Consider the following 55323-nt stretch of genomic DNA (forward strand, 5'->3'; position numbering starts at 1 on the left):
ATCTCCCCCACAAGGGGGTAGATCGGCTATCACCGCCGCCTCATGAGCCTTCAGCTCGGAGCATTTGCCACTCCCGACGGCGTCCGCTTTTCCGTCTGGTCCGGCGCTGCCGAGCGCATCTGGGTCTCGAGTTTCGATAAACTTGACCGCGAGACGGACCGCGTCGAGCTGGCGCGCGGGGCTGAAGGCATATTCTCGGCGGAGATCGCCGACCTCGGAGAAGGCGTCCGCTACGGCCTGCGCGCCGACGGGCCTTACAACCCCCAGCACGGCCTGTGGTTCGATCCCGACAAGCTGCTGGTCGATCCATACGCTTTGGAGATCGACCGGCCATTTGCCTACGATGCCAGGCTTGCAGCGCGGCGCGGGGAGGACGGCGATACCGCGCCGCTGATGCCCAAGGCACTGGTTCGCAAGCTGCCGCGGGTGGATGTCGCGCCGCCGCGTTTCAGGCCTGGCGGGTTGATCTACGAACTCAACGTACGTGGTTTCACAATGCGGCATCCGGCTGTGCCCGAGCATGTGCGGGGCACGATCGGTGCGCTCGCGCATCCTGGGGTCATCGAGCATCTCGTCGGGCTGGGCGTCGATGCCGTGGAGCTGATGCCGATCACCGCCTGGATGGACGAGCGCCATCTGCCGCCGCTCGGCCTGCGCAACGCATGGGGCTACAATCCCGTCAGCTTCATGGCGCTCGACCCCCGGCTTGCGCCCGGCGGCTGGGCGGAATTGCGGAAGACGGTGGCGGCGTTGCACGAGGCTGGCATAGGCGTGATCCTCGACCTCGTCTTCAACCACACGGCGGAGAGCGATGCGCTCGGCCCGACGCTCTCGCTGCGCGGCCTCGACGCGCGAGCCTATTACCGCCACGACGCTGACGGCCGGCTGGTCAACGACACCGGTACCGGCCATACGGTGGCATGCGACCATCCGGCGATGCAGCGCCTCGTGCTGGATTCGCTGCGCGCATTCGTGCGCCATGCCGGCGTCGACGGGTTTCGCTTCGACCTGGCGCCCATTCTCGGCCGCGATGCGAACGGTTTTCGGGCCGACGCACCGCTGCTGCGCGCGATGATCGAAGACGAAATCCTCGGCGATCGTGTCCTGTTAGCCGAGCCGTGGGACATCGGACCGGGCGGTTATCAGCTCGGCAATTTTCAGCCGCCGTTTCTTGAATGGAACGACCGTTTCCGCGACGATGTGCGCCGCTTCTGGCGCGGCGATGCCGGCATGGTCGGCTCGCTGGCGACGCGGCTTGCGGGGTCGTTCGACGTGTTTTCGGGCAATGCAACGCGCAGCGTCAATTTCCTCGCCGCACATGACGGGATGACGCTGCGCGATCTCGTCTCCTACGAGTGCAAGCACAACCTTGCCAATGGCGAGGACAATCGCGACGGGCACGACGACAATCTGTCGTGGAATCACGGTGTTGAAGGCGAGACCGCCGACGAGACGGTCGTGGCCGCGCGCCGGCAGGACATCAAAGCGCTGCTTGCAACCTTGTTCGTTTCGCGCGGAACGATCATGCTGTCGGCAGGCGACGAGTTCGGGCGCACCCAGAGCGGCAACAACAATGCCTATGCGCAGGACAACGCCATCACCTGGCTCGACTGGGAGGGGCGCGATGAGGAGCTGGAGGCCTTCGTGCGCGCGTTATCCGGCATTCGCCGCCGGATCGCGGCCTTGCGCGAGACGACGCGGCTAGACGAAAGCGAGGTCCGCTGGCTGCGTGAAGACGGTGCGCCGATGACCGTCACGGACTGGGAAGATCCGGCGCGGCAGCACCTGACGATGGTGGTCGGCGGTCTGCGGGTCGAGATCGGCCCCGACGAGGTGAAATGGCATGAGATGGAGAGCGACGATGGCCGAGACTGACCGGGACTGGTGGCGCGGATGCTCGATCTACCAGATCTATCCGCGCTCGTTTCAGGATACGACGGGCGATGGTGTGGGCGACCTGAAAGGCGTTGTCCGGCGATTGCATCATGCGGCCTCGCTCGGCGTCGACGCTGTCTGGCTGTCGCCGTTCTTCAAGTCGCCGATGGCCGACATGGGCTACGACGTTTCAGATTATTGCGACGTCGATCCACTGTTCGGCACGCTTGCCGACTTCGACGCGGTGGTCGAGGAGGCGCACCGGCTGGGGCTGAAGGTCATCATCGACCAGGTGCTGTCGCATTCGTCCGACCAGCACACATGGTTTGTCGAGAGCCGGGCGAGCCGTACGAACCCGAAATCCGACTGGTATGTCTGGGCGGACGCCAAGCCTGACGGCACGGCGCCGAACAACTGGCTTTCGGTGTTCGGCGGGCCGGCCTGGGAATGGGATGCGGTGCGGCGGCAATATTACATGCACAATTTTCTCGCCTCACAGCCGGACCTGAACTTCCACAATCCCGACGTCCAGGACGCGTTGCTGGATTCCGTGCGTTTCTGGCTGGACCGCGGCGTTGACGGTTTCCGCCTCGATACCGTCAATCATTATGTGCACGATGCGCTGCTGCGGGATAATCCGCCGCTTCCAAAGGGCAGGGGCAGCGACGTGCCGGAAGCCAACCCATACGGCTTTCAGGATCACGTCTACGACAAAACGCAGCCTGAAAACCTAGTGTTTCTGACGCGGCTGCGGGCGCTCCTGGAAACCTACGACGCGCGCGCGTCAGTGGGCGAAGTCGGCGATGGACACAGATCGCTGCAGACGGTTGCCAGCTACACAAGCGGCCCCGAGCGGCTGCATATGTGCTATACGTTCGACCTGCTCAGCCCGGAATTCTCTGCCGCCTATGTCCGCGGCCATATCGAGGCGTTCGAGGAGGCGGCACCCGAGGGCTGGGTCTGCTGGGCCTTTTCCAACCACGACGTGCCACGCCATGTCTCGCGCTGGCTGCGGCCCGACGAAGATGTCGATGCGATGGCGCGTTTCTCGATCGCGCTTCTTTGCTGCCTGCGCGGTTCGATCTGCATCTATCAGGGGGAGGAGTTGGGGCTGACGGAAGCCGACCTGGCTTTCGAGGATTTACGCGATCCCTACGGCATCCGCTTCTGGCCGGGTTACAAGGGGCGCGATGGATGCCGCACGCCGATGGTGTGGGATGAAGGGGAAGCCAATGGCGGCTTCTCCACCGCCAAGCCGTGGCTTCCGGTGCCGGCTGAGCATATCGCGCGCGCTGTCGACGTTCAGGACAAGACCGCCGGCTCAGTACTCAACCACTATCGCGCTATGCTGAAGATGCGGCGGGAAAGGCCGGCATTGATGCGCGGCACCATCAGGCTGGTCGACGGCCACGACAAGGACGTGCTTGCCTTCGAGCGCGAGGCGGAAGGCGAGCGGCTGCTCTGCGCCTTCAATTTCGGCACGGAGACGGTGCGGCTTGCCGGCCCGGAGGGGACCGAACTGCCGCCGCTTGGCTGGCAGGTGAAGCCTTCCTGACTACTGCACCAGAACGGCCCTGCCGCAATTCGCCCCGTGGACGCGCACGTCCGCCTGGCCAAGCGCCAGGCCGAGCGTCGACAGGAGGTTGGCCAGCACCGTGTCGAGAGCGGGGGCGGCAGCGCCGATAGTCTGCCCGAGAAGGCCGGTCAGATTCGACGGTAGGCCGATGCCGAGCCCGATGACATTGACGTCGAGATGCAGGCTCGAGAACAGCGACTTCGTCAGCGAACCGACGATCGCGTGCGTCGAAACCTGTTTGATCTTGCCGGACGCGATGTCTGACGCGGAGAATGCGAGCGTCTTGTAGTCCATCTCGGCGATCTCTGCGTGAGCCTGTGCGGTGACATTCACCAGTGGCATCTGAACGAGACGCGCCGGGGAACGCGGGGCCGGATTGGCGAAGTTCACGATCTTCGCCGGGTCCACTTCCGCCAGATAGAGATTGGCGATCCCTGGGCGCGCTTCCACGGAGACCTTGACGCCAGCGGGTGAGCCGGACGGGCAGGTGACGCCTTTCAGCCGTGCCTCCGCAAACGCCAGTTCGAGATAGAGGGGGATGCGGATTTTTGTACCTAGCAAGCCGCCGAGTCCGCCGATCTCGGCCACCAGCGATAGCCTTGTCTGGACTGTGCGTACAATGTCCCCATTGCTGCCGATCCGTAGCCAGGGAGACTGCTGGGGCGGTTCACCGATCGCAAGATCGACGGTGACGGCCAGCAGGCCCGGTACGTTCGCGCCGAGGTCGAGTGCGACCTGCTTGCCCTTGCCGGCAACGACGGTGCTGAGTGCCAGAAGCTCAAGTACCCCGACATCGGCGGCGATCTGCTCGATATTGGAGGCGAGGAGGTTGCCGTGGGACTGCCCGAGGTCGATAAGCCGCGAAAGCTGCAAGGTCGGTGCGCGGCCGCCCGATGCCTGGAACGCCAGCTTGCCGGCTGCCGATTTCGCACTGCCGCCCAGACCGGGTGTTTTTGAGAGGGACTTTGCAATCTGGCCAACTGTGACGGCCGCCTCAAGGGCTTGTTTGTAGCTGCCCGCACCAAGGTCGAGCTCTATCGCGAGCTGGTCGAGAAAGGATAGCAGGCTGACATCCGCATCCAGCAGCGCATTATAGTCCATCACCGATAGCGAGATGCTGGAGCCGGTAAGGCCACTCAGTAGCGTATTGACGATGCCGCCGTCGAGCGCGGCCAGGCGCGACCCGACGGAGAACGCGGCTTCTGCCTCAGTGCCTGCGGTGGCGGCGACCACGATCTCCGGCGGCGGAATGATCGCGCCGGCGAAATATCGCGAACCCGTCGTCCGATAGACGACCCTTGCTGCGTTGACCGGGCCGGCACCGGCTGTGAAACGCTCCTGGGGTATGGGGCCGGTAGCGTTGTAATGGCCCGTTACCACCGAGACGTTTACACCGGACGCTGCGTCCGTTGCGCCATTGTCTGCGAAGGTGACCATCGCGGCCTGCTCGGCCTTGCCCAGATTGGCCGCCGCGGTGATCGCGGCCAGGTCTACGAGTGCCTGAGCCTGACGCTTTTCGACATAAAGCGAGCCAGCGTCGACGGCAAATGCCGCAAGGGTGATCGCGACGGGCGCAAGGATGGCGGTCATCAACGCGAACTGGCCCGACGTGTCGCGCAGGACCCTCATTCCGCGGCGCAACCCGGATGACAACGAGCCCATCATATGCCTCCGATGCGAATGGTGGATCGACGCAGGATCGTGCGATGCGGCATTGCGAGGCGGTCGAACAGGCCCCAGATCGGCAGATTGCTGGCGTCGTAGCTTATGGTGACATTGAACTGGCCGGGCACTGCGGGATTGTCGCCGACGGAGACCGACAGCTTGTCACCATCGATAAAGAGATAGCCGCTGGCGTTGCGCCCAATGAAGTTGGAAGCCAGCGTCTGGCGCTCCGTGGCATCGATGCCGGCGATGGCCGCTCGCGCTGCGTCGGCAGACAGTTGCTGGACGGAATGGCTGGCACCGAAATAGATGCCGTAAGCCGTCATGCCCATGATGAGAAAAATGTAGAGCGGGCTGAGGATCGCAAACTCGACCGCCGCCGTGGCCGACCGGTCGGTGCCGAACATGCGAAGTCGAGATGTGCGATATTGCCTGCTCATATCCGAAGAAGAGCACGCACGGGGTAGGGAAGTGGTACAACGCAGATGCAACCACTGGTAGATTTGAATTGCGTTACGCTTCCATAGAGCACCTGCCTCGCGCTGTTGATCCACTATATGGATCGCTGTCTCTGCGCACTATGCTTGCCGTAAAAGGCGTTCTGTGCAAATAAGCAGGATGTAGGGAATCTGTGGTCCATAATGTGGATCATAGATGGGATTTCGCCAGGATCGGTCGGGAGGAGCGATTACCGCGCAGAGGTAGTTGCCGGCTTTAGATCCAGGGTGTGTTTCGCGACCTGTGTTCGCGGATTCGACGGGGAGGAGGAGCCTGCATGGCGTCTGCCAATGAGGAAGCGCTGACGATAGAGACGCAGGCCGAGGTTGTGGGGGCGAGGCCCGGCTCGGCACTGATGCGCCCGGTCGAAGCCGTGGCTGCGGTGCTTCTCGTCGTTATTGTCGGGCTGCTTCTGACGGGCGTCGTCGCGCGCTACGTGCTGCATACCCCGATCATCTGGGTCGACGAGGCCGCCTCGATCTCCTTCCTGTGGCTCGCGATGATGGGCGCGGCGATCGCGATCGACCGCAACGAGCATCTGCGGCTTACCGTGTTCATCGGCATGTTTCCTGACCGGCTACGCGGCTTTGTCGATGCGCTGGCGCTGTTGATCGTGGTGGTGGTGCTGGGCGCGCTGATCCTGCCGGCGATCGAATATGTGCGCGAGGAATCGTTCATCACGTCTGCCGCGCTCAACATATCGGTCAGCTACCGCGTGTCGGCCATCGTGCTTGGCATCGTGCTCATGCTGATTGTGGCGATCGGCCATCTGCTGCGCGAATCGAGGCCAGTCGACATCGCGATGGCTGTCGTGACGCTTGCGGTGATCGGCGGGCTTTTCTGGTTGGCGAAACCGGTCTTCCTGGGGCTCGGCCACGGCAACATCCTGATCTTCCTTGTCGGCGTGGCCGCGCTGTGCCTGGTTATGGGCGTGCCGATTGCCTTCTGCTTCGGCCTCGGCACCATCGCCTTCCTGACATTTTCCACGCATGTGCCGATGATCGTGATGATCGGCCGCATGGACGAGGGCATGTCGAGCCTGATCCTGCTGTCGGTGCCGATCTTCGTGCTGCTCGGCTGCATTCTCGACGCCACCGGCATGGGCAAGGCGATCGTGGAATTCATGGGCTCGCTGCTCGGCCACGTGAAAGCCGGCATGTCTTATGTGCTGCTGGGCTCGTTGTTCCTCGTCTCGGGCATCTCCGGCTCCAAGGTCTCCGACATGGCGACCGTGGCGCCGGCGCTGTTTCCCGAGATGAAGCGGCGTGGCCACAAGCCGAAGGAGATGATCGCGCTGCTGGCAACGGGTGCTGCCATGGCAGACACCGTACCGCCGTCCATCGTGCTGATCGTGCTCGGTTCGGTTGCGGGTGTCTCCATCGCAGCGCTGTTCACCTCCGGCTTCATTATTGCGCTGGTGCTGCTTCTGGCACTTGCGGTGCTGGCCCGATGGAAGGCGCGCCACGAGAACATGGATGGCGTACAGCGTGCGTCCTTCAAGGTGATACGCACCACCCTGTTGATCGCAGCGCCCGCACTGCTTCTGCCCTTCATCATCCGTGGCGCGGTCGGCGGCGGTATCGCCACCGCGACGGAAGTCTCGACCATCGCGGTGCTCTATGCCTTCGTCATCGGCATCGTGCTCTATGGCGGCATCAAGCCTGCCAAGATCTATGCGATGCTGGTCGAAACTGCCGCAATGTCGGGGGCGATCCTGCTGATCCTCGGCACTGCCTCGGCGATGGCCTGGGCGCTGACGCAGACCGGCTTCGCGTTCCAGCTCGCAACCGCGATGAAGGAACTGCCCGGCGGTTGGTTCTCGTTCATGCTGGTCACGATCGCAGTCTTCATGGTGCTTGGCTGCGTGCTGGAAGGGCTGCCGGCGATCGTGCTGATGGCGCCGCTGATGTTCCCCATCGCCAAGCAGCTCGGCATTCACGATGTGCACTACGCCATGGTCGTGGTCACGGCGATGAACATCGGCCTTATGGCGCCCCCCATCGGCATCGGTTTCTACATCGCCTGCAAGATCGGCGACGTCTCGCCGGACGAGGCTATGGGCGCGATATGGCCTTATCTGGGCGCGCTACTCATCGGCCTGCTTCTCATCGCAGCCGTTCCGGCGCTGTCGATTTCGTATCTGTGACGCCCATCAAACATGCAACCAAGGAGGAAACCCGCATGAACGTCACCCGCAGAACACTGGTGCTGGGGGCGGCCGCGCTGCCGCTGGTCAGCACGATCCGCTACGCCGGCGCCCAGTCGGCCGAGTTCAACTACAAATACGCCAACAACCTGCCGCTCTCGCACCCGATGAACGTGCGCGCGCAGGAGGCCATGGACAAGATCCGTGAGGAGACCAGCGGCCGCGTTGCGATCCAGATATTCCCGAACAACCAGCTCGGCGCCGACACCGACATGCTGAGCCAGGTACGTTCGGGCGGCGTCGAGTTCTTCACGCTGTCGCCGCTTATCCTGTCGACACTCGTTGCCAATGCCTCGATCAGCGGCATCGGATTTGCCTTCCCGAGCTACGATGAGGTGTGGCCGGCGATGGACGGCGAGCTCGGCGCCTATGTACGCGGCGAGATCGAGAAGTCCAACCTCGTCGTTATGGACAAGATCTGGGACAACGGCTTCCGCCAGATCACCTCGTCGGTGGGGCCGGTTGCCACGGCCGAAGACCTCAAGGGCTTCAAGATCCGCGTGCCGGTGAGCCCGCTGTGGACCTCGATGTTCACCGCCTTCGAATCCGCACCCGCCAGCATCAACTTCGCCGAGGTCTATTCGGCACTGCAGACCGGCATCGTCGACGGGCAGGAGAACCCGCTGGCCATCATCTCCACGGCCAAGCTCTACGAAGTGCAGAAGTATCTGTCCGTCACCAACCACATGTGGGACGGCTTCTGGTTCCTGGCCAACAAGCGCGCCTGGGAAGCGATGCCCGAGGATGTGCGCGAGATCGTGGCCCGCAACATCAACGAGGCAGCCGTCAAGGAGCGCGAGGACGTGGCTGCGCTCAATGCGACGCTGCGCGGCGAGCTGGAATCGAACGGCATGGCCATCAACGACGCCGAAGCTGCCTCCTTCCGCGAGAAGCTGAAGGAAGCCGGCTTCTACGCCGAGTGGAAGGGCAAATACGGCGACGATGCCTGGGCGATCCTCGAGAAGGCTGTGGGCGCCGATCTCGGCTAACGGCCTGAAACACAAATCTGCGGGCGGCCTCCGGGCCGCTCGCTACTGAAACTCCTATGCCTGCGGGGAAAGATCGGCGTGAGCCAGCGTCTCAAGGAAAAATGCGCAATCGTCTTCGGTGCCGGCTCGTCGGGCCCCGGCTGGGGCAACGGCAAAGCTGCGGCCGTCGCCTATGCGCGCGCTGGCGCTCGCGTCGCCTGTATCGACCTGAACGCGGGCGCTGCTGAGGAGACGGCTGCAATCATCCGCGAAGAGGGCAACGAGGCGATCGCGATTGCGGCGGACGTGACGCAACTTGCCTCGGTCGAGGCCGCAGCCTCAGCGACCGCCGATGCGTTCGGCGGCATAGACATCCTGCACAACAATGTCGGCGTCACGCACATGGGCGGACCCGTCGAACTGGATGAAGCGGCGTTCCAGGCCGCGCTCGACCTCAATATCGGCCCGGTCTACCGCACCGCCAAGGCGGTGCTGCCGCACATGCTCGAACGCGGCAGCGGGGCGATAGTCAACATCTCTTCGCTCGCGGCGATCCGCTATGTCGGCTACCCTTATTTCGCCTATTACGCCACCAAGGCGGCGGTGAACCAGGCGACCGTGGCGCTTGCGATGCAATATGCGCGGCAAGGCATTCGCGCCAACTGCATCATGCCCGGCCTGATCGACACGCCGCTGATCTACAAACAGATCTCCAGCCAATACGAAACCACCGACGATATGGTGGCGGCGCGCAACGCGATGGTGCCGCTAGGCCATATGGGCACGGCCTGGGACGTTGCGGCGGCCGCGGTCTTTCTGGCGTCGGACGAGGCACGCTTCATCACCGGCGTCTGCCTGCCGGTGGATGGCGGGCAGAGCTGCGCGGCCGGCGGGGCGGTGTGACATGACGGTGGTGGTTTCGCCGATGGATCGCGACGCGACCGGTTCGCAAAGCGTCGATCGCGCGCTCGGCCTTCTGTCGACCGTCGGCAGGCACGCCGATCGTGGTGTTACGCTCACGGACCTCGTCGCAGAAACCGGTCTCAACAAGCCGACCTGCCGCCGGCTGCTGCTGGCGCTGATGCGCGCAGGGTTCGTGGATCAGGATGCCGAGAGCCGCCGCTATTTTCCGGGCGAAGAGTCCTATGTGCTCGGTAGCCTCGCGTCGCGTCGCTTCGGCCTTTTGCAGCTCTCCATGGAGAGCCTGCTGCGGCTTTCCCGGAAGACCGAGGATTCGTCCTTCCTCTCGGTGCGGCGCGATACCTATTCGGTCTGCCTTTACCGGGAGGAGGGGACCTATCCGGTCCGCACGCATGCGCTGCAGGCGGGTTTCGAACATCCGCTCGGCGTAGGTGCCGGTTCCCTGGCGATGCTTTCGGCGCTTCCCGACGACGAGGTCGAGGCGATGCTTGCAGCCAATTCCGACGTGCTCGCGCAGAAATATCCCATGCTGTCACAGGACCGCATCCGCGAGGACGTGGCCGAAACGCGCCGCAAGGGCTACGCGCTCAATCCTGGGCTGATCTTCGCAAACTCCTGGGGCATCGGCGTCGTGCTGCGAACGCCAGAAGGGCGGATTGCCGGCGCGCTGAGCGTGGCGGCGATCGACAGCCGCATGCAGGAGGCGCGCCAGGCGGAACTGGCCGGCTATCTGCTGCAGGAGGCGCGGCTGGTCGAAGGCAAATTGGCGCAGATGTTCGCAGCCAGACACGCTAGCCGCGAAAACGGCAACGTGAAGGCCCCTGACAGAAGACTTTCCAGATGAATACGGTTGTGACAGCGGAGCGAAAGAGTTGACGGTGGACACAGGTGCACGGATGACGTCGAGCTCAACGCGGGTGATGAACCTGTCGCACTTCCTGACGCAGGCGGCGCGGCGGGACCCCGAGGGTATCGGCTTTGTCTGGGGAGAGCGGAGCTGGAGCTGGACCCAGATGGAGGCGCGGGTCGATGCCATGGCCGCAGCGCTCGTCTCCGAATTCGGTGTAACCAAGGGCGACCGCATTCTGGTTCAATCCTCCAACTGCAACCAGATGTTCGAATCCATGTTCGCCTGCTTCCGCGTTGGTGCGGTTTGGGTGCCGACCAACTACCGCCAGACGCCGGAGGATGTCGCCTATCTGGCGCAGGCGAGCGGCGCGCGCGGCATGATCTGCGGCGCGGCTTTTGCGGATCATGCGGCGGCCTGTCGACAGGCTTCGCCGCATATCGGCTTCGTCATCTCGATCGGCGGCTCCTCGTTCGGCGAAGACTACGACGCGATCGTCGCCCGGCATGAGGGCGCCAAGGTGCGTGGTGCTGCGGTCGACCGCGACGATCCATGCTGGTTCTTCTTCACGTCCGGCACGACCGGCCGGCCCAAGGCGGCAGTGCTGACGCATGGCCAGATGGCGTTCGTCATCACCAACCACCTGTGCGACCTGATGCCGGGCACCGGGCCTCACGACGCCTCCATCGTGGTTGCGCCGCTGTCGCATGGCGCGGGAGTGCACCAGCTCGTTCAGGTCGCGCATGGCGTCAAGACGATCCTGCCTGCTTCCGAGAAGCTGGAAGTGGGCGCCGTCTGGTCTCTGATCGAGAAGTGGCGCGTGACCAATCTCTTCACTGTGCCGACGATCCTCAAGATGCTGATCGAGGACCCGGCCGTCGAAAAGATCGACCGTTCCTCGCTGCGCTACGTGATCTATGCCGGCGCGCCGATGTATCGCGAGGACCAGAAGCGGGCACTCGCCACGCTCGGGCCGGTGCTCGTGCAGTATTTCGGGCTGGGCGAAGTGACGGGCAATATCACCGTGCTGCCCCCGGCGTTCCACACGCCGGATGATGGTCCGCATGCGCGCATCGGCACTTGCGGCTTCGAGCGCACTGGCATGCAGGTCGAAATCCAGAACGACGACGGAGACGAGGTCGCGCCCGGCGAGACCGGCGAGATCTGCGTCGTCGGTCCGGCCGTCTTTGCCGGCTATTACGACAACCCCGAAGCCAACGCGAAGTCGTTCCGCAACGGATGGTTCCGCACCGGCGATCTCGGTCACATGGACCAGAACGGCTTCGTCTATATAACCGGCCGGGCGTCCGACATGTACATTTCCGGCGGCTCGAACATCTATCCGCGCGAGATCGAGGAAAAGATCCTGCAGCACCCCGCCATCAGCGAGGTGGCGGTGCTTGGCGTGCCGGACCCCGTCTGGGGCGAGGTCGGCGTTGCGGTCTGCGTGGCGCGGGAGGGGTTGGCCGCGGCCGACATCGACGTCAGGTCCTGGTTGGAAGCGAAGATCGCGCGCTACAAGATGCCGAAGCGCTTCGTGTTCTGGCCGGAGATGCCGAAATCTGCCTACGGCAAGATCGCCAAGAAACTGATCCGCGAGGAGCTGGAACGGCGCGGCGAGCTCGGCGAGCGCACGCAGGAGCCGGCGGCGTGAGCGGGGCCGTCGTCGTCACCGGCGGGGCGTCCGGCATCGGATTCGCGACTGCCCGCCTGTTGAACGAGCGTGGCTGGAATCCATGGCTCTTCGACCTGAACCGAGAGGCGCTGGATGCGGCCTGTGACGCACTCGCCCTGCCACGCGAGCACGGTGTGGCGCTGAGCGTGACCGACGAGGACGCCGTCGAGGCAGCCATGGCCAGCATCGCCGCCGATTGGCCGCTGGCCGGCGTCGTGAACTGCGCGGGCATCGGCATGGACAAGCCGGCCGTCGAGACCAGCGTCGAGGACTTCCGGCACATCGTCGACGTCAACTTGACCGGCACCTTCATCGTCTCGCGGGCGGCTGCCCGTATCTGGCTGGCCGGCGGGCAGGGCGGCTCGATCGTCAACATCACCTCGATCTCCGGCCTGATGGGCAACAAGGGGCGCAGCGCCTACGGCTCGTCCAAGGGCGGGCAGAACCTTCTGACGCTGGTGATGGCGAACGAACTCGGGCCGAGCGGCATCCGGGTCAACGCTGTCGCGCCTGGGCCAATCGATACGCCGCTGGCGCGTGCCGTCCACACCGAAGATGTCCGCCGCCAGTGGCACGAGCGGGTGCCGCTGCGCCGCTACGGTCAACCCGACGAGATCGCAACGGCGGTGGCGTTCCTGATTTCCGACGATGCGGCCTACGTCAACGGCCAGGTGCTGGCTGTCGACGGCGGCTTCGTCACCGCGGGGCTGGCCGGCTGATGGCCATGCGTTCGATCCGCCATCCCGGCCCGGTTGCGCCAGTACGGGAAAGGGTCGCTGCCGGCCGCGCCGTGCCGCTGGTCCTGCGCCTGCGGGCCGGGCAAAGCGTCAACGCGGCGGTCACTGGAGCGCTGGCGCAGGCCGGGTACGCATCCGGCTATGCCGATCTCGACAGACTCGCGATCGAGCCGATGCACTACGTCATCCCGGCTGCTGCACCTGATACGTCGCATGCCGCCTGGTACAGCGACACACGTTCGCCGGCCGGCGTCGTCACCGTGGAGCGGGCGGGCGTCATCGCCGGCATCCGCGATGGCGAGCCGTTCATCCATTGCCATGGCATCTGGCTGCATAACGACGGTGAACGGCGTGCCGGCCACCTGCTGCCGCATGAGGCGATCGTGGCAAGGGACACCGATGTGCGGGCCTGGGGCCTCGACGGCGCCATGTTCGTGGCGAAAGACGACGCCGAAACCAACTTCAAGCTTTTCTCCGCCGGGGCGGCAGCCGACGATGGAGATTTATCTTCCAGGCAGCGAGCGCTGGCATGCACCATGCGCCCCAATGGCGATATTTCGGCGGCGATCGAACGCGTCTGCCAAAGCCACGGCTTCATGAATGCGTCGGTTGTCGGTGTTGGCAGTCTCGTAGGCGTCGATTTTGCCGACGGTTCCCATGTCGCGTCCTACGCGACCGAAGTGATGGTGCGGCGCGGGACGGTTGTCGAGGGGCGCTGCGAACTGGACGTCGCGCTGGTCGACATGAACGGCGACATCCACGAGGGATTGCTCGCGCACGGCAGCAATCCGGTCTGCGTCACGTTCGAGCTGGTCATCGTCGAAGAATAGCATCGTGACCGGCACGCGGCCGGCCACGAGCAAATGCGACGCCTACATCTCCGGCGTGTGCTTGGTGATGAGTTCCTGGGCTTCCGTCACCATTGCTTCAGCGTCCAGCCCCTTGGCGCTCATCTCTGCGATCCAGGCATCGATCAGCGGCGCGGCGGCATCCTTCCAGCGCTGGGTCTCGGCTTCATCGAGCGTGATGATGTTGTTGCCGAGGTCCTGGGCGATCTTGAGACCGCCGGCATCGCCCTCGTCCATCACGCGGCCGAACATCGCGGCCGTCTCGATGCCGGAGTTGGCGTCGATCACCGCCTTCAGGTCGTCGGGCAGCTTGTCGTAGGAAGCCTGGCTCATGGCGAAGACGAAGGTCTGCGTGTAGAGGCCATGCGAGCCGGAGAAGCCGGTGTGGTTCTTGACCAGTTCCGAGACGCGCAGCGACGGCGTCACCTCCCAGGGGATGGTCGTCGCGTCGATCACGCCTTTCGACAATGCTTCGGACACCGCCGGAACTGGCATGCCCACCGGAGTGGCGCCCAACGCCTCGAGCATCTGGTTGATGACGCGCGAGCCGCCGCGAATCTTCAAGCCCTTCATGTCCTCGAGCTTGTTGACCGGGTTCTTGGAGTGAATGAGGCCGGGCCCGTGCGCGTGCCACGCAATCACCTTCATGCCGGCAAACTCGTCGACACAGCGTTTTTCGCAATATTCATGAAACGCCTTGGACGTCGCCTCGCCGGTGGTCATGAAAAACGGCAGTTCGAACGTTTCCGTTGATGGGAAACGGCCAGGCGTATAGCCGATGACGGTCCAGATCAGATCGACGACATTGTCGTTTACCTGGTCGACGAGCTGAGGCGGCGTGCCGCCGAGCGCCATCGCGTCGAACTGGTCGATCTGGATGCGACCGCCGGAATCGGCCACCACTTTCTCGCGCCAGGGCGTGAGCGCCTTGGCGGGAATCGTCGCCTGTGGCGGCAACATCTGGTGGAGGCGCAGCGTCACCTCCTGCGTATAGGATGCCGCAGTCATCGCCCCAAGGGCGGCTGCGGCTAGAAGCAGCGATTTCAGCTTACGCATGTCAGGTATCCTCCCAAAAGAACCGCTGATTGTTATATAATAGAACTTTTCGCGGGGAAAGCCCGCACCTGTTTCAATGCCTGAGTCAGCCCGCAACGAGAACGAGGCCCGGCACGCGCTCGATCAGGTCCTTGTCCTTCATCACGAAGTCGAGGTTGATCCGCGCCAGCCGCGCATGTTCGCGGGTCACCGCTTCAGCGCGCGAGCCCTCGCGCATCTCGATTGCCAGTGTGATCGCGCGGTGCTGCGCCTGGCCGACGCCGAGCGAGGCGCGGAAGGCTGGCACGCTGGTCTGGGCGTTGAGAAACGCGCTTGGGCCAGCAAAAGGCAGGTGCATGACCCGCTCGATCTCGCGCTGGACGATCCGGCTGCCCGACAGCGTGCCCAGCATCTCGTGAAACTCGGCGTTGAGGGCAATATAGGCGTCGAGGTCCATCGTTTCGGGCGGCACGGCGACGACATCGTCAAGTTGACGAACGAGGGCCTTGAAAATGGCGAGCTTTGCCGGCGATACGCCGCGCTCGGCGGCAAGGCGGGCGGCGGTCCCTTCCAGCACGCCCCGCAGTTCGATCGCGTCTATCACGTCGGCTTCGGTAAAGAGCCGCACGGAGTAGCCCCCCGATGGAATCGCATCGAGGATGCCTTCCTGCTCGAGGCGGGCGAGCGCGGCGCGCACGGGTGTCCGCGACAGGCCAAGCCGCTCGCTGACGCTGACTTCGGACATACGTTCGCCCGGCGGTATTGCCCCGGAGAAGACCAGATCGCGTACACCCAGAACCGCCTTGAGCGTCTGGGAAGAACCCTTTTCCTGGCGCGCTTCGCGGGCCATGGCATCATCCTTTCGTGTCGTATCGGCGTGTCCTTAGCACATCGCCGTGGGCTCCGTCGCGCCAGTACGTTCTGTATACAACAAGCTGTCAAGTGGATGGTGCTTGCGCCTGCTCCATGCTAGCGAGCCTGCGTCCGAGTCATATCTGCAGCATTTCGGAGGAGACGCCATGAGCACTGTATCCAACGCCCCGTCGACCAAGCTGAGGCCACCTTTCCGCGCCGACCATGTCGGAAGCCTGCTCCGGCCACAATCCGTGAAGGATGCGCGCCGGCGCCACTATGAGGAAAAGGCGATCGACGCCGAAGAGCTCAAGGCGGTTGAAGACGAGGCGATCCGCTCCGTCGTGCGCATGCAAGAGAACGCTGGGCTGCCGGTCGTGACCGACGGCGAGATCAGGCGCTCCTTCTGGCATTACGATTTCATGGGCGAATTGCAGGGGCTCGACCTCGAGGAGCGCGACGAGGGCGTGCAGTTCCACGGCGTAAAGCTGCGTCCGATCTTCCCGACCATCACGGGAAAGCTCGACTTCCCCGACGATCACCCGATGCTGGAGCATTACCGCTTTCTGGCTGGCGCCACTGACGTGATGCCGAAGATCTCGATACCCGGTCCAAGCTGCTGCCATTTCCGGGTTGCGAAGTCCGACATCCATCCCAAGGAATATCAGGACGCCGAAGCGCTGTTCGCCGATCTTGCCGCCACCTATGCCAAGGCCGTGCGCGCCTTCTACGACGCCGGTTGCCGATACCTGCAGATGGACGATATTTTCTTTGCCTACCTCTGCGATCCCAAGCACCGCGCGGCGAAGGCGGAAGAAGGACAGGACCCGGACTGGCTGATCGACCGCTATGCGTGGATGATGCACGAGGCGATCAAGGACCGGCCGGACGACATGGTGATCGGCATGCATATGTGCCGCGGCAACTTCGTGTCGACCTATGCGGCGGAGGGCGCCTACGACCCGGCCGCCGACGCGATCTTCAACAAGACGGGCGTCGACATCTACTTCATGGAGTATGACAGCGAGAGGGCCGGTGGGCTGGAGCCGCTGCGCCTGTTGCCCAAGGGCAAGAAGCGTGTGCTGCCGGGCTTCATAACCACCAAGGTGGGCGATCTCGAAGACCTCGAGGACCTGAAGCGCAAGTTCGACGCGGCTTCGCAGTTCGCCGACATCGACCAGCTCGGCATCGCGCCGCAATGCGGTTTCGCTTCCACCGAGGAAGGCAACAAGATCACCGAGGACGACCAGAAGCGGAAGCTCGACCTGGTGGTGAAAACAGCCGAGACGATCTGGGGTGGCGTCGACAAGTAGAAATGATCGCCGCGGGGTGATGCGCCGCGGCGGCCAGCCTACCAGCGCAGCGCGTAGCGACCGGCAAGTGCGCCCACACCTGCAAGGATGCCGATCGCGACGCTGTACCAGGCGGCCACGAACAGGGGTGAATCGTCCGTGCAGTGGGCGGCGTAGAACATCGCCGCCACGCCGCCCGCCACCACGCCCGCCATGGCGCCGGTGAGAATAGGACGCGTCGGTGCGCCCTTGCGCAGGGCCACGATCATGATCGCCAAGGGCCCCAGCCCGATCAGCGGGATGTAGGTGAGGCAAACCCAGAGATTGGTGCCGATCCAGGACGAAACCCACGCCTCTCTCGGCAGCACCGACAGCTCGACCAGAACCGCGATCACCACGGCGGTTGGGGCGGCCAGTGCTGCCCACATCGGCGGCCGCGCGCCGGGGCGTGCCAGCGCCTGGACGAGCGGGATCGTGCTGGCGAGCAGGATCGCAACCAGCAGGAACTTGAGCGGGAAGCGGATCGTGGACAGCACCGCCTGAAAATCCGGCCGGGGGCCCAGCAGGACGCTGAAGACCAGCGCGGCGAGCATGAAGCCCGCCGTCACGCAAAGCAGCCACGTCCTGCCGATCGGCGCTTCCTTGCGTCCGGTGTCGGCGGCAATCGCCTTTATCAGATCGTCGGTGCGCATCAGCCGCCACCTCCAAATCTTTGAGCGATTGCGGCAAGGCCGCGGTGAAGCGCGACGCGCACGGCGGTTTCCTTCATGCCCAGGCGCGTAGCCGTCTCGGTAATCGACTTGCCTTCGAGGCTTATCGCGGAAACCACATCCCGCTGCCCGGAGGTCAGGCACTCCAGAGCGCGTTCAAGTTCGCGTTCGCTGACCGTCCGTTGCTCCTCGCTGGCGAGCTGGTCGGAAAAGTCATCGATGTCGACGGAAACAGCGCGGCCGTGCCGGCGGAAGGCGTCCACTATCTTGTAGCGCGCAATTGCGTGCACCCACGGCCCCAGCGGGCTGTCGGCGCGCCATGTGTGGCGCTTGAGATGAATGGCCAGCAATGTTTCCTGCACGATATCCTCCGGGTCCAATCCCGACGATGATCCGACTCTTCTGCCGACAGTCGCTCTGACCAATCCCGCGATCTCGCGCAGGAAGTTGGCGTAGGCCGCTTCGTCGCCATCCAGCGCGGCCCGCAACAATTCGGAAAGCCGTGCATCCATTTGAGGCGTCAATACGTGTCTCCAATTCGTGCGACGATGCCAACTTGTTACAGAGTACCGGGTCGAATTGTCGAATCCACTCTCTCGGTGCCGAACACAAGCGTGTGTAGCGCACGCGAATTCACGAAGCCATCACGAAGCCGTGTCCCGAACAGTCGGCTGTAACATGCTCGCTTCTCCATCGAATTGGTCTGCATGAAGCCACTCCCGGCTTCTGTCACGAAGCCGATCAGGCTTCAGCCAACATGGAGGTATCCAGGACATGAACCGTCAGATTCTCTCGCTCGCACTTGCCAGCTCGCTTGCAACCGCTATGGGCGCCGCCGCCGTCTCGTCCGCTTCGGCCCAGGATAAGGAAAACATGGAGAAGTGCTACGGCGTCGCCATGGCCGGCCAGAACGACTGCGCCGCCGGTCCGGGCACGACGTGCGCCGGCACGTCCAAGGTCGACTACCAGGGTAATTCCTGGAAGCTGGTTCCGGCTGGCACGTGCGAAACGATGGAACTGCCTGACAACCGCATGGGCAGTCTCGAAGCGCTTACCCGCGACATTCCCTCCTGAGACTGACAGCCGCCGGGGCGCCGATTTAGGCGCCCCGGCAATCTCCCGAAATGCATGACGAAGGAAGCCAGGATGACGCGCTTCAACACCTTGCCCCAACGTGCCGGTCTCGGGCTCAAACCCGAACACTATGGAGACATACTTTCCGGCAATCCGAACATCGGCTTCTTCGAAGTGCATGCGGAAAACTACATGGGCGAGGGCGGTCCGCCGCATCGCTACCTTTCGGCCATTGCGGAGCGCTATCCGCTGTCCCTGCATGGCGTTGGACTGTCGATCGGCGGTAGCCGCGAACTCGACAAGACGCATCTTGGTCGCCTGAAAAAATTGATCGAGCGCTATCGCCCGGCATCCTTCTCCGAACATCTTGCGTGGTCGACGCACGAAAGCGGTTATTTCAACGACCTACTGCCCTTGCCTTATACAGACGAAACGCGGGATCGCATCTGCGCGCACATCGACCAGGTACAGGAAGCGCTCGGCACGCGCATGCTGCTTGAGAACCCGTCGACCTATCTGCTTTTCGAGGAAAGCACGATCGATGAGATCGACTTTCTGCGAACGATTTCAGAGCGCACCGGTTGTGGGCTGCTGCTCGACGTCAACAATGTGATGGTCTCTGCGATCAACCACCGGCTGGATCCGTACGACTACATCCGCCGTTTCCCCGTCGAGCGTGTCGGCGAGATCCATCTTGCCGGCTACGATGAGACCGCTGACGAAGCGGGCGAGCGACTGGCAATCGACGCGCACGCTTCGACCGTGCATGACGACGTGTTCGCGCTCTATGAATTCGCGCTCGGCCGCACGGGACCAATCCCGACGCTGGTGGAGTGGGACAATGACGTTCCTGACTTTCCGACACTGAGCGCGGAAGCCGAACGGGTCGACGATGCACTTGCGCGTCTGCCGGACATCGGCCGTCGGGTGGCATGATGCAACACGCCACTCTCGAGGCCCGCTTTGCAGCTGCACTGACGGACCCGGAACTTCCGCTGCCGGAAGGCCTGACGAGTGCACGCGGGCAGCCGGACAAACTCCGCTTCGCAGTCTATCGCAACAATGTGCATGTCAGCCTGGTCGAGGCGTTGGTGCGGGCCTTTCCCGTTGTTTACCGGATTGTCGGGGACACGTTCTTCCGTGCCATGGCGCGTGCTTATGTGGCGGTCCACAAGCCGGAAGACGCAGTCCTGATCCGCTACGGCGCCAGCTTCTCAGACTTCATAGCCAGCTTCACCCCGGCAGGTTCGCTTGCCTATCTAGCCGATGTTGCGCGCCTCGAATATGCGTGGAGCGAAGCCTACCATGCCGCTGACGTGGACCCGATCGGGTTGCAGAGCCTTGCGGCCGTTGCTTCCGAGATGCTTCCCGACACGCGGTTGATCGCGCACCCGGCGACGCGTCTGCTTGCGTCCAGCCATGCCATCGGTTCGATCTGGGCTGCGCACCAGCAAGAGCGTGTCGCGCCGGTGCAAACGGCGATGGCCCAAACCGTTCTTGTCACGCGCCCCGAAGCGGAGGTTAAGGCATCGATCCTGCCCGCGGTCGACGCGCCCTTCATTACCGCGCTGCTTGCCGGCGATACGATCGGCGATGCCGCCGAAGAGGCAGGTAGGCACAGCAGCGATTTCAATCCTGGAGCGGCGTTGGCGGGTCTGATCTCGCTGGGTGCTATTTCGGGACTGCAAGTCAACAGCCAGGAGACGTTCTAATGAATACCGTGGTGGAACGCGGCACCGGTCTGCTGCACCGTTTTGATGCGTTGCTCGCGTCGATACCGCCGTCGCTGGCGTTGCTGGTCCTGCGTATAGCGCTGGCGGTTCCCTTCTTCCGGTCGGGCCTTACCAAATGGGACGGCTTTCTGAGCCTGTCACCGTCGGTGAACTACCTTTTCGCGAACGAATTCAAGCTGCATCTGTTCGGGCAGGCTTTGGATTTTCCGTTTCCGACGCTTGCGGCATGGGGCTCGTCTCTTGGCGAGATCGTCTTTCCTGTGTTGCTCGTGGCCGGCCTGTTCACACGCTTTGCCGCGTTCGGGGTGTTGCTGATGACCGCCGTCATACAACTCACGATTCCCGATGGCTGGGCCAACTTCCATCTGCCATGGGCGGCCATGGCGCTGGCGCTTGTCGTTTACGGCGGCGGACGTATTTCAGCCGACGCTTTGCTGCCTGCTGTCCGGTAGGCCGGCTACCGCATACGCTGGGCCGGCGGCGGCGCGGTCGAGTTGCGGATGGCGAGTTGGACGTCCATGGTCTCGCGCCAGACCTCGTGTCCATGATCGAGAATGGCCTTTACCGCGCGGCGGCCGATTTCGGCGATTGGCTGCTGGATGGTAGTGAGGGGAGGGGTCGACCGCTCGCATTCGGGAACGCCATCGAACCCGATGACGGAGACGTCCCCGGGCACGGAGATCCCCCGCGCGCGCAGCCAGTCCATCGCAATGAAGGCGATGCGGTCGGATTGTGCGAGCAGGGCCGTCGGCGGTGTGGGTGAGGAAAACAGGTCCTCCAGTGCCGGATGAACGGTCGCCTCGTCTGCAAGCGTCTCGAAGATCGGGATCGACGATGTGTCGATGTTCCAACCTGCGAGCTCGTCGAGATAGCCCTTCACCCGGTCGCCCGAGGCGGAGAATGTCGACCCTGAGATGCGTTCTGCGGTTGCGCGGCCAAAGCCGCCTTCCTGAAACTCCATGGCCAGAATGGCGAAGTCGCGATGGCCGAGTTCCGCCATGTGCCGGGCAGCGACCCGGGCGCCCGCGACATTGTCGACGGCAACCACCGAAATGGTCTCGTCGCGATGTCCGAAGGCAAGCGCGACGAACGGCAACTGACGTTCCCGCGACAGGTCGATGAGCCGCTCGGCACCCTCCAGGCAGAACAGGATGAAGCCGTCCACCAGCGCGTTGCGGACATTCCAGATCAGCTCATCCTCGTTCGCCGCAGAGACCAGCGAGATACCGGTGCCGTTGGCGTCGCACGCCTCGGTGATGCCGGTCATGAGCACGCGGGCGAAAGGGTCGGTGAAGAAATAGCCGAGCGGCTCGACGGTCGCGACGCCGATCGCGTTGACCTTGCCGGCGCTCAGCAGGCGGCCCTTCGGATCGGGTCCGCTATAGCCGATGGATGCGGCGGCCGCGAGGACGCGTTCGCGAACCTCCTTGCTGACGATTTCCGGCCGATTGAAGACATTCGAAGCCGTTCCCTTGGAAACGCCCGCCGCGCTCGCGACGTCGGCCAGTTTGGGGCTTTTGTCGAGTATCAGTTTTCCCATCAGGGCAATCGTCTCACAAATTCGGTCTCAAGTCCTTGATTTCGGCGCGGACTTGAACCGGTTCAAAATAATTCTTGACCACGGGAATGCAAGGCGTATCTTTGAACCGGTTCAAACCGCAGATCTGCACGGCTGATGAACCGGTTCAATTTTGCGCGCTCATTCGGTGGAGTGTTGAGATGTCTGTGATGGAGCTTCGGGGACCCGTGCCTTTTCGTGGAGCGCGGTACGACTTTCTCGGGACATTGCAGGCGGGCTGGCAAGCGATGCTCGCTCACCGTGAGGAACGGCGGACGATCGTGAAACTGTCGCGGCTTCCTGTTCATGTCATTCGCGACATGGGTTTCGATCCCGAGAGCGTTTACGCGGCCCTCGATGGCTCGTGGGACGAGGTCGACCCGGCCAGGCCCTATCGAAATCACCTGCCCAGAAACGGTCGGGTGTGAGCGCGGGCAGACGCTGCTCGCGTACACTTGCCAGCCGGCACGGCATCGTCTATTGAACCGCTCATGACCAAGCGCAGCGCCTCTCACACGACACGTTCGACCGCTTTTGCGGGCGAGACCGTGCGCGCGCTCTTCTCCACGCTTCTCCTTCTCGGCCTTAGCGGCGATCGCCGGGCTCGCTGAAGGAGCACCCGGCGGTCGATTTGCCGACGCCGGCGCCAGCTCCTTGCCGAACCAGTTGCGAAACAAAGATGGAAGCGCGCCCGCGCCGTGGCAATGAAAGCCCGGCTGGCGCTGGAGACAAGACGATGAACGAGCAAAGCCGCATCGCGCCCAATGCCTCGCGAAAGGGCATGGGCGACGCCCCGGTAAAGTACCAGCCCTATCCCGCGATCGACCTCAAGGACCGTACCTGGCCGGCCAGGCGCATCGAGAAGGCGCCGATCTGGTGTTCCGTCGACCTGCGTGACGGCAATCAGGCTCTGGTCGACCCGATGGGGCACGACCGCAAGGCGCGCATGTTCCAGCTCCTGCTCGACATGGGCTTCAAGGAGATCGAAATCGGTTTCCCGTCTGCATCACAGACCGATTTCGACTTCGCCCGCTGGTGCATCGAGGAAGGCAACGTGCCTGCCGATGTCGATCTGCAGGTGCTTGTGCAGTGCCGGCCAGAGCTGATCAGCCGGACCTTCGAGGCACTTGAGGGGGCGAAGACGCCTATCGTGCATTTCTACAACTCGACCAGTGAGTTGCAGCGGCGCGTTGTGTTCGCCAAGGATGTTGCCGGCATCAAGCAGATTGCCACCGACGCGGCGAAGATGATCACCGACATGGCCGCCAAGGCCGGTGGTGGATACCGCTTCGAGTATTCGCCCGAAAGCTTCACCGGAACCGAGCTCGAGGTAGCGCTGGAAATCTGCAACGCGGTCGCCGAGATCGTGAAGCCGACGCCGGACAACAAGCTGATCATCAATCTGCCGGCAACCGTGGAGATGGCGACGCCCAACATCTACGCCGACCAGATCGAATGGATGTGTCGCAACCTCGACAATCGCGACAGCCTGATCGTCTCGCTGCATCCGCACAACGATCGCGGCACCGGCATCGCGGCGACGGAGCTCGGCCTGATGGCAGGCGCCGACCGCGTGGAAGGCACACTCTTCGGCAATGGCGAGCGCACCGGCAACGTCGATATCGTGACGCTGGCGCTGAACATGTACACGCAGGGCGTCGATCCGGAACTGGACTGCACCGACATCAACCGGATGAAGGACGTGTTCGAATATTCGAACCAGATGAAGATCCCCGAGCGTCACCCTTACGTCGGCGAGCTCGTCTACACCGCCTTCTCGGGATCGCACCAGGATGCGATCAACAAGGGCATGAAGGCGATCAAGACCGCCAACAAACCCCAATGGGAAGTGCCCTATCTGCCGATCGACCCGCAGGACGTGGGCCGTAGCTACGAGGCGATCATCCGCATCAACTCGCAATCGGGCAAAGGCGGCATTGCTTATGTGCTACAGGCTGATTACGGCCTCAATCTGCCGCGCGGCCTGCAGGTGGAGTTCAGCCAGGACATCCAGCAGATCAGCGACGCCGAGGGCAAGGAAGTGCCTGCCAAGCGCATCCACGAACGGTTCCTCGAGGTCTATGTCGACCAGCCCGGCGCGCGGCTGAAATTCGTCGATCACCAGACCTTCCCGGCCACGGAGCGCAAGGGGCAGCGCGTTGTCGAGGCGGTGATTGTCGATGGCGGCAAGGAGGTCACGATAACCGGAACCGGCACGGGGCCTATCGACGGTTTCGTCGATGCGCTCTCGCGCCATCTCGGCGTAGAGCTCTCGGTCCTCGACTATTCCGAGCATTCCATGCAGCGTGGCTCGAACGCGGCTGCGATCAGCTACATGGAGGTCGAGCACCCGGGCGGGCGCATCTTCGGTGCGGGAATCAACACCAACATCGTCGCGGCTTCGCTCGAGGCGGTAGTGTCGGCGGCTAACCGGATCGTGGGCTGACGTTACGGCGGCTCAAGCGACTGCAAAAGTTTTTCGTCGGCGCGACAAGCAGTTGCGCCGACGTGGCACTTTATCAACTGCTTATGGTTTTGTTCGGGACAAAATCGCGCGTATGATACGGCTCCCTTAGCTTTCTCTGCCAGGGAAAGGGCCGAAGCTTGCGGCGTATCATGCCCCCCGCCGATCAGGTTCGAGACGCGCTGGAGCGTATTCTTGCGAGCGACGTGTTCGCCAGGTCAGAGCGCGCGCGCGATCTCTTGCGTTATCTGGTGGAACAGGATGTCGCCGGCAACGCGGATCGCCTCAAGGGGTTCTCCATCGGGGTCGACGTCTTCCACAAGGACGACCAGTTCGATCCGGCGACCGACACCGTGGTTCGGGTGCAGGCGGGGCGACTGCGGGATCTACTGCAACAGTATTACGAAGGCGACGGGGCTTCAGACCCGCTGCGTATATCGGTGCCGCGTGGCAGCTACGTGCCGGAATATCATGTAGCGGATTCCACCGTAGCCTGCGTGGCAAGTGCGGCGACACCCGAACAGAACGATGTCGGCAAGACGGCCAACCGGCGAGCCTTGCCGTTTCTCGCGATCGGTCTTCTTCTGCTCGCGGTTCTGGGCGGGGTGGCTGGCTACCGCAGTTTCGCACCTCCATCACCAGGAAGTGCGGACGTTCAAGGCGTCCAGCGCGCCGCCGCACCGTTCGGGTTTAGCGATACGACGGGTTCCGTGCCTGGCGACCTTTTGCCGTCGGTCTACATGAGCGTTGAAGCGGGCGACTACGGCGGGGAGAGGATTGCCGCGGCGGTGCGGCGCGGTCTCAGTGGTTTCGACACGGTGCATGTCATCGCGCCGCCGATGCAGCCGGGTGAGAGCGGCAAGGTTCGCCGGACCGACTTCCTGTTTCTGATCGGGCAAGCCTCGACGCCGGGCGAGGTGCATGTCGAACTGCAAAACGTCTCCAACGGCAAGGTGGTCTTGTCGCGCAATCTTGCAATTGCCGATCGCGATCAGCGGGCAATCGAGGATATCGTCGCCGACCTGCTGACGACGGTCGCCTCCGTATCCGGTGTGTTGTATGCCGATCTTGCGGAGAACCGGGCCGAAACACCGCTGGCGCGATGCCTGACGCTCAACGAGGCCTTCTACCGCGACCAGCAGGCCGATGCCCATCGCACCGCCTACGAGTGTTTCGAAGATCTCAGGAACGCGCGGGTTTCGTCCGCCCTGATCTATGCGGAACTGGCGGCGTTGCACATGCAGAGCATCGTCAATCGATATGACTATCCCGAACAGGCATCGGAGCAGCAGGCGCTCGACTACGCGCGCCGCGCCGTACAGCTCGCGCCCAGCAGCCCGTCGGCCCACAGGGCGATGGGCTATGTGCTGTCGCGCACCGCCAACCTGTCCGAGGCAATGCGTTGGGTTCACAAAGCCTACGCACTGAACGAGTTCGATCTCAGCATGGCCGCATCCTACGGCTACGCCCTGATCTTCGCGGGCGACTATGCAGCCGGCACGCCCATCCTGCATCGCGCGGTGATGGCAGCCAGCGCGCATCCGACCTGGTGGGATTATGGCCTGTTCCTGGGGCGCTTCATGCTTGGCGAGATGGAAGCCGCCTCCAGCGCGGTTAGCCCGCTGGCGTCGAGCGACCGAGCCCACTACCTCGCAGCGCGGCTCGTGGTTGCCTACGAACTCGGCGACAGGGAGAAAGTGGACGCACTCCTGGGTCGGCTTCGCGCCGGCAATTCCGCATTCGCGGCCAATCCCGAGGCATTTTTCCGCAAGGGCAACTATCCGGAAAGCCTGACAAACCGGTTGGTCGAGACGCTCAGGGCAGCCGGTTTGATGGGCGCAAGCTAAGCTAGCCCACGATACCTTTACCCGAACCCGCGTTCATGGAAACGTCCGCTTCCTTTAATTGTTGATTCCGGGAGGTGGAGCATGGCGCTTTTCGCGCGGGAACTGGGCAGCGGCAGTGAAACGATCGCGTTGCTGCACGGCTTCGGCGGCAGCCACGCGGCGTGGACGCATGTTCAGGAGCGTCTTGCGGACGGTGCGGCCACCCTTGCCTATGACCTGCCGGGCCATGGTGCTTCGCTTGCCTATCCCGAAGCCGGATCGGCAAAAGTCGCGGCGCAGTCGCTGCTCGAGGATTTTGCCACACGCGGACTGGAGCGCGTTCATCTCGTCGGCCACTCGATGGGCGGCGCGGTTGCCGCGCTGATGGGCATCCTGGAGCCTGCGCGGGTCGCCTCGCTGACATTGCTATCGCCGGGCGGTTTCGGACCCGAGATCAACCACCGCCTGCTGACGCGCTACGCGGCCGCACGGGACGAAGCTGAGCTGCGCCCCTGCATGGAGGCGATGTACGGTTGGATGTCGCCTGTTTCCGATACGGTTATCGCCGACACGCTCGCCGCGCGCGCAGCACCCGGTGCCGGCGAGAAGCTGATCGCCATCGCGGCCGGACTGGTGCGGGACGGCCGGCAGGGATTGCTTCCGAGGGAACGGCTGGAAGCGTTTCGCATGCCGGTCAGCGTCGTCTGGGGCGGGCTCGACAACGTGCTGCCCGCACGACACGCACAGGGGCTGCCCTGGCGTTTCGCGGTTCATCTGTTTCCCGATATCGGCCATATGCTGCCCGACGAAGCACCCGACGAGATGCTGACAATCATCCGTCGTACGGCCGGCCTCCGCGAGTGAGGCGACTTAAGGCTGCGATAGCGGTGCGCAAAATCGGTTGCGCCGTGATTTCGCCGACTGTCTGTGTTAACGATTGCTTAACCAAGCATTGGAGGCCGGCCGATGAGCGAGCCAGTCGAGGACATGAATGCCGAGCACCAGAAGGTGGGCAGCCGCCTTGCCGAGGCGATCCGCGACGTGAAGAACGCGGTCGCCGACCGTGACGATGTCGTCGTCGACATTCGTGAGGCGCAGCGCACGCGGCTGGAACTGCTGGCCGAGGATCTGAAACCCGTTTTCGCCGATGTGGACGAGGATGACGAACGCTTCGACTTCGCCATCTCCGCCGGCGCACAGCCGCGCCTGTGGATCGATTCCGTCGCCCATGTGACGATGGGGCGTGACCGTCGCACTTACCGGTTCCTGCGCGATACGCGGCTGGGACGTGTGGTGCTTGCCGAGTCGAGCGATATCAACAAGGTCGCGGACCAGGTTACGCGCTACATCGCCGAACGGGTCATCGAGCGACGGCGGATGCTGGAAGGCGAGGTGACCCTGCTCGACCCTCGCCTCTATGTGTCTCAGGACAATGACAAGGAAAAGAAGGGCTCGTCCGTCCTGCGCGGCCTCGGTATCATCCTGCTCGGCGGGCTGGTCGGCGTGGCGGTGATCCTGATGCTGTCGTGGCCGCAGGTTGCGGATATGCTGGGGCGTTCTTTCTGACTTTGGATGCGGGGAGCGCGCTACTCCGCCAGCAACTCGGTCTTGATCGTCTGGACCTTCGTACCGTCGTCCGAAAGTCCCCTGCGCGTCAGGGCTATGCGCCACGTTCCGGCATCGCCGCCGATCTCGAACAGATTGTACTGCCCGGGCGGGCGCTTGCCCTTCGGCGCCTGGCCGGCCGCGGCAACGCCCACGACAGGAATGTCGCGCTTGTGCCCCTCGATGCGGTGCGTGGTCGGCAGGTGCGTATGACCGTGCAGCACGAGTTCCGCCCCATGCTTGCGCATCACCTTCTGGAAGCGGCCGATGCCGAGCAGCCGCTTGTGAGCGGGGTCTGCGCCGCGCACCGGCGGATGATGGATGATGATGACACGGCACAAGCCTTGGGCGTCGGCCTCGTCGAGCAGTCGCCCCAGCCGTTCCGCCTGGCCGTCGCCGAAGAAGCCGCTTGCCATGAACGGCGCGGTCGCGCGTGCCGACGAGACGCCGATCACGGCGACAGGTCCACGCACGCGCATGAAAGGGAACGCGCCGCGCCGGGCCGGCTCCTCCATGCCATCGCCATGCATCCACGGACCCCAGGCAGCGCAGGCCTTGTCGAGCGCACCGGGCACGTAGGCGTCGTGGTTGCCGGGCACAACCGACACCTTGTCAGGTGCGCCCAGCGCCTCGAGCCAGAGGCGGGAGAGCTCGACCTCGCCACTCAGGGCGAGGTTCATAAGGTCTCCCGAGACGGCGATGTGGTCGGGTTCCGAAGCCTTGAGGTCGGCGACAATGGCGTCGATGATGCCTTCGTGCAGGTTGGAGCGCCGATGGCGGCGCCAGTTGATGTAGCCCGTTATCCGCTTGGAGACGAGGTCGCGATAGGCTAGGTCGGGCAGGGGGCCGAGATGGATGTCGGAAAGATGTGCAAGCCTGAACATCCTTATTCTTTAGAGCATGAGCGCGAAGGGTGGGAACCGCATTTCGGCGAAAAGCGGATCTGCCGCGCCGGGATGCCGCACCTGTCTCCAAATATTCGGGATGCTTGCCGGTGAGCGACGCCGAACCTCCATTCATGCGCCAGCGTTTTTGGGCACGCTTGCGTGGGCGGCTTTTTCACGCCTGGTTCCTGCTGCGCCGACCGATGACGTTCGGGGTACGCGGGGTCATCCATGACGCCGGCAACAATGCCGTTTTCCTCGTGCGCCACACCTATGTGCCAGGCTGGCATTTTCCCGGCGGGGGCGTGGAGGCTGGAGAGACGGCGCTTGAATCGCTGGGGCGCGAACTGGTGGAAGAAGCCAATATCGAGCTGCTCTCGATGCCCGTTCTGAAGTCTCTTCACTTCAACAGACAATCGAGCCGGCGCGATCATGTCGCGGTGTATCTCATTACGGATTATCGACAGACGGCGCCGAAGAAGCCGGATGCCGAAGTCGCCGAAGCGGGCTTCTTCCCGATCGATGCCCTGCCGGAGGAAACGACGCCGGCGACACGCCGGCGCATTGCGGAGCTGTTCGCAGGCGAACCAACGGCGGCCTACTGGTAGCCGCCGGCAGGCTCCTCAGGCTGCTTTCCTGAACCGGTTGCGGTCGTGCGGCGCGGTGAAGTCGAGTTCCGGGCCCTTTGGCACGATGCGCGTCGGGTTCACGGTTTCATGGCTCGCATAATAATGCGCCTTGATGTGCAGCATGTTGACCGTGCTGGCGATACCCGGCACCTGATAGAGATCGCGCAGATAGTTCGACAGGTTCGGATAGTCGCGGATCTGCCGGAGGTTGCACTTGAAGTGCGAATAATAGACCGCGTCGAAGCGGATCAGGGTCGTGAAAAGCCGCCAGTCCGCTTCCGTTGTCTTGTCGCCGACCAGATAGCGGCTGCGGGCGAGGCGCTGCTCCATATCGTCGAGCGCGTCGAAGAGTTCGTCGAAAGCTTCTTCGTAAGCGCCCTGCGTGGTGGCGAAGCCCGCGCGGTAGACGCCGTTGTTGATCGCCGGATAGACGCGGTCGTTGACTGCGTCGATCTCCCGCCGCAGATGTGCCGGCGAGAGATCGACCGACGCGTCGCCCCACGCGTCGAAGGCTGAATTGAGCATACGGATGATTTCGGACGACTCGTTGGAAACGATCGTCTGTTCTTTCTTGTCCCACAGCACCGGGACCGTCACGCGGCCGGAATAGGTCGGGTCGGCCCGGGTGTAGATCTGGTGCAGGAACTCGCTGCCGTAGAGCGTGTCGCCTGTGGCACCGTCTTCCTCCACGAAGGTCCAGCCGTTTTCACCCATGAAATGATGCACGACGTCGACGGAGATCACGTCCTCGAGCTTCTTCAGTTTGCGGTAGACAAGTGTGCGGTGGGCCCATGGGCAGGCATAGGAAACGTAGAGGTGATAGCGTCCGGGCTCGGCCTTGAAACCTCGTTCGCGGCCTTCCGCCGGCTTGCCGTCGACCGTAATCCAGTCACGGAACTGGGACTCGGAGCGCTTGAACTTGCCGTCGCTGCCCGTGTCGTACCATTCGTCTTTCCAGATACCGTCGACGAGACGTCCCATTGCATTGCTCCTTGCTTTGTTCCTTCCAATCTAGGCACGTGCCCACCTCCGGGAAATGCGCCGGGCGATGAACAGTTCGTCACCACGCGTGAGAATCTGCGATTGCGGACCGCCGGTTTTGGTGCTAGCGGAAATTTCGTCCGGACTATCCGGGCGGAGGAGACTGCCGTGACCACGATCCGTTTCGAGCGACGACGAATTGGCTGAACGCCCCCAGGGGCGTTGGCGGCGCTTGCCGCATCAACCGTTCTCACGCTTGCAAACCGGATACGACCATGAGCCTTGACGTCGCCTACGCGCAGGAACTTGCCGCGCACGACCCCGAAATCGAAGACATCAACGCGGAAGCCTTCGGGCCGGGTCGCTTCGCGCGCGCCGCCTACAAGATCCGCGAGGGCGGGCCGCACCGGCGCGACCTGTCCTTCGTCGGGCTCGTGGACGGCAAGGTCGTAGCATCGGTGCGCATGACGCCGATCGCGGCCGGTGGCGCCACCGCACTGCTGCTCGGGCCGCTGGCGGTGCGGCCGGCCTACAAGAATCTGGGCATCGGCAAGAAGCTTGTCGCGATCGCGCTGGAGGCGGCAGGCAAGGATGGCTGGGGCCTCGTCATCCTCGTCGGCGACGCGCCGTATTATGCGCCTCTCGGCTTCGATGTGGTGGTGCCGATCGGCCAGCTCATCATGCCGCGCCCGGTCGATCCGAGGCGGTTGCTGGCTGCGCAACTGAAGCCGGGTGCACTGGCAGGGTTTGCCGGGGAGGTGGGGCATGCGGGCGCTGCCGCTGCCAGCGGGCCTGTCGAGCGCAAGAGGCTGAAGGCGGCAGAGTAGTGGAATAAGGGAATAGGGCAGTAGGGCAATATGTCCGGCTGCCTACTGCCTTAATGCCCTACTCACCTGATTACTTACCTTCCTTCCCGATACCACATCGCGCCCAGCGCCATCAGCAGCAGGGCGAGGCCGAAGAAGCCTGCGAACAGCGGCACGCGGCTAACGGAGCGCAACACGCTGTCATTGGTGGTGCGCAGGCCGATCCAGTCGCGGCCCGAAGCCTCGCCGCCCGCGCGAACCGGCACGACATTGGGCACGGATACGCCGCCGGCAAGCGTTGCCGCCAGACGCCTCACGCTACCGCCCGATGCTTCCGCAGCAGGCCGCAGCACCTCGGTCGTCGACACCGTATCCTGGAATTCCGGCGCGTTGACCGGGCCGACATGGGCAAGCGTCGTCAGATCGCCATTGCCGATCTGGTAGAGGCCGATCTCGTCGGTCTCGACGCTGCCGGTGAACTGCCCCGGCGTCGACGGCTCAAGCGTAACGTCGATCGACTGGCCGGACGGCGAGACGACCGTCGCGGGTCCCGGATCGTCGCTCATGGTCTGGCGGGTGATGTCGAGCGTCATGCCGCGGCCGGAGGCGGTGAGGCGCTCTTCCTCTAGCTCCGGCTCCTTCATTAGCCAGTGCGCCATGCGCCGGTAGAGCGATACGTGCGGGCCGCCGCCCTCGAAGCCGCGCGCCCACAGCCAGCCCTGGTCGGACAACAGCATGCCGACGCGTCCTTCGCCGCGCCGGTTGAGCACGAGCAGCGGGCGGTCGCCGGCGCCGTTCATGACGACCTCGCCCTCGGGGGACTGGATGTCGATCTGCCGGAACCAGCGGCTCCATTGCGGCGGCTCAGCGGCTGAACCCTCGAGCCCGCGTGTCACAGGGTGGCGCTGGCCGATGTCCGTCAGGCGCGGATAGAAGCCCTGCTCGACAACCGTGCCGGTGGGCATCGCGGGAAGTGCAGACATCAGCGGCGTACGCGCGATGGACTGGTTGCCGGCATATTCAGGGCCGGCTGCGATCAGCAGCGCGCCGCCATTTTCCACATATTCGGCGATGTAGTCGTAATAGAGGATCGGCAGCACGTCGCGGTGCTGGTAGCGGTCGAAGATGATCAGGTCGAAGTCGTTGATGCGCTCGACGAAGAGCTCGCGCGTCGGGAAGGCGATCAATGAGAGTTCATTGATCGGCGTTCCGTCCTGCTTCTCCGGCGGGCGCAGGATGGTGAAATGGATCAGGTCGACCGAAGTGTCGGACTTGAGCAGATTCCGCCAGGTGCGCTCGCCGGCATGCGGCTCGCCGGAGACAAGCAGCACGCGCAGGTTTTCGCGAATGCCGTCAAGCATGGCGATGGCACGATTGTTGGTGTCGGTGAGCTCGCCAGGCGCCGTGTCGATGACCAGTTCGACAATGTTCTTGCCGGCGTTCGGGACGATCAGCTCCAGCGGCATTTCTTGGCCGATGATCGCCTGCTCCACCGAAACGATCTCGCCATTGACCAGCACCCGGACGTCGATCAGCCCTTCTTCGTCCCCAGTGGTCACGACGCGGTAGGTCAGGTCCACCGGCCGCCCTACGATGCCGAAGCGCGGCGCGCGCTCGAACCGGATGCGGCGGTCGAACTCGTCCTCTTCGCCGGTGACGAGCACGTGCAGCGGCGCACCCGATTCATCGACCTGCGCAGGCACGTCGTGGACCTGCCCGTCGGTGATCATGATCGCGCCAGCGACCCGCGACGGCGGCACGTCGCGGAATGCGTTGTCGAGAGCGCCGAAAAGCCGGGTTTGCGTGCGGTCGTCAGCAGCGCTTGCGCGCCCGGCCTCCACCACCCGCACGTCGAATTGCGGGAAACGCGCAAGGCGCGCCTGCAACGTTTCGACAGCGGCCTCCGTCGTCTCCGCGCGGTCACCGATGTCCTGGCTCTGGCTGCGGTCGACCACGAGGGCGACGACGCTTTGCAGCGGATCGCGTTCCTCGTCCAGCAGCACAGGGTTGAGCAAGGCGATGGCCAGCGCCGCAAAGGCGGCAAGCCGCAGCAACGCTCCGCGCTGTCGCAGCGCGAGGCCAACGATGGCAAGCACGGCGACCGGCAGCAAGATGGCGGCCATCCAGCCCCAGGTAACCAGGGGTTCGAAGGAGAGCGACCAGTTCATGCGGTGCCCGCCTGTGCATCATCGGCTGGCGCGAAAGAGCAGGGCGCGGAAAGGGTCATCGTCACTGCCCCAGCCGTTCGAGAAGGATCGGCACATGCACCTGATCGGATTTGTAGTTGCCGGTGAGCATGTACATCATGATGTTGACGCCGGCCCGGTAGGCATAGACGCGCTGCATCGGGTCCGCCGGTACGGTCGGGAACATGGGTGCGCCGGAGGAGTCGATCGCCCAGGCGCCAGCGAAATCGTTGGCAGTGATCATGATCGGCGAGACGCCATCGCCGGTGCGCACCGGCCGGTTGTCGGGGTTCGCTGCATCAAACGAGGCCTCGACCCAGAGCGGGCCACCGGCGAAGCGTCCGGGGAAATCCGGCATGATAAAGAAGGTCTTGGTCAGCACGTGGTCCTGCGGCACCGGCTCCAGCGGTGGCACGTTCATGTTTGCGAGGATATCGCGCAGCCGCCGCGTGGAAGGGCTCGCGGCGTTTGCACCGAACCCGTTCGTATACTGGTCGCGTGTGTCGAAAAGCACCGTGCCACCCTCGCGCATATAGGCGTCGACGCGCGCCAGCGCCGCCTCGGAAGGCATCGCCGCTCCTTCGTCGATGGGCCAGTAAATCAGCGGGTAGAAGGCAAGTTCGTCGGTCTCGATGTCGACACCGGCCGGATCGGCGGGTTCGAGCGCCGTCTTCTCGACCAGATAGCGCGTCAGGCCCTGCAGGCCGGCGCGGCTGACCGCGTCCACCGACCCGTTGCCGGTGACGACATAGGCGATGCGCGTCTGCGAGATCGCGGCGATTGCTGCCTCGTCGTCGGGCTGGGCATCCTGCGCGTCGGCAATGGTCGGGAGGAATATGAGGCCGCCTGCGAGCGCTGCTACGACAAGGCTAGCCGTCTGGGCCGGACCCGACCGCAGACCTGACCGGCGCGCGAACATTCCGCCCATCCAGAAGACGGCCAGCGTGTCGAGCAGCATCAGGGCGAGCGTGGCGGCGATCAGCGGGCCCTTCAGGTCGACAGCCTCGTCGAACGCATAGGCGGCGGTGGTGACGGGCAGGCCGGTCTCAGGGCGCTCGATGGGGCTGAAGGTAGCATCGGGCGTCAGCAGATTGTGCGCGACCACGCCTTCTTCGGTGCCGTAGAAGCCGGGCGGATTCTCGATGGTGACGGCAGGCCGTTGACCGGGCTCCAGCGGCCGTGCCTCGGGTCCCGGCGGCACAAGCTGGCCGTCGGCGGCGATCATGCGGTAGGGCGCGAGCGAGCCGGCGGCACCCTCGCCGGATGCGTCGATGCGGCCCTGGTTTCGCGAAAGCTGCACGATGCGGCGCAAAATCTCGACAAAGGAACCGGAGATCGGCAGGCTCGACCACGTCGCCTCGGGCGTGACGTGGAACAGAACCAGCGTGCCTTCGCCGCGCGGCGCGCCCGTTATCAATGGTGTGCCGTCGGCAAGGTTCGCCCAGGTGCGCTCGACGATGTCGGCGGTCGGCTCGGCCAACACCTGCCGCGAGACGGTCACTTCGGTCGGCGGTGCTAGATCCGCGAACGGCCCGGTGGACGGGAACTCTGTCACCGGCTGAGGCTCGGTCCACGAAAGAGCGCCGCCCAGCGCGCGCTCGCCGGTGCGCAGCCTGACCGGTAGCAGTTCCTCGTCATTGCCGGCGGCGGCGAGGCGCGAGCCGGCGAAGCGGACGAGCGTGCCGCCTTCGTTCATCCACTCGACGAGGCGCTCGCGGGCCGTATCGGGCAGCGTGCCGACATCGGCCATGACGATCATGGCCGGGCGTTGCTCGAGGATTTCCGGGATCGCCTCATTCAGGTCGGTGCTCGATGGCTCGACCAGATCGGAAAACGGCTCCAGCGCACGGCGGATGTAGTAGAGCGGCGACAGAAGCGGCTGCGCGGCGTCGGCTTCGGCCTGCGAAATCAGGCCGACGCGGCGCCTGCGGGAATTTTCATCGAGCAGATAGACCGACGCGGCCTGGTTCTGCCCGTCGACGGCAATCGAAACGAAGTCGTTGCGCAGTTCGAACGGCACGCGAAACTGTCCCTGTGCCTCGGTTTCTCCGGCGCCGAAGGACAGTGTCGTCTCGGCGATGCGGCGGCCGCGATCGTCGAACGCGGCTGCTGTCGCCTGGCGTGGCAACGCGTCGGTTGTGCTGCGCACGGCGCTGAACGTGAATGCGTCGGCGAGGTTGTCGCTTTCGCGTACGCCGATCATGGCCAGTTCGTTCGGTTCGATCCAGACGAGTTGGCCCGCGCTGCCTGCAAGCAGCGCTTGGAATGCGGCTTCATCGCCGTCTGTCGCGAGCCCATCCGAAAGCATGGCTACGGTCGCGTCCGGGACGGCCTCCAGCGCCTGCGACACGCGCGTGAACATTGCGGCCCGGTCGACCGGCACCGGGCGGGGCTCTGCCGCCGCGAGCCGCTCACGTGCCGTGGCGGCATCAAACGGGCCGATCTCCGTGTTGGTCTGCTCGGCGGTGAAGGCGAGGACGACCGGTTGCCCGGCATCGTTGGCATCCTCGATCAGGCGCTCGGCGGTGGCGACGCGAACCTCCCAGTCGGGCGCGCTCGCCCAGCCATTGTCGATCACGATCGCGGTCGCGCCACCGCTTGCCGGCGTTGCCTCGCGGGCGTTGAAGACCGGGTCTGCGAGCGCGAAGATCACCAGCGCCGCCATCAGCAGCCGCAGCAGTGTCAGCCACCATGGGCTCTGGTGCGGCGTTTCCTCCTTGCGCATCACACGCGCGAGGATGCGCAGCGGCGGGAAGGTCTCGGTCTGCGGCTTCGGCGGCGTCAGGCGCAGCAGCCACCAGATCACGGGCAGGGCGAGAAGCCCGAACAGAATGGCGGGAAAGCCGAACGAAATCGGGAGCCAACCCATCAGTGGCCTCCATGCCCGACATCGGCGGTCATCGCCATGTGAACCTTGACCAGCGCGTCCGAGGCGAGCCGATCCGTATGATTGACCGTGTAGCTCCAGCCGAGCTTGGCGCAGCGGCTTGCGAGTTCCTGCCGGCGCGCCGTGTAGAGCCGGCGGTAGTCCTCCGCGAGCGTTTCGGCGCGGCCGGCCGTCAGTTTCTGGCCGGTTTCAGGATCGGTGAATTCGGTCCGGCCGGAATAGGGAAAGCTTTCTTCGGCCGGATCGCTGATCTCGACCAGATGCGCGCGCACGCCGCGCTGGGCCAGCGGATCGAGCCATTCAAACGTTTCTTCGACCGGATCGAGAAAATCGCCGGCAACGACGATGTCGCTGAACCGGCGCAACTGCGAAAGATTGGGCCGCGCAGGCAACTCGCCGGCGTGAAGCAGGTAGGAGGCCAGCCGTTCGGCGCCGTTGCGCGCCGTGAACGGATCGCTGAGACCCGGCCATGCGATGCGCTCGCCGCTGCGCGAGAGCAGCTCCGCCAAGGCCAGAATCAGGACGAGCGCACGCGATTCCTTGGACACCGAAGCGCCGCGCGACTGGTAGAGCATGGACGGCGAGGGGTCGGCCCACAGCCACACGGTGTGAGCAGCCTCCCATTCCTTGTCGCGGACGTAGACATGGTCGTCGCGGGCGGAACGCCGCCAGTCGATGCGCGACATCGTCTCGCCTTCGACATAGGGGCGGAACTGCCAGAAATTCTCGCCGATGCCGCGCTTGCGGCGGCCGTGCCAGCCGGCGATCACAGTGTTGACGACGCGGCGGGCCTCGACCAGCAGGTCGGGCACCAGCGAAGCGCGCAGTCGGGCGCGGGCGAGGGCGTCGCGAGCCGCGACCGGGGGTGCGGCCTCGCCGACGCGTGCCATCAGCCGGCCGCTTTCGCCAGCTTGGCCACGACGTCGCGCACGCTCATGCCTTCGGCGCGGGCCGCGAAGGTAAGCGCCATGCGGTGCTGTAGCACGGGTTCGGCGAGCGCGCGTACGTCGTCGATGGAGGGGGCAAGCCGTCCGTCGAAGAGGGCGCGAGCGCGGGCGCACAATGTGAGGGCCTGGCTGGCACGTGGGCCGGGGCCCCAGGAAACGTGCTTGTCGGTCTCGGCATTGCCCTGTCCCGGTCGCGCGGAGCGCACCAGCGAGAGGATCGCCTCCACCACGCTTTCAGGAACCGGCATGCGGCGGATCAACGTCTGGATTTCCCGGAGACGCGTCGCCGAAAGAACGTTTTCGGCAGTCGCATCCTCGACGCCTGTCGTTTCCAGCAGGATGCGACGCTCGGCGGCCAGCTCGGGGTAGAGGATGTCGACCTGCATGAGGAACCGGTCGAGCTGCGCTTCCGGCAGCGGGTAGGTGCCTTCCTGCTCGAGCGGGTTCTGTGTCGCGAGCACGTGGAAAGGAGCAGGCAGGTCGTGACGTTGGCCTGCCACGGTCACGTGGTATTCCTGCATCGACTGGAGCAGCGCCGACTGCGTGCGCGGCGAGGCGCGGTTGATCTCGTCGGCCATAAGGAGTTGGGCGAAGATCGGTCCGCGGATGAAACGGAAGGACCGGGTGCCCTTTTCGTCCTGATCCATCACTTCCGAGCCGATGATGTCGGACGGCATCAGGTCCGGGGTGAACTGGATGCGGCGGCCGTCCAGGCCAAGCACCACGCCCAGCGTCTCGACCAGCTTGGTCTTCGCCAGACCGGGCACGCCAACGAGCAACGCGTGGCCGCCTGCGAGCAGGGCCACCATCGTTCGCTCGACCACGCTTTCCTGGCCGAAAATTACCTTGCCGACCGCGTCGCGCACCTTGGAAATGTCTGCGAGCGCTGCCTCCGCCTGGGCAACCATCTGGGTCTCGCTGAGGGCGGGTTCCTTGATCGTCACGCTCATAAGCGTCCGGTTCCTTGTCAGTTGCGACTCGGCATCGCCCTTGGCGGTGCGGCTTGGTTAAACTTAAAACACGCAACAAGGCTGACAAGCGGAACAACAGTGACTATTTCGTGACGATGGCTATACGCACAGATAATGACGCTCCGGGCCTCGGCGAGGCCACCGACGCCGCCGGACTGGAGGCGCTGATCGGGCGAGCCGCGCGGGCCGGAAAGGGTCTTCCGCCGGTCGAGCGCTGGAATCCGCCCTTCTGCGGCGATCTCGACATGGAGATCAAGCGCGACGGCACGTGGTTCTACCTCGGGACGCCGATCGGCCGGATGCCGCTGGTGCAGCTCTTTTCGACCGTGCTGCGCAAGGACGACGATGGCAAAACCTATCTCGTCACGCCCGTCGAGAAAGTCGGTATCCGCGTCGAGGATGCGCCTTTCGTGGCGGTGGAGGTTGACGCAAGTGGTGAGGGGAGCGATCAGGTGCTGACCTTCCGCACCAATGTCGGCGACGTGGTCGAGGCTGGCCCCGACAATCCGCTCCGCTTCGTCGACGAGGAGGGAACCGACGGGCTGAAACCCTACCTTCTGGTGCGCGGGCGGCTGGAAGCGCTGGTCGCGCGGCCGGTGATGTACGAGCTGGCGGAACTCGGTGAGGAAATCGATGTCGACGGACGGACGATGTTCGCAGTGCGCTCCAAGGGAGCGGTGTTCCCCATCATGCCGGCCGACACACTGAAAAGGCTCAGCGCGTGACGATGGACGCCTCGACGATCGGGACATTCTCGGCGGAGGATTTCCGCCGCCGCGCCGCTGGCGAGCAGGCGCCGCACCACGACACCGACTATGGCGACCACAGCCTGAACCCGGATCTCAAGGTGCTGTTCGCGAATGCCAAACTTCGCGATGCGGCGGTGCTCATTCCGGTGGTCGACCGGGGCGACGAGGCAAGCGTCATCCTGACCAAACGCACCGAGAAGCTGCGCAGCCATTCCGGCCAGGTGGCCTTTCCGGGCGGTCGCATCGACCCGACCGACCCGACACCCGAATTTGCCGCATTGCGCGAAACCGAAGAGGAAATCGGCCTCGGCACGGATTTCATCGATGTCGTCGGGCGCATGCCGGATTATGTGTCGGGCAGCGGTTTCCGCATCGCGCCGGTGCTTTCGGTGGTGAAGCCGGGCTTCCTGCTCACGCTCAACGAAGACGAGGTGGACGACGCCTTCGAGGTGCCGCTGTCCTTCCTGATGAACCCCGCCAACCACAACCGCGAGAGCCGGATGTGGCAGGACAAGGAACGCTTCTTCTACACGATGCCCTTCGGCGAGCGGTATATCTGGGGCGTGACCGCGGGTATCATCCGCACGCTCTACGAGAGGCTCTACACGTGAGCGGTGCATCGATCGCAGACCGGGCTGGCTGGTTGCGTGACGAAAGCCTGCAGCGGTTGCTGTCCGTGCTGTCCGAAGATGGCGAGGAGGCGCGCGTGGCCGGCGGCGCGATCCGCAATACGCTGCTGGGGCAACCCGTAACGGACATCGACATCGCCACGACGAATGTGCCGGACGAAACGGAGCGTCGTGCGGTGGCGGCTGGATTCAAGACCGTGCCCACAGGCAAGGAGCATGGCACAATAACCGTCATCGCCGACGGCCACGCCTATGAGGTGACGACGCTGCGCGACGACGTGGAGACAGATGGCCGGCGCGCGCGGGTCGTCTTCGGCCGCGACTGGAAACGCGATGCCGAAAGGCGCGATTTCACCATCAACGCACTTTACGCGACCGCGCAGGGCGATGTGGTGGATCTGGTCGGAGGGTTGGCCGATCTGGACACGCGGACGCTGCGTTTCATCGGTGACGCGGAGACGCGGATCCGCGAGGACTACCTTCGCATCCTGCGCTTTTTTCGCTTCTTTGCCTGGTATGGCGCGGGGCGGCCGGATGCGGACGGCATTCGCGCCTGCGCGCGGCTCAAGGACGGCCTCGCGCGGCTTTCGGCGGAGCGGGTGTGGAGCGAGCTCAGGAAGCTTCTCGCCGCGCCTGATCCATCGCGCGCGCTGTTGTGGATGCGTCAATCGGGCGTTCTGACCGCGATCCTGCCGGAAAGCGAGAAATGGGGCATTGACGCGATCCACGGCCTCGTCGCTGCCGAACGCGATCTTGGTTGGCAGGCCGATCCCATGCTGCGGCTGGCGGCGATCATCCCGCCAGACGAAGCGCGTGTGTCGGCGATGGCCGAACGCCTGAAGATGTCGAACGCTGAGGCGCAGCGGCTCGGCGCCTGGGCAGGGGCCAGCCCCGTGCATCACGCCACCAGTGAAGCGGCGATGGCGAAGGTTGCCTATCGCGGCGATGTGGGCGGGTTGCGCGACCGGCTACGGCTGGCGCTGGCCTCGGCCCGTGCAAGGGCAGCGCAGGATGACGGCGCGCTGATAGAGGCAGGCGGGAACGCGCGGCTGCTGCGCTTTCTCGATGCATGGCAAAGGCCGGTTTTCCCCCTCAAGGGCAGCGACCTGACGGCGCTTGGCATACAGCCGGGCCCTGGTGTCGGCGTGACGCTGCGCACACTCGAGGACGCTTGGATCGACTCCGGGTTCTCGTTGGATCGCGAAAAGCTCATCGATAGGGCGCGTGATGGGCAGCCTTAAGCCCACAGTGCAGCACTTAACTTATAGAATCCCGGGTGCGACGCACGAAAAGTGCGTCGCAAAGTCTTGAAATGCTGATGAATAGTCAGGCGGCGTCGCGCTTCGTCTCGATGCGCGAGCGGATTGCCTCGACCATCGTTTCGCGAATGGTCGATTCGCCGTGGGTTTCACGCATGTGCTCGATCGCGCGGCGCATGACCTCGGCTTCTTCCGGGTGTCGCGTGTGCCAGTCGCAACCGGGGACGAGCGAGCCGCAATGAAATTCCTTCATCGTTCTTCTCCTTCTTGTCCGTCTGCTCACGGTACCAAAGGATAACACGGAAGGCCGGTATCCGGTTGCTGAAATGTTCGCCTATTTCGAGGCGCTGCCCAGCCATTCGGCAGCGATCTTCGCATCTTCTTCGCCGATCGCGTGACCCGAATGGATCATGCGCGCGTCGACGCTTGCGCCGCAATTCAGCAACTGGCTTTCGAGCGCCTGTGCGAAAGGGGAATACAGCTTGTCGTCCGCGCCGGCGATCGTGAGAAATCGCGAATCCGACAGGTCGACCTTCGGCGTGTCGCCCAGCACCGGCATCGGTCGAAGCAGAACGGCGCTTCGCACGATGCCCGGATAAAGCTGTGTCAGGGCAGCGATCAGGTTCGCGCCATTGGAATAGCCGAGGAATGTGACCTTCGACAGGTCGAGCTTCTGCTCGGCGGCTATGTCCTTCAGGAAATCGACAAACGCCGCTGCTTCCTTGCGTACGTCCTCCTGGTCGAACTGCGTCGGCGAGATGCGTTTGTACCAGCGCTTGACGCCATCCTGCACGACCCTCCCGCGAACGCCGATCAACGTCGCGTCAGGCGCGATGGTCGAGGCGAGCGAGGCAAGCGTCGTCTCGTCGCCGCCCGAGCCGTGCAGCATGATAATGGTGCGGTCGCTCGGCTTCTCCGGACGGAACATGCGATGCACGAAAGCGGGAAGCCGGATGACCTCGTCGACCGATACGGCTGCCTGTTGCAGCATGGCGGTTGTCACTACCCCTTCCGTTGCGTGGACGGAGAGTGTAGTCGCCGCAAGGGTCAGAATCGAGGCGAGCGTGAGGGTGCGTGCAGGAGCCATGATGCGATCCTGATCTTTAAAGTTTTACAGAAACTTTACCGTAAACAGAGGATGTGGCGGGGTCCGACCGCTGCCGGCCGGCCCGCGCCCGAAAGGCGGCCGCCCCCCAGCGGTCCGCCTCTCCCCAAGCCGGTATGATGTCTAACGTATTTGTTTCGGCCTGTCATCTGGCGTGAGATGCTGGCCTCGCCGCGGATCGGGCGAAAACAGCCTTGAAAGGGACGTTTGGGCCCATTCGGGCTTTTCAAAAACAGAGTCGTTTCAAATGCTTGGGTGGTCGCTGTTGCGCCGATGCATCAGCGGGGCGTTTTCGTTTTTCCGGCCAGTTCGGCAGGTTTCGTTTCGAAGTCTTTGGCGATCTCGGACTTAATCCAGCGGCGGAACCGGGTCACCTTGGACGGTTCGCTGCGAGTCGCGGACGACACGAGATAATAGCCGAGGCCGGTCGTTGCGCGCTCGGGGAAGGGGGCAACGACCTGCCCGACCGACAGCGCATAGTGGGCGAGCGTCTGCCAGGCGAGCATGACACCCTGTCCGGCGATGCAGGCATCGAGACACAGGGCCGCATCGGTGAAGGAATGGCCGTCGCCAAGCTGGCTTTCGTCCATTCCGAATCTGGACAGCCACACGTTCCAGCTCAGCGTCGAATGCGCATCGCGCACGATCGGGGCATGCAGCAGGTCGCGGGGTTCGCGCAGCGTCCCGGCGAGTTCCGGCGCGCATACGGGAAACACTTCCTGCGGCAGAAGATAGTCCGTCTTCACGCCTGGCCAGGTTCCGTCCCCGACACGAATGGCGATGTCGACATCGGACGTGTCCGGATTGATGAGTGTCGTCGATGCATCGATGCGCACGATGATGTCGGGTACGAGCCTCGAAAAGGCGTTGAGCCGGGGTACGAGCCATTTCGACGCGAAGACCGGAGCGACCGAGATTGTGAGGATCGATTCGGCATGACTGCGGGACGACGCAACGGCCTCATCGAGGGCAAGAAAGCCGGCGGTCAGCCGTGCGAGGAACGCGGCGCCGAATTCCGTCGGCGCAAGGCCGCGTCCGGACCGGTCGAAGACCGTTCGGCCAAGCTGGGCTTCCGACTTCAGCACCTGCTGGCTGACGGCCCCGACTGAAACGCCGAGTTCCTCGGCGGCCTTCTGGAGCGTCCCCATCCGCCCCACCGCCTCCAGCGCGCGCAGTCCGTTGAGATGAACCCGATTCAGTTCTTTCATATAGATTATCTATACCAAGCCGCAGGCAAACTCCATAGCAGGCGTTGGCTATCCATGAGACTGTGACGCCAGATCAGGTTCACAGGAGGCTCAAATGCTCCAGTTTCTCTTTAACGTTGCCAGTCGGGTCCTGCATCGCTGCGACCTCTCCGAGACCGAACAGTGGCGGATGGACCCTCTTGCTCATCCCGCGCTCAGGGGCATGAGCCAGGCCGAACTGGGCGACCTGCCCATCGGACACGCATCGCTGCCACGGAGGCTGGTTGAAGGCGGTTGCTGACATTGCAACCACCGTGTCATCCCGGCCAAGGGAAGCGCCGCTGCCTCTCCATGTCATCCCGGAAGCCGGAGCGCAGCGAGGCTATCCGGGACCCATTGATCAGCACGGCCGGGTCGCGGGTTCGCGCGGCGGCAACCACATGCACGACTCACGGCAATGGCTGCGCACCACCTCCGGAAGAGGGCCGCGCCACACGATTTCCGGACCAATGGATCCCGGCTCTTCCTCGCTACGCTCGGTCGGCCGGGATGACGCCGAGTGCGTGCCTTAATCTAGGGCCACTTCACTTCCGGCGGCAGGCTCGACAGGATCGAGTCGACATTGCCGCCGGTCTTGAGGCCGAAGATTGTGCCGCGATCATAGAGCAGGTTGAACTCGACATAGCGGCCGCGCCGTATGAGTTGCTCCTCGCGGTCGGCCTCGGTCCAGTTGTCGTTGAAATTGCGCCGGACGATGTGGTTGTAGACGATCTGGAAGGTGCGGCCGACATCCTGCGTGAAGCGGAAATCGGCATCCCAGCCACCCTTTTCTTCCGGGCTTTTCAGCCAATCGTAGAAGATGCCGCCAACGCCGCGCGCCTCATTGCGATGGGGCAGGAAGAAATACTCGTCGCACCACGCCTTGAATTTCTGATGGTCGGCGACCGCGGCATGCTTGTCGCAGATGAACTTCATCGACTTGTGAAAGGCCATCGTATCCGGGTCTTCCTGGACGCGCCGCCGATCGAGCATGGGGGTCAGGTCGGCGCCGCCGCCGAACCACTGACGGGTCGTCACCACCATGCGCGTGTTCATGTGAACCGCCGGCACGTTGGGGTTCTGCGGGTGCGCGATCAGCGAAATGCCCGAAGCCCAGAAGCGCGGGTCTTCCTCCGCCCCCGGGATCTGGCTGCGGAACTCCGGCGAGAATTCGCCGTGAACCGTGGAGACATGCACGCCGACCTTCTCGAAGACGCGGCCATACATCATCGACATCACACCGCCGCCACCCTTGCCGCCGTCGCGCTCCCACGGCGTGCGCTCGAAGCGGCCGGGCGACCAGCCCGACTGCGGTCCCGTCAGATCGTCCTCGATCTTTTCGAAGGTGTCGCAGATGCGGTCGCGCAGTTCCTCGAACCAGGCCTTCGCGGCTGCCTTCTTCTCCTCGATTCCGTCCGGCAGGCCTGCCGGCAACTCTGGACGCTGCATTCATGTCTCCATAGGGCCCCGGCCGGTGCGGCAAAGCGGAGCCAATCAAAAGGACTCGTAAAGTCTCGCGGCGATCCCTAATCTGTTGCCGGTGAGGGTCAAGGAATTTCCGGGAGATACCGGTGCGCGTTCCCGCAAGACCGCCGCTCGACAGTCTCAAGCGCAGCCTCGACAGGCGCCGCGCCGAGACCGGCCGCAAGGTGCGGGACGGATTTATCCGCGAGACCTTCATGCTGCCGCGCCAGGCCGCGCGCGACAAGGCGCGCGAGTGGTTCGACCGCTGGCCGAAGCAGGCCTACTGGACTGAAATCGAGAGCTGGTGCGAGCGCCCCGACGACGTGATCGAATTCACGATCCGCAGGCTGCCGACGGCCGACTGACCGGCCCGACTAGTCTTCGAGCATCTTTTCCAGCGAGGTAATGACCTTGCCGAGCAGTTCCAGGAACTGCTCCCGTTCGGTCTCCGTCAGGTCGGCAAGCGCGACCGCGTTGACCGACATTCCTGCCTCCTTGACCTTCAGCGCCTTTTCCATCGCCTCCGGCGTCAACGCCACCAACTGGCTGCGTCCGTCCCTAGGGTCGGGCCGGCGCTCTATCATCCCGTCGCGCTCCATGCGGGAGAGCGTGGCCGCCATTGTCGGCTGCTCGATCGACGCGATGGCGGCGAGCGCCTTCTGGCTGAGCGCTGCACCGTCGCCCAGCGCAAAGAAGACCGGCATCTGGCCCGAGGAGACGCCGAACTGTTTCAGCCTGCGGTCTATGGCCCGGGCAAAGAGGCGCGCGGCCCAGTTGGTCATGTAGCCGGAAGATCTGGTTCGTTCGAATCGTTTTTGCATAGCTTGCTATCTATATACATTGCATGCTATATAATCAGCGGACAGGCGAGCTGGCAAGGAGACAGGTCATGCGCTGGAAAAGCAGCACTCACCGCTATGGTGCCGTTGCGGTGGCTATGCACTGGGTCACGGCCGTGGCCTTGATCGGCATGCTGGTGTCGGGCCTGCGGGCCGCGGATATGAGCGATCCGGCGGCGAAGCTGGCCCTGTTGCGTATCCATGCGGTGATGGGGGTCTCGGTGCTGGCGCTCACATTGCTCAGGCTTTTCTGGTGGTGGCTGGCGGACAAGAAACCGGTGGATCCGGCCGGCACGCCGCTGTGGCAGGCGCGGGCAGCTCGTATCGTCCACGGGCTATTCTATGTCGTCATCATCGGCATGGGCGCGAGCGGTATCGGTATGGTGCTGCTTTCCGGCGCCGGCGACATTCTGGCAGGCGCATCTCAGGCACAATTGCCGGATTTCCATGCCTATCCGCCGCGCGCGCCGCACGGCATCGGCGGCACATTGCTGATCGCGTTGGTCCTGCTGCATGTGGCTGCAGCGTTCTATCACCAGTTCGTAAAGCGCGACCGGTTGCTCGCCCGGATGGGACTGGGCCGCTGAGCAAAAAATGCCGGGACGCGCTTGACCTAAACTATTGTTGAGGTTGTATGAAATCATCCTTCGATGGACGGAGAAGGATGAATCGATGACCCGGACTGCTTCTGACAATGCACCATTGCCGACGCGGTCAGCGCGTCTGGCGGATCGCTTCGCCGGCAGCCATGGCCACCGAAAGCGCCAGGTTGAGGCTGCGGGCGCCGGCACGCATCGGGATCGTGAGCCGCGTGTCGGCAGCATCGTGCACATGGTCTGGCACCCCGGCCGATTCGCGCCCGAAGAGCAGAATGTCGCCGGGTGCGAAGGCAAAGCCGGTGTAGGGGGCGGCAGCCTTCGTGCTGAAAAGCACCAGCCGGCGGCTTTGCCCGGTCCGCCACGCCGCGAAACTTTCCCAGGAAACGTGACGGGTCAGGGCAGCCATCTCCAGATAGTCCATGCCCGCACGTTTGAGCGCCCTGTCCGACATGTCGAAGCCGGCCGGCTCGATGATGTCGACGGCGAGGTCCAGGCATGCGGCCATCCGCAGGATGGCGCCGGCATTGCCGGGAATGTCGGGCTGATAGAGCGCGATGTGCAGGTCGTGCGGGGCAGGGGAAGGCAATATCGTGGTCTTCTAAATAGTAGCCGGAATGCAACAGTTGCTCCGGCGCGGCTCCGTAACGTCAGCTTCGAACTAGCCAGTCGCGAGGAACGGGTCTATAGGGCTGTCATCGTCAACTCGAACCGAGGGGGAGTCAAATGGATTGCATGATGCTCATAGACGCCATTCGCCCCATCCGTGGGCTTATCGCCTGACGGCGGATTCGGTTCGACGCTTTTTCCCTGATTAGCCAGCATCGACGCGACTTCCGCCGGATCGCCAGTTCCGATCCTTGAGGATTTTCGCCATGCGTACCCTGTATCCGCGCGCCCGTTCGGGGCCGCACTCCATCCATGATGCCCGGCAATATGCCTGGGCGCTGCTCGTGCTGGGGCCGGGGGCTCCGGCGCCGCGTCAGCGGCCGCATCGCGGCCTGCTGCCCGATGTGCCGGAGTTCCGCGCGCCTTCGCGCCCGTCGCTGCTAGCATGGCTGTTCGCCCGCTTCCGCCGCTCCGACCCGGCCGGTGATCCAGCAGCGGAAGATGCCTCCGACCAGCTTGGAAGCGACTGGGCGCCGGCACAGCAAAAAGACCATGAGAGGCTGGCGGCCTAGCGCCGTCAGCCTGTCAGTCCCATAAGAGGAAACGCACCATGAACGCCGGAAAACACGGTGACCCGAAACACTCCGCGATAGCGCTCCCATCGATAAGGACGGACCCGTTGCCCGTTGCTGACACCCGGTTGTCAGCAGCTTTCGAGCGCGCGCTTGGCGGCGGGGCCGTCGGGGCCCATCTTCCTGCTTCGTCATACAGGAGAGAGCGGGAGCCTGCGCCGAATGCGAAAGCCGGGAAGCCGGCGTCCTCTAACAAAGGCGCGCCACGCGCAGCACATATTGGCCCGCGCAGCGGGCACAAATAGAATTGAGCACAGAGAAGATCTCAGCATGTACCGCTTTTTCGAATCCCTCCTGAACCCGTTCCCGCCGGAAGAGCCGGTGGAACCGCCGAAGACGCTCGTCGCCTTCTGCGTCCACTACACCAAGGGTTCCTGGCCGCTGATCGTCATCTCCGCGATCCTCACCTCGATCATCGCGCTGACCGAGGTGTGGATGTTCGGCTTCCTCGGCAACATCGTCGACTGGCTTTCTGCGCAGAACCGCGAAACCTTCCTGCAGACGGAGGGCTGGAAGCTCGCCGGCATGGCCTTCGTCGTGCTGGTGGCGCTGCCGTTCACGGTGCTGGTCAACTCGTGGCTCAACCACCAGTCGCTGTTCGGCAATTTCCCGATGCGGATTCGCTGGCAGGTGCACCGCTATCTGCTGAAGCAGTCGATGACGTTCTATCAGGACGAGTTTGCCGGGCGCATCGCCACCAAGCTGATGCAGACGGCGCTTGCCGTGCGCGAATGCGTCATCAAGCTGATCGATGTTCTGAATTACGTCATCGTCTATTTCATCGGCGTGCTGTTCCTGGTTGGCTCTGCCGACTGGCGGCTCGCATTGCCGCTGGCGGTCTGGCTCGTCGCCTATGTCGGCCTCTTGCGCTACTACGTGCCCCGCCTCGGCAAGGTATCCGAGGAGCAGGCGGATGCCCGCGCGATCATGACCGGCCGCGTGGTCGACAGCTATGCCAACATCCAGACGGTGAAGCTCTTCAGCCATGCAAGGCGCGAGGCGGCGTTCGCACGTGAAGGCATGAGCGACTTCCTCGAAACCGTCCATCGAATGATGCGGCTGGTGACGAGCCTCTACGGCATCCTCTATTTCCTCAACTCGCTGCTTCTGGCGGCCGTGGCTGCGATTTCGATCTGGCTGTGGCTGGGGCAGGCGGTGTCGATCGGCGCGGTCGCCGTGGCGCTCGGCCTCGTGCTGCGCCTTTGGGGCATGTCGCAGTGGATCATGTGGGAGGTGTCAGGCCTGTTCGAGAACATCGGCACGGTGCAGGACGGCATCCGTTCGATCTCGCTGCCGCGTCTGGTCGACGACCGGCCCGGCGCCAACGAGATCGTCGTTCAGAAGGGCGAGATCGGGTTCGATCATGTCCGCTTCCACTACGGCAAGCAGAAGGGCGTGATCGAGGATCTGTCGCTTAACATTCGGCCGGGCGAGAAGGTCGGCATCGTTGGCCGTTCGGGCGCCGGCAAGTCGACGCTGGTCAACATCCTGCTGCGTTTCTATGACATCGAGGGCGGCAAGGTGACGATCGACGGCCAGAACATCGCCGCAGTCCAGCAGGACAGCCTGCGCGCCCATATCGGCGTCGTCACGCAGGATACGTCACTGCTGCACCGCTCGGTTCGCGACAACATCCTCTACGGTCGTCCCGATGCGACCGAGGAGATGGTGGTCGAGGCCGCGCGCCGCGCCGAGGCTCTGGAGTTCATCGGCGGGCTCAGCGATCCGAAGGGCCGCAAGGGCCTCGACGCCCATGTCGGCGAACGCGGCGTCAAGCTGTCGGGCGGCCAGCGGCAGCGCATCGCGATTGCACGCGTGATGCTCAAGGACGCGCCGATCCTGATTCTCGACGAGGCGACCTCGGCGCTCGATTCGGAAGTCGAGGCCGCGATCCAGGAGAATCTCTATCGCCTGATGGAAGGCAAGACGGTGATCGCCATCGCTCACCGGCTCTCCACCATCGCGGCGATGGACAGGCTGGTCGTGATGGACCGGGGCCGCATCATAGAGGAAGGAACGCACGAGGAGCTGATTGCCAAGGAGGGGCTTTATGCCCAGTTATGGCAGAGGCAGTCGGGCGGATTCCTGCTGCATGACGAACCGGCCACGGGGCCGGAGAAGGAAATCGCGGCCGAATGAGCCAGGTGGACGAACGCAAGGATGACGGCTTCGCCGAGCGCATCTGGCGCAAGGCGGAGGGCGTCATCGAGCCCTTCGCGGATACGGAACGGGACGTGCTGCCGCGCGATGCGTGGCAGTTCATCCTGTTCTTCGCGCGCCAGGCGAAGGGGCCGTTCGTCCTTCTACTCATCGTGGGCGGTCTGTCGGGCGCGGTGGATGCCGCACTCTACTGGTCGCTGGGATGGCTGATCGATCTGCTGGAAACCTCCTCGCCAGCGCGGCTTCTCGCCGACCACTGGTGGGAGATCGCTGCCTTTCTGGTGCTGGTTCTGGTGGTTCGTGCGGCGGTGATGGTCGCCAATGCGATCGTCGAGCAGCAGGTGATCGTGCCGTCGTTCTACCAGCTCGTGCGCTGGCAGTCGTTCCGCCGCGTGATCGAGCAGCCCTATTCCTTCTACCAGAACGATTTCGCCGGCCGCATCGCCACAAAGATATTGCAGGGCGGTGAGGCGACCGGCGACTTTATCGTGTCGTCGCTGCAGACGATGTGGAGCTTCCTGTCGTTCCTCGTGCTGGCGGGCACCATTCTCGTGCTGCTCGATCCGGCGATGGGGCTGGTGCTTGCCGTCTGGCTCGTCGCCTATTGCGCAACTGCGTGGTGGCTGCTGCCGCCGCTGCGGGCGGCCGGCCGCAGGACCGCCGACGAGCGCTCCATCCTGAACGGGCGCCTTGTCGATGCTTTCACCAACATCATGGCGGTCAAGCTGTTCGACAGCGGCCATCGCGAGAACGATTACGTGCGCGACGGCATGGACCGCTATCTGGGAGCGGTGAAACGCCTGACCCGCGCCATCACCAGTGTGCGCTCGGCGGTTGCGATCCTCAACGGGTTCATGATGGCGGCCGTGTTCATTCTCGCGCTGCGCGGCTGGATGGCGGGCAGCGCCACAACCGGCGAGATTGCCGCCGCGATGGGGCTGGTCTTCCGGCTCAACCAGATGTCCGGCTACATGATGTTCAACATCAACGGGCTGATCCGATCGTTCGCCACCGTGCAGGACGCGACCGGCACGATCTCGGTGCGGCCCGAGCTGCGCGACGCGCCGGATGCTGCCGTGATGTCGCGCGTTGGCGGCGACCTGAAATTCGAAGACGTCACCTTCAACTACGGCAAGGATAGTAAGGGGAAAGATGCCGGTGTCATCGAACATCTCGACCTGCATGTGAAGCCGGGTGAGCGGGTGGCGCTGGTGGGTCCGTCCGGCGCCGGCAAGACGACGATCGTCAACCTTGCGCTGCGCCTGTTCGACGTTGAAGGCGGGCGCATCCTGCTGGACGGCACCGATATTCGATCCGTCACGCAGGCCTCGCTGCGCGCGCAGTTCGGCGTTGTGGCGCAGGATCCGCTGCTGATGCACCGCTCCATCCGCGACAACATCGCCTACGGCAAGCCCGGCGCGAGCGATGCCGAGATCGTCGAGGCTGCGAAGCGTGCCGCGGCGCACGACTTCATCGTCGGCGTCAGCGATCCGAAGGGCAGGACGGGCTACGACGCCCATGTCGGCGAGCGCGGCGTCAAGCTGTCCGGCGGCCAGCGGCAGCGAATCGCGATAGCCCGGATGATGCTCAAGGACGCGCCGATCCTGATCCTGGACGAGGCAACCTCGGCTCTCGATTCGGAAATCGAGGCCGCGATCCAGGAGAATCTCTATCGGCTGATGGAGGGCAAGACTGTGGTAGCGGTCGCACACCGGCTGTCGACCATTGCGGCGCTCGACCGGCTCGTGGTCATCGACGAGGGCAGGATCGTGGAGCAGGGCACACATGACGAGCTGATCGCCCGCGACGGGCTCTACGCTCAGCTCTGGAAACGCCAGTCCGGCGGTTTCCTTGCCTCCAGCCTCGCGGCGGAGTGATCGTTTGTCGCTGCGACCGCCATCGCGCTACACGGCCTCCGCGCTTTCCGGCGGGAGCGGGCAGGTTGGCGATGCAGCCAATCCGCTGGATCACGAGATCGCGGCGGAGAAGGCGGCTTCGCTCGGGCGCGCCGGAGACAGGGTCAAACGCGCTCTGCAACATCTCGCAGAAGCGGAGCAGGCATCGCCCACGCGCAATGCTTTGCTCAAGGATGCGGCCGAGGCGGTCTATGCCTACTTCATCCAGCGTGAGCTGTGCGGATTGCGGCGGCATCACGACGCGATCCGCGAGTACCAGATTCCGCGCGAGGTGCTTGCAAGGCTGGGCGCGTCCTGAGCGCGGTTACTCCAGCCACTCGGTGATAAAGCTCCCGCGTTCGTGGATGTCGATGGTCTCGAGCACATCGGGGCCTGGATTGATGAATTTGTGGGGCGTGTCCGCCGGCACCACCACGATCTTTCCCGGCCCTGCCTCGACTGTCTCGTCACCGACGGTGAACAATGCCCGGCCTGCTCGGATGATGAAGGTTTCGGGGTAGGGATGCTTGTGCAACCTTGGCCCCTGGCCGGGCGCCACAAGGTTGAAGATGAGGCATAGATTGCCGCCATGCGCGCCAAGCTGGACCTCGCCGAGCCACTTGTCCGGTTCCTCCGCCCATTCGGACCGGTCGATAATACTGTGCATGAAACCTCCCCTCGTTCACTTCCGCCGCAACACGGCGCCTTGCATAAGCTGGTGTTGCCGCCTGCGTCCACACGCCCCGCGACAATCTGCCCCCGCGCGCTCGTGATACTGGACAATCGCGGAAGGCGCGCATAGAAACCATCGCCAAATGCAGGGGGAATCCGCCAGCCGTCGCCAGCCGCCAGTGCATATGACGAGGTGGTGAGCGGGACGACCGAAAAGGTCATGCGGGTTTCTTCCGGCGACAATGAGGCGAAAGGACCCTGTGCCCGTGAGCGCGAACGAAGCGACCGATCATAACCGCCGCGATTTCCTTTACATCGCCACCGGCATGGCAGGCGTGGTTGGGGCCGGCGCGGCCGTATGGCCGTTCATCGACCAGATGCGACCCGATGCCTCGACGCTGGCGCTGGCAACCATCGATGTCGACGTCTCCGCGATCGAGGCCGGCATGTCGGTGACGGCCAAGTGGCGCGGCAAGCCCGTCTTCATCCGCAACCGTACGGAAGCGGAAGTCGAGGAGGCGAAGGAAGTGCCGATGGCGGAGCTTAAGGATCCGCTGGCGCGCAACGAGAACCTTGCTTCCGATGTGCCTGCCGAAGACATTTCCCGTTCCGCCGGCGAGGGCAAGGAGAACTGGATCGTCATGATCGGTTCGTGCACCCATCTCGGCTGCGTGCCGCTCGGCCAGGCCGGCGACTTCGGCGGCTGGTTCTGCCCGTGCCATGGCTCGCACTACGATACGGCCGGCCGTATCCGTAAGGGCCCCGCGCCGGAGAACCTTCTCATTCCGCATTTCGAATTCATCTCCGATACGGTCATCAGGATCGGTTGAGGGAAAAGAGAGAGCATTAGACCATGAGCGGTGGACACTCGACCTATTCGCCCAAGACCGGCATCGGCCGCTGGTTCGACGCACGCATGCCGTTGCCGCGGCTGGTGCACGACTCGTTCGTTTCCTATCCGGTTCCGCGCAACCTGAACTATGCCTATACCTTCGGCGGCATTCTCTCGCTGATGCTGGTGGTTCAGATCGTCACCGGCATCGTGCTGGCCATGCATTATGCCGCGTCGACCGAGCTCGCGTTCGATTCGGTCGAGAAGATCATGCGCGACGTGAACTCGGGCTGGCTGCTGCGCTATCTCCACGCCAACGGCGCGTCGATGTTCTTCATCGCCGTCTATATCCACATCTTCCGCGGTCTCTATTACGGCTCCTACAAGGCGCCGCGCGAGCTGCTGTGGATCCTCGGCGTGATCATCTACCTGCTGATGATGGCCACCGCCTTCATGGGCTACGTGCTGCCGTGGGGCCAGATGAGCTTCTGGGGCGCGACCGTCATCACCGGCTTCTTCACCGCGATCCCGTTGGTGGGCGAGTGGATTCAGCAGCTTCTGCTCGGCGGCTTCGCGGTCGACAATCCGACGCTGAACCGCTTCTTCTCGCTGCACTACCTGCTGCCGTTCATGATCGCCGGCGTCGTTGTGCTGCACGTATGGGCGCTGCATGTCACCGGCCAGACCAATCCGACCGGCATCGAGGTGAAGTCGAAGACCGACACCGTGGCCTTCACGCCTTATGCGACGATCAAGGATGGCTTTGCCATGATCGTCTTCCTGATGCTGTTCGCCTATTTCGTCTTCTACATCCCCAACTACATGGGGCATGCCGATAACTACATTCCGGCCAACCCGCTGGTGACGCCGTCGCACATCGTGCCTGAATGGTACTTCCTGCCCTTCTACGCGATCCTGCGCGCCATCACCTTCAACATCGGCCCGATCGACTCCAAGCTGGGCGGCGTGCTCGCAATGTTCGGCGCTATCGCGGTGCTGTTCTTCGTGCCGTGGCTCGACACCTCCAAGGTTCGCTCGGCGGTCTACCGTCCGTGGTACAAGCTGTTCTTCTGGCTCTTCGCCGCCAACGCCGTCTTCCTCGGCTGGCTCGGCTCCAAGCCGGCGGAAGGCTGGTACATCCCGGCAATGCAGGTTTCGACGCTGTTCTACTTCGGCTTCTTCCTGATCGTCATGCCGCTGCTGGGCCTGATCGAGACGCCGCGGCGTCTGCCCAACTCGATCACCGATGCGGTGCTGGACAAGAACAAGGGTGCGGCCACCGCACAGCCCGCCGGTGCTACGGCGTCCCCGGAAACCAAAGGCTGAGCGGCTTCAGGCAGACAAGGACTTCGACATGAATTCTTTCATCAAGGGACTGACAGCGCTCGGTATCGCATTCGGCCTCGCCGGGGCGGCCCAGGCGGCTGAGGAAGAGGGCGGCACGCCGCACTATCCGCTGATCAAGCCGGTGGAACAGGACTGGTCCTTTGCCGGTCCTTTCGGAACCTACGATCAGGGACAGCTTCAGCGCGGGCTCAAGGTCTATCGCGAATCCTGCGCGGCCTGCCATGGCCTGGAGCGCGTGAGCTTCCGTACGCTCGAGCACCTCGGCTATTCCGAGGAGCAGATCAGGACGCTCGCCGCCGAGTACGAAGTGCAGGACGGCCCGGATTCTTCTGGCGACATGTTCATGCGCGCCGCGATCCCGTCCGACCACTTCCCGTCGCCCTTCGCCAACCCGGAAGCAGCTGCGGCTTCCAACAACGGCGCGGCTCCGCCGGATCTGTCGCTGATGGCCAAGGCGCGTGCCGTGACGCGCGGCTTCCCGACATTCGTGTTCGACATCTTCACCCAGTATGCCGAGGGCGGGCCGGACTACGTCTATGCGCTGCTGACCGGCTACGAGGATGCACCCGAGGGCGTCGAGCTGCAGCCGGGCACCTATTACAACCCACATTTCATGGCCAGCTCGGCGCTGTCGATGCCGCCCCCGCTCGCGGATGGGCAGATCACCTATGACGACGGCGCGCCCGAAACGCTGGACCAGTATGCGCACGACATCACCGCATTCCTGATGTGGGCGGCCGAGCCGCACATGGAAGAGCGCAAGCGCATGGGCTTCAACGTGATGATCTTCCTCGTCCTGTTCGGCGGGCTGGTCTATCTCACCAAGCGTAAGGTGTGGTCGAACGTCGACCACTGACCGAAAAGCCACATCAAAGGTCAAGGGCGGCTACCAGCCGCCCTTTTCTTTTGCCGTTCGGCGGGCCAAGAATGATCGGCAACAGGGAACCGGCTTGTGAAACATACTCTCGAAGAAACCCTTCTCTCCGCGATCCGCACGATTCCGGATTATCCCAAGCCGGGCATCCAGTTCCGGGACATCACGACGCTTCTGGG

The 55323-nt window shown here is 64.0% G+C and carries 55 protein-coding genes (1 of these 55 cut by a window edge); 35 read left to right on the forward strand and 20 right to left on the reverse strand.

From position 1 onward, the window contains the following. Positions 1 to 42 precede the first annotated feature (42 nt). Entirely contained in the window at positions 43 to 1875 is a 1833-nt protein-coding gene (gene glgX / locus V1479_RS17425; RefSeq protein WP_368804064.1) for a glycogen debranching protein GlgX, read from the forward strand. Further along, on the forward strand, positions 1862 to 3430 hold the full coding sequence (gene bglA, locus V1479_RS17430) for a beta-galactosidase BglA (protein ID WP_368804065.1): 1569 nt from the start codon (positions 1862 to 1864) through the stop codon (positions 3428 to 3430). The genes glgX and bglA overlap by 14 nt, the downstream gene beginning before the upstream one ends. Here bglA and V1479_RS17435 read toward each other — a convergent pair whose 3' ends face one another. After that, positions 3431 to 5080 (reverse strand): pilus assembly protein TadG-related protein, encoded by a 1650-nt coding sequence (locus V1479_RS17435; protein ID WP_368804067.1) that lies wholly within the window; start codon positions 5078 to 5080, stop codon positions 3431 to 3433. Between the two features lie 32 nt (positions 5081 to 5112). Beyond that, complete coding sequence (locus tag V1479_RS17440) at positions 5113 to 5523, reverse strand: TadE/TadG family type IV pilus assembly protein (protein ID WP_368804068.1); 411 nt, start codon at positions 5521 to 5523, stop codon at positions 5113 to 5115. Positions 5524 to 5891: 368 nt separating this feature from the next. Here V1479_RS17440 and V1479_RS17445 point away from each other — a divergent pair, with 368 nt between their 5' ends. The 7 genes from V1479_RS17445 to V1479_RS17475 all read left to right on the forward strand — a co-directional run bounded on the left by V1479_RS17445 (position 5892) and on the right by V1479_RS17475 (position 13798). Next, entirely contained in the window at positions 5892 to 7760 is a 1869-nt protein-coding gene (locus V1479_RS17445) for a TRAP transporter large permease subunit (protein ID WP_368804069.1), read from the forward strand. Between the two features lie 35 nt (positions 7761 to 7795). After that, a complete protein-coding gene (locus tag V1479_RS17450) occupies positions 7796 to 8809 on the forward strand; it encodes a TRAP transporter substrate-binding protein (RefSeq protein ID WP_173192785.1) in 1014 nt (337 codons plus the stop codon). 78 nt (positions 8810 to 8887) lie between these two features. Then, positions 8888 to 9691, forward strand: a complete 804-nt coding sequence (locus tag V1479_RS17455; RefSeq protein WP_368804070.1) for an SDR family NAD(P)-dependent oxidoreductase — start codon at positions 8888 to 8890, stop codon at positions 9689 to 9691. Between the two features lies 1 nt (position 9692). Next, complete coding sequence (locus V1479_RS17460) at positions 9693 to 10553, forward strand: IclR family transcriptional regulator (protein ID WP_368804071.1); 861 nt, start codon at positions 9693 to 9695, stop codon at positions 10551 to 10553. Positions 10554 to 10605: 52 nt separating this feature from the next. After that, complete coding sequence (locus tag V1479_RS17465; RefSeq protein WP_368804072.1) at positions 10606 to 12210, forward strand: acyl-CoA synthetase; 1605 nt, start codon at positions 10606 to 10608, stop codon at positions 12208 to 12210. Continuing rightward, entirely contained in the window at positions 12207 to 12950 is a 744-nt protein-coding gene (locus V1479_RS17470) for an SDR family NAD(P)-dependent oxidoreductase (RefSeq protein ID WP_368804073.1), read from the forward strand. The genes V1479_RS17465 and V1479_RS17470 overlap by 4 nt, the downstream gene beginning before the upstream one ends. Next, a complete protein-coding gene (locus tag V1479_RS17475; RefSeq protein ID WP_368804074.1) occupies positions 12950 to 13798 on the forward strand; it encodes a PCC domain-containing protein in 849 nt (282 codons plus the stop codon). Before V1479_RS17470 ends, V1479_RS17475 begins: the two co-directional genes overlap by 1 nt. A gap of 42 nt (positions 13799 to 13840) precedes the next feature. Here V1479_RS17475 and V1479_RS17480 read toward each other — a convergent pair whose 3' ends face one another. Together V1479_RS17480 and V1479_RS17485 are read right to left on the reverse strand one after the other, a co-directional pair. Next, on the reverse strand, positions 13841 to 14872 hold the full coding sequence (locus tag V1479_RS17480) for a TRAP transporter substrate-binding protein (protein WP_368804075.1): 1032 nt from the start codon (positions 14870 to 14872) through the stop codon (positions 13841 to 13843). An 85-nt stretch (positions 14873 to 14957) separates the two neighbouring features. Beyond that, positions 14958 to 15701, reverse strand: a complete 744-nt coding sequence (locus V1479_RS17485) for a GntR family transcriptional regulator (RefSeq protein WP_368804076.1) — start codon at positions 15699 to 15701, stop codon at positions 14958 to 14960. A gap of 169 nt (positions 15702 to 15870) precedes the next feature. Here V1479_RS17485 and V1479_RS17490 point away from each other — a divergent pair, with 169 nt between their 5' ends. Then, positions 15871 to 17016, forward strand: coding sequence for a 5-methyltetrahydropteroyltriglutamate--homocysteine S-methyltransferase (locus tag V1479_RS17490; protein WP_368804077.1), 1146 nt, complete (start codon positions 15871 to 15873; stop codon positions 17014 to 17016). Positions 17017 to 17054: 38 nt separating this feature from the next. Here the strand turns inward: V1479_RS17490 and V1479_RS17495 are convergent, their stop codons facing one another. Continuing rightward, positions 17055 to 17687 carry an NrsF family protein gene (locus V1479_RS17495; protein ID WP_368804078.1) on the reverse strand — a complete coding sequence of 211 codons (633 nt, stop codon included), beginning with the start codon at positions 17685 to 17687 and terminating at the stop codon, positions 17055 to 17057. Beyond that, complete coding sequence (locus V1479_RS17500) at positions 17687 to 18229, reverse strand: sigma-70 family RNA polymerase sigma factor (RefSeq protein ID WP_368804079.1); 543 nt, start codon at positions 18227 to 18229, stop codon at positions 17687 to 17689. The genes V1479_RS17495 and V1479_RS17500 overlap by 1 nt, the downstream gene beginning before the upstream one ends. A 250-nt stretch (positions 18230 to 18479) precedes the next feature. Here V1479_RS17500 and V1479_RS17505 point away from each other — a divergent pair, with 250 nt between their 5' ends. The 4 genes from V1479_RS17505 (at position 18480) to V1479_RS17520 (ending at position 20964) form a co-directional block, all read left to right on the forward strand. After that, positions 18480 to 18779, forward strand: coding sequence for a BufA1 family periplasmic bufferin-type metallophore (locus V1479_RS17505; protein WP_368804080.1), 300 nt, complete (start codon positions 18480 to 18482; stop codon positions 18777 to 18779). Between the two features lie 72 nt (positions 18780 to 18851). After that, a complete protein-coding gene (gene bufB, locus V1479_RS17510) occupies positions 18852 to 19715 on the forward strand; it encodes an MNIO family bufferin maturase (RefSeq protein ID WP_368804081.1) in 864 nt (287 codons plus the stop codon). Beyond that, positions 19715 to 20491, forward strand: coding sequence for an HvfC/BufC N-terminal domain-containing protein (locus tag V1479_RS17515; RefSeq protein WP_368804082.1), 777 nt, complete (start codon positions 19715 to 19717; stop codon positions 20489 to 20491). Before bufB ends, V1479_RS17515 begins: the two co-directional genes overlap by 1 nt. After that, positions 20491 to 20964: a DoxX family protein gene (locus V1479_RS17520; RefSeq protein WP_368804083.1), complete on the forward strand. Its 474-nt coding sequence runs from the start codon at positions 20491 to 20493 to the stop codon at positions 20962 to 20964. The genes V1479_RS17515 and V1479_RS17520 overlap by 1 nt, the downstream gene beginning before the upstream one ends. Before the next feature lie 5 nt (positions 20965 to 20969). Here V1479_RS17520 and V1479_RS17525 read toward each other — a convergent pair whose 3' ends face one another. Continuing rightward, entirely contained in the window at positions 20970 to 22052 is a 1083-nt protein-coding gene (locus V1479_RS17525) for a LacI family DNA-binding transcriptional regulator (RefSeq protein WP_368804084.1), read from the reverse strand. 266 nt (positions 22053 to 22318) lie between these two features. Here V1479_RS17525 and V1479_RS17530 point away from each other — a divergent pair, with 266 nt between their 5' ends. From V1479_RS17530 to V1479_RS17550, 5 genes are all read left to right on the forward strand, one after another. Beyond that, complete coding sequence (locus V1479_RS17530) at positions 22319 to 22498, forward strand: hypothetical protein (protein ID WP_368804085.1); 180 nt, start codon at positions 22319 to 22321, stop codon at positions 22496 to 22498. Between the two features lie 353 nt (positions 22499 to 22851). After that, positions 22852 to 24516: a 2-isopropylmalate synthase gene (gene leuA / locus V1479_RS17535; protein WP_368804572.1), complete on the forward strand. Its 1665-nt coding sequence runs from the start codon at positions 22852 to 22854 to the stop codon at positions 24514 to 24516. Positions 24517 to 24686: 170 nt separating this feature from the next. Beyond that, complete coding sequence (locus V1479_RS17540; protein WP_368804086.1) at positions 24687 to 26381, forward strand: tetratricopeptide repeat protein; 1695 nt, start codon at positions 24687 to 24689, stop codon at positions 26379 to 26381. An 81-nt stretch (positions 26382 to 26462) separates the two neighbouring features. After that, positions 26463 to 27224, forward strand: a complete 762-nt coding sequence (locus V1479_RS17545; protein ID WP_368804087.1) for an alpha/beta fold hydrolase — start codon at positions 26463 to 26465, stop codon at positions 27222 to 27224. A gap of 102 nt (positions 27225 to 27326) precedes the next feature. After that, positions 27327 to 27926, forward strand: a complete 600-nt coding sequence (locus V1479_RS17550) for a hypothetical protein (RefSeq protein ID WP_368804088.1) — start codon at positions 27327 to 27329, stop codon at positions 27924 to 27926. Between the two features lie 20 nt (positions 27927 to 27946). Here V1479_RS17550 and V1479_RS17555 read toward each other — a convergent pair whose 3' ends face one another. After that, on the reverse strand, positions 27947 to 28849 hold the full coding sequence (locus V1479_RS17555) for a metallophosphoesterase family protein (RefSeq protein WP_368804089.1): 903 nt from the start codon (positions 28847 to 28849) through the stop codon (positions 27947 to 27949). Between the two features lie 134 nt (positions 28850 to 28983). On the opposite strand from V1479_RS17555, the gene V1479_RS17560 reads away from it, so the two are divergent. Beyond that, positions 28984 to 29457, forward strand: coding sequence for an NUDIX domain-containing protein (locus V1479_RS17560; protein WP_368804573.1), 474 nt, complete (start codon positions 28984 to 28986; stop codon positions 29455 to 29457). Positions 29458 to 29472: 15 nt separating this feature from the next. Here the strand turns inward: V1479_RS17560 and V1479_RS17565 are convergent, their stop codons facing one another. Then, a complete protein-coding gene (locus V1479_RS17565; protein ID WP_173192763.1) occupies positions 29473 to 30459 on the reverse strand; it encodes a glutathione S-transferase family protein in 987 nt (328 codons plus the stop codon). A gap of 275 nt (positions 30460 to 30734) precedes the next feature. Between V1479_RS17565 and V1479_RS17570 the strand changes: the two genes are divergently transcribed. After that, positions 30735 to 31286 carry a GNAT family N-acetyltransferase gene (locus V1479_RS17570; protein WP_368804090.1) on the forward strand — a complete coding sequence of 184 codons (552 nt, stop codon included), beginning with the start codon at positions 30735 to 30737 and terminating at the stop codon, positions 31284 to 31286. Positions 31287 to 31360: 74 nt separating this feature from the next. Here the strand turns inward: V1479_RS17570 and V1479_RS17575 are convergent, their stop codons facing one another. The 4 genes from V1479_RS17575 to V1479_RS17590 all read right to left on the reverse strand — a co-directional run bounded on the left by V1479_RS17575 (position 31361) and on the right by V1479_RS17590 (position 38235). Continuing rightward, a complete protein-coding gene (locus V1479_RS17575; RefSeq protein ID WP_368804091.1) occupies positions 31361 to 33433 on the reverse strand; it encodes a hypothetical protein in 2073 nt (690 codons plus the stop codon). Between the two features lie 61 nt (positions 33434 to 33494). Then, positions 33495 to 36320, reverse strand: coding sequence for a DUF4159 domain-containing protein (locus V1479_RS17580; RefSeq protein ID WP_368804092.1), 2826 nt, complete (start codon positions 36318 to 36320; stop codon positions 33495 to 33497). Then, complete coding sequence (locus V1479_RS17585; protein ID WP_368804093.1) at positions 36320 to 37228, reverse strand: DUF58 domain-containing protein; 909 nt, start codon at positions 37226 to 37228, stop codon at positions 36320 to 36322. The genes V1479_RS17580 and V1479_RS17585 overlap by 1 nt, the downstream gene beginning before the upstream one ends. Then, a complete protein-coding gene (locus V1479_RS17590; RefSeq protein WP_173192753.1) occupies positions 37228 to 38235 on the reverse strand; it encodes an AAA family ATPase in 1008 nt (335 codons plus the stop codon). Before V1479_RS17590 ends, V1479_RS17585 begins: the two co-directional genes overlap by 1 nt. A 116-nt stretch (positions 38236 to 38351) precedes the next feature. Here V1479_RS17590 and V1479_RS17595 point away from each other — a divergent pair, with 116 nt between their 5' ends. Genes V1479_RS17595 through V1479_RS17605 form a run of 3 tightly spaced genes read left to right on the forward strand, consistent with a single transcriptional unit; the run spans position 38352 to position 40875 of the window. Further along, positions 38352 to 38981: a DUF1285 domain-containing protein gene (locus V1479_RS17595; RefSeq protein ID WP_368804094.1), complete on the forward strand. Its 630-nt coding sequence runs from the start codon at positions 38352 to 38354 to the stop codon at positions 38979 to 38981. A gap of 2 nt (positions 38982 to 38983) precedes the next feature. After that, a complete protein-coding gene (locus V1479_RS17600; RefSeq protein WP_368804574.1) occupies positions 38984 to 39616 on the forward strand; it encodes a CoA pyrophosphatase in 633 nt (210 codons plus the stop codon). Continuing rightward, positions 39613 to 40875, forward strand: a complete 1263-nt coding sequence (locus tag V1479_RS17605) for a CCA tRNA nucleotidyltransferase (protein ID WP_368804095.1) — start codon at positions 39613 to 39615, stop codon at positions 40873 to 40875. The genes V1479_RS17600 and V1479_RS17605 overlap by 4 nt, the downstream gene beginning before the upstream one ends. Positions 40876 to 40960: 85 nt before the next feature. Here V1479_RS17605 and V1479_RS17610 read toward each other — a convergent pair whose 3' ends face one another. From V1479_RS17610 to V1479_RS17620, 3 genes are all read right to left on the reverse strand, one after another. Continuing rightward, on the reverse strand, positions 40961 to 41146 hold the full coding sequence (locus tag V1479_RS17610) for a DUF1059 domain-containing protein (RefSeq protein WP_173192751.1): 186 nt from the start codon (positions 41144 to 41146) through the stop codon (positions 40961 to 40963). An 81-nt stretch (positions 41147 to 41227) separates the two neighbouring features. Further along, entirely contained in the window at positions 41228 to 41980 is a 753-nt protein-coding gene (locus V1479_RS17615) for an alpha/beta hydrolase (RefSeq protein ID WP_368804096.1), read from the reverse strand. A 296-nt stretch (positions 41981 to 42276) separates the two neighbouring features. After that, positions 42277 to 43206 (reverse strand): LysR substrate-binding domain-containing protein, encoded by a 930-nt coding sequence (locus V1479_RS17620; RefSeq protein ID WP_368804097.1) that lies wholly within the window; start codon positions 43204 to 43206, stop codon positions 42277 to 42279. A gap of 94 nt (positions 43207 to 43300) precedes the next feature. Between V1479_RS17620 and V1479_RS17625 the strand changes: the two genes are divergently transcribed. Further along, complete coding sequence (locus V1479_RS17625; protein ID WP_368804098.1) at positions 43301 to 43486, forward strand: hypothetical protein; 186 nt, start codon at positions 43301 to 43303, stop codon at positions 43484 to 43486. A 272-nt stretch (positions 43487 to 43758) separates the two neighbouring features. Here the strand turns inward: V1479_RS17625 and hemF are convergent, their stop codons facing one another. After that, positions 43759 to 44673 (reverse strand): oxygen-dependent coproporphyrinogen oxidase, encoded by a 915-nt coding sequence (hemF, locus tag V1479_RS17630; protein WP_368804099.1) that lies wholly within the window; start codon positions 44671 to 44673, stop codon positions 43759 to 43761. Between the two features lie 122 nt (positions 44674 to 44795). Between hemF and V1479_RS17635 the strand changes: the two genes are divergently transcribed. After that, positions 44796 to 45053, forward strand: coding sequence for a hypothetical protein (locus V1479_RS17635; RefSeq protein ID WP_173192745.1), 258 nt, complete (start codon positions 44796 to 44798; stop codon positions 45051 to 45053). 9 nt (positions 45054 to 45062) lie between these two features. On the opposite strand, the gene V1479_RS17640 is transcribed toward V1479_RS17635, so the two are convergent. Continuing rightward, positions 45063 to 45509, reverse strand: coding sequence for a MarR family winged helix-turn-helix transcriptional regulator (locus V1479_RS17640; protein WP_368804100.1), 447 nt, complete (start codon positions 45507 to 45509; stop codon positions 45063 to 45065). 68 nt (positions 45510 to 45577) lie between these two features. Between V1479_RS17640 and V1479_RS17645 the strand changes: the two genes are divergently transcribed. Continuing rightward, positions 45578 to 46114 carry a cytochrome b gene (locus V1479_RS17645; RefSeq protein WP_368804101.1) on the forward strand — a complete coding sequence of 179 codons (537 nt, stop codon included), beginning with the start codon at positions 45578 to 45580 and terminating at the stop codon, positions 46112 to 46114. Between the two features lie 127 nt (positions 46115 to 46241). On the opposite strand, the gene V1479_RS17650 is transcribed toward V1479_RS17645, so the two are convergent. Continuing rightward, positions 46242 to 46712 carry a tRNA (cytidine(34)-2'-O)-methyltransferase gene (locus tag V1479_RS17650; protein WP_368804102.1) on the reverse strand — a complete coding sequence of 157 codons (471 nt, stop codon included), beginning with the start codon at positions 46710 to 46712 and terminating at the stop codon, positions 46242 to 46244. Between the two features lie 286 nt (positions 46713 to 46998). On the opposite strand from V1479_RS17650, the gene V1479_RS17655 reads away from it, so the two are divergent. The 4 genes from V1479_RS17655 to V1479_RS17670 all read left to right on the forward strand — a co-directional run bounded on the left by V1479_RS17655 (position 46999) and on the right by V1479_RS17670 (position 51738). Further along, on the forward strand, positions 46999 to 47304 hold the full coding sequence (locus V1479_RS17655; RefSeq protein ID WP_368804103.1) for a hypothetical protein: 306 nt from the start codon (positions 46999 to 47001) through the stop codon (positions 47302 to 47304). Positions 47305 to 47634: 330 nt separating this feature from the next. Continuing rightward, positions 47635 to 49503 (forward strand): ABC transporter ATP-binding protein, encoded by a 1869-nt coding sequence (locus V1479_RS17660; RefSeq protein ID WP_368804104.1) that lies wholly within the window; start codon positions 47635 to 47637, stop codon positions 49501 to 49503. Further along, positions 49500 to 51401 (forward strand): ABC transporter ATP-binding protein, encoded by a 1902-nt coding sequence (locus tag V1479_RS17665; protein WP_368804105.1) that lies wholly within the window; start codon positions 49500 to 49502, stop codon positions 51399 to 51401. Before V1479_RS17660 ends, V1479_RS17665 begins: the two co-directional genes overlap by 4 nt. A gap of 4 nt (positions 51402 to 51405) precedes the next feature. Beyond that, complete coding sequence (locus V1479_RS17670; protein ID WP_438620664.1) at positions 51406 to 51738, forward strand: DUF6665 family protein; 333 nt, start codon at positions 51406 to 51408, stop codon at positions 51736 to 51738. Between the two features lie 6 nt (positions 51739 to 51744). Here V1479_RS17670 and V1479_RS17675 read toward each other — a convergent pair whose 3' ends face one another. Then, on the reverse strand, positions 51745 to 52086 hold the full coding sequence (locus V1479_RS17675; protein WP_368804106.1) for a cupin domain-containing protein: 342 nt from the start codon (positions 52084 to 52086) through the stop codon (positions 51745 to 51747). 247 nt (positions 52087 to 52333) lie between these two features. Here V1479_RS17675 and petA point away from each other — a divergent pair, with 247 nt between their 5' ends. The 4 genes from petA to V1479_RS17695 form a co-directional block, all read left to right on the forward strand. Further along, the gene (petA, locus tag V1479_RS17680; protein WP_368804107.1) at positions 52334 to 52921 is read left to right on the forward strand and encodes a ubiquinol-cytochrome c reductase iron-sulfur subunit; all 588 of its coding nucleotides are present in this window, start codon (positions 52334 to 52336) and stop codon (positions 52919 to 52921) included. Positions 52922 to 52944: 23 nt separating this feature from the next. Then, positions 52945 to 54249 carry a cytochrome b gene (locus V1479_RS17685; RefSeq protein WP_173192733.1) on the forward strand — a complete coding sequence of 435 codons (1305 nt, stop codon included), beginning with the start codon at positions 52945 to 52947 and terminating at the stop codon, positions 54247 to 54249. Between the two features lie 28 nt (positions 54250 to 54277). Next, positions 54278 to 55126: a cytochrome c1 gene (locus V1479_RS17690; RefSeq protein WP_173192731.1), complete on the forward strand. Its 849-nt coding sequence runs from the start codon at positions 54278 to 54280 to the stop codon at positions 55124 to 55126. Between the two features lie 96 nt (positions 55127 to 55222). Next, positions 55223 to 55323, forward strand: partial view of an adenine phosphoribosyltransferase gene (locus V1479_RS17695; RefSeq protein WP_368804108.1) — the beginning only. Its footprint extends 445 nt past the window's final position; 101 of the gene's 546 nt are visible here — the first part of the coding sequence; the start codon lies at positions 55223 to 55225; its stop codon lies off the right edge, out of view.

This window comes from Neoaquamicrobium sediminum (genome assembly GCF_040970315.1).
Taxonomy (GTDB): domain Bacteria; phylum Pseudomonadota; class Alphaproteobacteria; order Rhizobiales; family Rhizobiaceae; genus Aerobium; species Aerobium sediminum.

Bases quoted from the DNA above. Each gene is read 5' to 3' on its own strand.
- bufB (WP_368804081.1), top strand. From the start codon at position 18,852: ATGACGCGCTTCAACACCTTGCCCCAACGTGCCGGTCTCGGGCTCAAA.
- V1479_RS17465 (WP_368804072.1), top strand. From the start codon at position 10,606: ATGACGTCGAGCTCAACGCGGGTGATGAACCTGTCGCACTTCCTGACG.
- V1479_RS17515 (WP_368804082.1), top strand. From the start codon at position 19,715: ATGCAACACGCCACTCTCGAGGCCCGCTTTGCAGCTGCACTGACGGAC.
- hemF (WP_368804099.1), bottom strand. From the start codon at position 44,673: ATGCAGCGTCCAGAGTTGCCGGCAGGCCTGCCGGACGGAATCGAGGAG.
- V1479_RS17625 (WP_368804098.1), top strand. From the start codon at position 43,301: ATGCTCCAGTTTCTCTTTAACGTTGCCAGTCGGGTCCTGCATCGCTGC.
- V1479_RS17690 (WP_173192731.1), top strand. From the start codon at position 54,278: ATGAATTCTTTCATCAAGGGACTGACAGCGCTCGGTATCGCATTCGGC.
- V1479_RS17660 (WP_368804104.1), top strand. From the start codon at position 47,635: ATGTACCGCTTTTTCGAATCCCTCCTGAACCCGTTCCCGCCGGAAGAG.
- V1479_RS17675 (WP_368804106.1), bottom strand. From the start codon at position 52,086: ATGCACAGTATTATCGACCGGTCCGAATGGGCGGAGGAACCGGACAAG.
- V1479_RS17665 (WP_368804105.1), top strand. From the start codon at position 49,500: ATGAGCCAGGTGGACGAACGCAAGGATGACGGCTTCGCCGAGCGCATC.
- V1479_RS17525 (WP_368804084.1), bottom strand. From the start codon at position 22,052: ATGGGAAAACTGATACTCGACAAAAGCCCCAAACTGGCCGACGTCGCG.
- V1479_RS17530 (WP_368804085.1), top strand. From the start codon at position 22,319: ATGCTCGCTCACCGTGAGGAACGGCGGACGATCGTGAAACTGTCGCGG.
- V1479_RS17445 (WP_368804069.1), top strand. From the start codon at position 5,892: ATGGCGTCTGCCAATGAGGAAGCGCTGACGATAGAGACGCAGGCCGAG.
- V1479_RS17485 (WP_368804076.1), bottom strand. From the start codon at position 15,701: ATGGCCCGCGAAGCGCGCCAGGAAAAGGGTTCTTCCCAGACGCTCAAG.
- V1479_RS17555 (WP_368804089.1), bottom strand. From the start codon at position 28,849: ATGTTCAGGCTTGCACATCTTTCCGACATCCATCTCGGCCCCCTGCCC.
- V1479_RS17440 (WP_368804068.1), bottom strand. From the start codon at position 5,523: ATGTTCGGCACCGACCGGTCGGCCACGGCGGCGGTCGAGTTTGCGATC.
- leuA (WP_368804572.1), top strand. From the start codon at position 22,852: ATGGGCGACGCCCCGGTAAAGTACCAGCCCTATCCCGCGATCGACCTC.
- V1479_RS17600 (WP_368804574.1), top strand. From the start codon at position 38,984: ATGGACGCCTCGACGATCGGGACATTCTCGGCGGAGGATTTCCGCCGC.
- V1479_RS17655 (WP_368804103.1), top strand. From the start codon at position 46,999: ATGCGTACCCTGTATCCGCGCGCCCGTTCGGGGCCGCACTCCATCCAT.
- V1479_RS17505 (WP_368804080.1), top strand. From the start codon at position 18,480: ATGAACCGTCAGATTCTCTCGCTCGCACTTGCCAGCTCGCTTGCAACC.
- V1479_RS17480 (WP_368804075.1), bottom strand. From the start codon at position 14,872: ATGCGTAAGCTGAAATCGCTGCTTCTAGCCGCAGCCGCCCTTGGGGCG.
- V1479_RS17610 (WP_173192751.1), bottom strand. From the start codon at position 41,146: ATGAAGGAATTTCATTGCGGCTCGCTCGTCCCCGGTTGCGACTGGCAC.
- V1479_RS17570 (WP_368804090.1), top strand. From the start codon at position 30,735: ATGAGCCTTGACGTCGCCTACGCGCAGGAACTTGCCGCGCACGACCCC.
- V1479_RS17545 (WP_368804087.1), top strand. From the start codon at position 26,463: ATGGCGCTTTTCGCGCGGGAACTGGGCAGCGGCAGTGAAACGATCGCG.
- V1479_RS17550 (WP_368804088.1), top strand. From the start codon at position 27,327: ATGAGCGAGCCAGTCGAGGACATGAATGCCGAGCACCAGAAGGTGGGC.
- V1479_RS17475 (WP_368804074.1), top strand. From the start codon at position 12,950: ATGGCCATGCGTTCGATCCGCCATCCCGGCCCGGTTGCGCCAGTACGG.
- V1479_RS17595 (WP_368804094.1), top strand. From the start codon at position 38,352: ATGGCTATACGCACAGATAATGACGCTCCGGGCCTCGGCGAGGCCACC.
- V1479_RS17565 (WP_173192763.1), bottom strand. From the start codon at position 30,459: ATGGGACGTCTCGTCGACGGTATCTGGAAAGACGAATGGTACGACACG.
- V1479_RS17645 (WP_368804101.1), top strand. From the start codon at position 45,578: ATGCGCTGGAAAAGCAGCACTCACCGCTATGGTGCCGTTGCGGTGGCT.
- V1479_RS17620 (WP_368804097.1), bottom strand. From the start codon at position 43,206: ATGAAAGAACTGAATCGGGTTCATCTCAACGGACTGCGCGCGCTGGAG.
- bglA (WP_368804065.1), top strand. From the start codon at position 1,862: ATGGCCGAGACTGACCGGGACTGGTGGCGCGGATGCTCGATCTACCAG.
- V1479_RS17450 (WP_173192785.1), top strand. From the start codon at position 7,796: ATGAACGTCACCCGCAGAACACTGGTGCTGGGGGCGGCCGCGCTGCCG.
- V1479_RS17520 (WP_368804083.1), top strand. From the start codon at position 20,491: ATGAATACCGTGGTGGAACGCGGCACCGGTCTGCTGCACCGTTTTGAT.
- V1479_RS17460 (WP_368804071.1), top strand. From the start codon at position 9,693: ATGACGGTGGTGGTTTCGCCGATGGATCGCGACGCGACCGGTTCGCAA.
- V1479_RS17640 (WP_368804100.1), bottom strand. From the start codon at position 45,509: ATGCAAAAACGATTCGAACGAACCAGATCTTCCGGCTACATGACCAAC.
- V1479_RS17580 (WP_368804092.1), bottom strand. From the start codon at position 36,320: ATGGGTTGGCTCCCGATTTCGTTCGGCTTTCCCGCCATTCTGTTCGGG.
- V1479_RS17685 (WP_173192733.1), top strand. From the start codon at position 52,945: ATGAGCGGTGGACACTCGACCTATTCGCCCAAGACCGGCATCGGCCGC.
- glgX (WP_368804064.1), top strand. From the start codon at position 43: ATGAGCCTTCAGCTCGGAGCATTTGCCACTCCCGACGGCGTCCGCTTT.
- V1479_RS17435 (WP_368804067.1), bottom strand. From the start codon at position 5,080: ATGAGGGTCCTGCGCGACACGTCGGGCCAGTTCGCGTTGATGACCGCC.
- V1479_RS17615 (WP_368804096.1), bottom strand. From the start codon at position 41,980: ATGGCTCCTGCACGCACCCTCACGCTCGCCTCGATTCTGACCCTTGCG.
- V1479_RS17490 (WP_368804077.1), top strand. From the start codon at position 15,871: ATGAGCACTGTATCCAACGCCCCGTCGACCAAGCTGAGGCCACCTTTC.
- V1479_RS17585 (WP_368804093.1), bottom strand. From the start codon at position 37,228: ATGGCACGCGTCGGCGAGGCCGCACCCCCGGTCGCGGCTCGCGACGCC.
- V1479_RS17560 (WP_368804573.1), top strand. From the start codon at position 28,984: ATGCGCCAGCGTTTTTGGGCACGCTTGCGTGGGCGGCTTTTTCACGCC.
- V1479_RS17575 (WP_368804091.1), bottom strand. From the start codon at position 33,433: ATGAACTGGTCGCTCTCCTTCGAACCCCTGGTTACCTGGGGCTGGATG.
- V1479_RS17495 (WP_368804078.1), bottom strand. From the start codon at position 17,687: ATGCGCACCGACGATCTGATAAAGGCGATTGCCGCCGACACCGGACGC.
- V1479_RS17540 (WP_368804086.1), top strand. From the start codon at position 24,687: ATGCCCCCCGCCGATCAGGTTCGAGACGCGCTGGAGCGTATTCTTGCG.
- petA (WP_368804107.1), top strand. From the start codon at position 52,334: ATGAGGCGAAAGGACCCTGTGCCCGTGAGCGCGAACGAAGCGACCGAT.
- V1479_RS17590 (WP_173192753.1), bottom strand. From the start codon at position 38,235: ATGAGCGTGACGATCAAGGAACCCGCCCTCAGCGAGACCCAGATGGTT.